This is a genomic window from Vaginella massiliensis, from assembly GCF_900089075.1.
In the GTDB taxonomy this organism is placed as follows: domain Bacteria; phylum Bacteroidota; class Bacteroidia; order Flavobacteriales; family Weeksellaceae; genus Weeksella; species Weeksella massiliensis_A.
On sequence record NZ_LT593747.1, the window covers coordinates 1 to 57,671 of the forward strand.

The 57,671-nt window shown below is 39.2% G+C and carries 49 protein-coding genes, 2 tRNA genes and 1 rRNA gene (1 of these 52 running past the window's edge); 25 read left to right on the top strand and 27 right to left on the bottom strand.

Features of this window, described 5'->3' with window-relative positions:
- Window positions 1-248 precede the first annotated feature (248 nt).
- A 5S ribosomal RNA gene (rrf, locus tag BN8061_RS07355) occupies window positions 249-356 on the top strand.
- Between the two features lie 136 nt (window positions 357-492).
- On the opposite strand, the gene BN8061_RS07360 is transcribed toward rrf, so the two are convergent.
- The 7 genes from BN8061_RS07360 to BN8061_RS07390 form a co-directional block, all read right to left on the bottom strand.
- Window positions 493-1,143 carry a YggS family pyridoxal phosphate-dependent enzyme gene (locus BN8061_RS07360; RefSeq protein ID WP_068598015.1) on the bottom strand — a complete coding sequence of 217 codons (651 nt, stop codon included), beginning with the start codon at window positions 1,141-1,143 and terminating at the stop codon, window positions 493-495.
- 3 nt (window positions 1,144-1,146) lie between these two features.
- Entirely contained in the window at window positions 1,147-2,391 is a 1,245-nt protein-coding gene (locus BN8061_RS07365) for a DUF1015 domain-containing protein (protein ID WP_068598017.1), read from the bottom strand.
- A gap of 5 nt (window positions 2,392-2,396) precedes the next feature.
- A complete protein-coding gene (locus BN8061_RS07370) occupies window positions 2,397-3,347 on the bottom strand; it encodes a D-2-hydroxyacid dehydrogenase (RefSeq protein ID WP_068598019.1) in 951 nt (316 codons plus the stop codon).
- A gap of 75 nt (window positions 3,348-3,422) precedes the next feature.
- Window positions 3,423-4,493: a 3-phosphoserine/phosphohydroxythreonine transaminase gene (serC, locus tag BN8061_RS07375; protein WP_068599459.1), complete on the bottom strand. Its 1,071-nt coding sequence runs from the start codon at window positions 4,491-4,493 to the stop codon at window positions 3,423-3,425.
- 147 nt (window positions 4,494-4,640) lie between these two features.
- Window positions 4,641-5,900, bottom strand: coding sequence for an aminotransferase class I/II-fold pyridoxal phosphate-dependent enzyme (locus tag BN8061_RS07380; protein ID WP_068598021.1), 1,260 nt, complete (start codon window positions 5,898-5,900; stop codon window positions 4,641-4,643).
- An 89-nt stretch (window positions 5,901-5,989) separates the two neighbouring features.
- Window positions 5,990-7,027 carry a PLP-dependent cysteine synthase family protein gene (locus BN8061_RS07385; RefSeq protein ID WP_068598023.1) on the bottom strand — a complete coding sequence of 346 codons (1,038 nt, stop codon included), beginning with the start codon at window positions 7,025-7,027 and terminating at the stop codon, window positions 5,990-5,992.
- A gap of 140 nt (window positions 7,028-7,167) precedes the next feature.
- Complete coding sequence (locus tag BN8061_RS07390) at window positions 7,168-8,310, bottom strand: GlmU family protein (RefSeq protein ID WP_068598025.1); 1,143 nt, start codon at window positions 8,308-8,310, stop codon at window positions 7,168-7,170.
- Window positions 8,311-8,440: 130 nt separating this feature from the next.
- Here BN8061_RS07390 and aroB point away from each other — a divergent pair, with 130 nt between their 5' ends.
- Both aroB and msrB read left to right on the top strand, forming a co-directional pair.
- Window positions 8,441-9,508 carry a 3-dehydroquinate synthase gene (gene aroB / locus BN8061_RS07395; RefSeq protein WP_094745908.1) on the top strand — a complete coding sequence of 356 codons (1,068 nt, stop codon included), beginning with the start codon at window positions 8,441-8,443 and terminating at the stop codon, window positions 9,506-9,508.
- A 22-nt stretch (window positions 9,509-9,530) separates the two neighbouring features.
- Window positions 9,531-9,953, top strand: a complete 423-nt coding sequence (msrB, locus tag BN8061_RS07400) for a peptide-methionine (R)-S-oxide reductase MsrB (RefSeq protein ID WP_068598027.1) — start codon at window positions 9,531-9,533, stop codon at window positions 9,951-9,953.
- A 29-nt stretch (window positions 9,954-9,982) separates the two neighbouring features.
- Here msrB and BN8061_RS07405 read toward each other — a convergent pair whose 3' ends face one another.
- Window positions 9,983-11,356 (bottom strand): NAD-dependent succinate-semialdehyde dehydrogenase, encoded by a 1,374-nt coding sequence (locus BN8061_RS07405; RefSeq protein WP_068598028.1) that lies wholly within the window; start codon window positions 11,354-11,356, stop codon window positions 9,983-9,985.
- Window positions 11,357-11,562: 206 nt separating this feature from the next.
- Between BN8061_RS07405 and BN8061_RS07410 the strand changes: the two genes are divergently transcribed.
- The 3 genes from BN8061_RS07410 to BN8061_RS07420 all read left to right on the top strand — a co-directional run bounded on the left by BN8061_RS07410 (window position 11,563) and on the right by BN8061_RS07420 (window position 16,305).
- On the top strand, window positions 11,563-14,343 hold the full coding sequence (locus tag BN8061_RS07410; protein ID WP_068598030.1) for a T9SS type A sorting domain-containing protein: 2,781 nt from the start codon (window positions 11,563-11,565) through the stop codon (window positions 14,341-14,343).
- Between the two features lie 62 nt (window positions 14,344-14,405).
- Complete coding sequence (locus BN8061_RS07415; RefSeq protein ID WP_068598033.1) at window positions 14,406-14,645, top strand: hypothetical protein; 240 nt, start codon at window positions 14,406-14,408, stop codon at window positions 14,643-14,645.
- Between the two features lie 130 nt (window positions 14,646-14,775).
- Window positions 14,776-16,305: an IS1182 family transposase gene (locus BN8061_RS07420; protein WP_068598035.1), complete on the top strand. Its 1,530-nt coding sequence runs from the start codon at window positions 14,776-14,778 to the stop codon at window positions 16,303-16,305.
- Window positions 16,306-16,436: 131 nt separating this feature from the next.
- Here BN8061_RS07420 and BN8061_RS07425 read toward each other — a convergent pair whose 3' ends face one another.
- Window positions 16,437-17,225, bottom strand: a complete 789-nt coding sequence (locus BN8061_RS07425) for a S1/P1 nuclease (RefSeq protein WP_068598037.1) — start codon at window positions 17,223-17,225, stop codon at window positions 16,437-16,439.
- A 148-nt stretch (window positions 17,226-17,373) separates the two neighbouring features.
- Here BN8061_RS07425 and BN8061_RS07430 point away from each other — a divergent pair, with 148 nt between their 5' ends.
- The 5 genes from BN8061_RS07430 to BN8061_RS07450 all read left to right on the top strand — a co-directional run bounded on the left by BN8061_RS07430 (window position 17,374) and on the right by BN8061_RS07450 (window position 21,534).
- Entirely contained in the window at window positions 17,374-17,715 is a 342-nt protein-coding gene (locus BN8061_RS07430; RefSeq protein WP_068598039.1) for a PadR family transcriptional regulator, read from the top strand.
- The gene (locus BN8061_RS07435; protein WP_068598041.1) at window positions 17,708-19,435 is read left to right on the top strand and encodes a PspC domain-containing protein; all 1,728 of its coding nucleotides are present in this window, start codon (window positions 17,708-17,710) and stop codon (window positions 19,433-19,435) included. Before BN8061_RS07430 ends, BN8061_RS07435 begins: the two co-directional genes overlap by 8 nt.
- A 108-nt stretch (window positions 19,436-19,543) precedes the next feature.
- Window positions 19,544-20,104 carry a 1-acyl-sn-glycerol-3-phosphate acyltransferase gene (locus BN8061_RS07440; protein ID WP_068598042.1) on the top strand — a complete coding sequence of 187 codons (561 nt, stop codon included), beginning with the start codon at window positions 19,544-19,546 and terminating at the stop codon, window positions 20,102-20,104.
- 1 nt (window position 20,105) lies between these two features.
- Window positions 20,106-20,525 (top strand): PaaI family thioesterase, encoded by a 420-nt coding sequence (locus tag BN8061_RS07445; RefSeq protein ID WP_068598044.1) that lies wholly within the window; start codon window positions 20,106-20,108, stop codon window positions 20,523-20,525.
- Window positions 20,518-21,534 carry an isochorismate synthase gene (locus tag BN8061_RS07450; RefSeq protein WP_068598047.1) on the top strand — a complete coding sequence of 339 codons (1,017 nt, stop codon included), beginning with the start codon at window positions 20,518-20,520 and terminating at the stop codon, window positions 21,532-21,534. Before BN8061_RS07445 ends, BN8061_RS07450 begins: the two co-directional genes overlap by 8 nt.
- A 100-nt stretch (window positions 21,535-21,634) precedes the next feature.
- Here the strand turns inward: BN8061_RS07450 and BN8061_RS07455 are convergent, their stop codons facing one another.
- The 3 genes from BN8061_RS07455 to dnaN are packed head-to-tail and all read right to left on the bottom strand — an operon-like array spanning window position 21,635 to window position 25,643.
- The gene (locus BN8061_RS07455) at window positions 21,635-22,066 is read right to left on the bottom strand and encodes an META domain-containing protein (RefSeq protein WP_068598049.1); all 432 of its coding nucleotides are present in this window, start codon (window positions 22,064-22,066) and stop codon (window positions 21,635-21,637) included.
- Between the two features lie 13 nt (window positions 22,067-22,079).
- Window positions 22,080-24,503 carry a phenylalanine--tRNA ligase subunit beta gene (gene pheT / locus BN8061_RS07460; protein ID WP_068598051.1) on the bottom strand — a complete coding sequence of 808 codons (2,424 nt, stop codon included), beginning with the start codon at window positions 24,501-24,503 and terminating at the stop codon, window positions 22,080-22,082.
- A gap of 21 nt (window positions 24,504-24,524) precedes the next feature.
- Window positions 24,525-25,643, bottom strand: a complete 1,119-nt coding sequence (dnaN, locus tag BN8061_RS07465; RefSeq protein WP_068598053.1) for a DNA polymerase III subunit beta — start codon at window positions 25,641-25,643, stop codon at window positions 24,525-24,527.
- A gap of 244 nt (window positions 25,644-25,887) precedes the next feature.
- On the opposite strand from dnaN, the gene BN8061_RS07470 reads away from it, so the two are divergent.
- The 3 genes from BN8061_RS07470 to BN8061_RS07480 all read left to right on the top strand — a co-directional run bounded on the left by BN8061_RS07470 (window position 25,888) and on the right by BN8061_RS07480 (window position 29,856).
- Window positions 25,888-26,169, top strand: coding sequence for a GNAT family N-acetyltransferase (locus tag BN8061_RS07470; protein ID WP_068599462.1), 282 nt, complete (start codon window positions 25,888-25,890; stop codon window positions 26,167-26,169).
- A 74-nt stretch (window positions 26,170-26,243) separates the two neighbouring features.
- A complete protein-coding gene (locus BN8061_RS07475) occupies window positions 26,244-29,096 on the top strand; it encodes an AsmA family protein (RefSeq protein WP_068598055.1) in 2,853 nt (950 codons plus the stop codon).
- A gap of 7 nt (window positions 29,097-29,103) precedes the next feature.
- On the top strand, window positions 29,104-29,856 hold the full coding sequence (locus tag BN8061_RS07480; protein WP_068598057.1) for an SDR family NAD(P)-dependent oxidoreductase: 753 nt from the start codon (window positions 29,104-29,106) through the stop codon (window positions 29,854-29,856).
- Window positions 29,857-30,474: 618 nt separating this feature from the next.
- On the opposite strand, the gene BN8061_RS11775 is transcribed toward BN8061_RS07480, so the two are convergent.
- Window positions 30,475-30,687: a hypothetical protein gene (locus BN8061_RS11775; protein WP_094745909.1), complete on the bottom strand. Its 213-nt coding sequence runs from the start codon at window positions 30,685-30,687 to the stop codon at window positions 30,475-30,477.
- A 106-nt stretch (window positions 30,688-30,793) separates the two neighbouring features.
- Window positions 30,794-30,976, bottom strand: coding sequence for a hypothetical protein (locus BN8061_RS11780; protein WP_094745910.1), 183 nt, complete (start codon window positions 30,974-30,976; stop codon window positions 30,794-30,796).
- Window positions 30,977-31,343: 367 nt separating this feature from the next.
- Between BN8061_RS11780 and BN8061_RS12295 the strand changes: the two genes are divergently transcribed.
- From BN8061_RS12295 to BN8061_RS07500, 4 genes are all read left to right on the top strand, one after another.
- Window positions 31,344-31,472, top strand: a complete 129-nt coding sequence (locus BN8061_RS12295; RefSeq protein ID WP_262509379.1) for a hypothetical protein — start codon at window positions 31,344-31,346, stop codon at window positions 31,470-31,472.
- A 72-nt stretch (window positions 31,473-31,544) separates the two neighbouring features.
- Entirely contained in the window at window positions 31,545-31,748 is a 204-nt protein-coding gene (locus tag BN8061_RS07490) for a hypothetical protein (protein ID WP_154662284.1), read from the top strand.
- 252 nt (window positions 31,749-32,000) lie between these two features.
- A complete protein-coding gene (gene uvrA, locus BN8061_RS07495) occupies window positions 32,001-34,826 on the top strand; it encodes an excinuclease ABC subunit UvrA (RefSeq protein ID WP_068598061.1) in 2,826 nt (941 codons plus the stop codon).
- 384 nt (window positions 34,827-35,210) lie between these two features.
- Window positions 35,211-35,666 carry a Dps family protein gene (locus BN8061_RS07500; RefSeq protein WP_068598063.1) on the top strand — a complete coding sequence of 152 codons (456 nt, stop codon included), beginning with the start codon at window positions 35,211-35,213 and terminating at the stop codon, window positions 35,664-35,666.
- A gap of 75 nt (window positions 35,667-35,741) precedes the next feature.
- Here BN8061_RS07500 and BN8061_RS07505 read toward each other — a convergent pair whose 3' ends face one another.
- On the bottom strand, window positions 35,742-36,068 hold the full coding sequence (locus BN8061_RS07505) for a YegP family protein (protein ID WP_068598065.1): 327 nt from the start codon (window positions 36,066-36,068) through the stop codon (window positions 35,742-35,744).
- 371 nt (window positions 36,069-36,439) lie between these two features.
- Between BN8061_RS07505 and BN8061_RS07510 the strand changes: the two genes are divergently transcribed.
- From BN8061_RS07510 to aspS, 6 genes are all read left to right on the top strand, one after another.
- Window positions 36,440-36,901: a MarR family winged helix-turn-helix transcriptional regulator gene (locus tag BN8061_RS07510; RefSeq protein ID WP_068598067.1), complete on the top strand. Its 462-nt coding sequence runs from the start codon at window positions 36,440-36,442 to the stop codon at window positions 36,899-36,901.
- A complete protein-coding gene (locus tag BN8061_RS07515) occupies window positions 36,885-39,284 on the top strand; it encodes a 3-hydroxyacyl-CoA dehydrogenase/enoyl-CoA hydratase family protein (protein ID WP_068598069.1) in 2,400 nt (799 codons plus the stop codon). Before BN8061_RS07510 ends, BN8061_RS07515 begins: the two co-directional genes overlap by 17 nt.
- A 3-nt stretch (window positions 39,285-39,287) precedes the next feature.
- Complete coding sequence (locus BN8061_RS07520; protein ID WP_068598072.1) at window positions 39,288-40,469, top strand: acetyl-CoA C-acyltransferase; 1,182 nt, start codon at window positions 39,288-39,290, stop codon at window positions 40,467-40,469.
- Between the two features lie 75 nt (window positions 40,470-40,544).
- Window positions 40,545-42,341: an acyl-CoA dehydrogenase family protein gene (locus tag BN8061_RS07525; protein ID WP_068598074.1), complete on the top strand. Its 1,797-nt coding sequence runs from the start codon at window positions 40,545-40,547 to the stop codon at window positions 42,339-42,341.
- 693 nt (window positions 42,342-43,034) lie between these two features.
- On the top strand, window positions 43,035-44,969 hold the full coding sequence (locus BN8061_RS07530; RefSeq protein WP_068598075.1) for an APC family permease: 1,935 nt from the start codon (window positions 43,035-43,037) through the stop codon (window positions 44,967-44,969).
- Window positions 44,970-45,105: 136 nt separating this feature from the next.
- A complete protein-coding gene (gene aspS / locus BN8061_RS07535; RefSeq protein WP_068598076.1) occupies window positions 45,106-46,860 on the top strand; it encodes an aspartate--tRNA ligase in 1,755 nt (584 codons plus the stop codon).
- Between the two features lie 56 nt (window positions 46,861-46,916).
- Here aspS and BN8061_RS07540 read toward each other — a convergent pair whose 3' ends face one another.
- Window positions 46,917-47,504, bottom strand: a complete 588-nt coding sequence (locus BN8061_RS07540; protein WP_068598078.1) for a DUF937 domain-containing protein — start codon at window positions 47,502-47,504, stop codon at window positions 46,917-46,919.
- Between the two features lie 103 nt (window positions 47,505-47,607).
- Between BN8061_RS07540 and BN8061_RS07545 the strand changes: the two genes are divergently transcribed.
- Window positions 47,608-48,660, top strand: a complete 1,053-nt coding sequence (locus BN8061_RS07545; protein WP_068598080.1) for a GyrI-like domain-containing protein — start codon at window positions 47,608-47,610, stop codon at window positions 48,658-48,660.
- Window positions 48,661-48,841: 181 nt separating this feature from the next.
- Here the strand turns inward: BN8061_RS07545 and BN8061_RS07550 are convergent, their stop codons facing one another.
- From BN8061_RS07550 to BN8061_RS07600, 11 genes are all read right to left on the bottom strand, one after another.
- Window positions 48,842-49,363 (bottom strand): hypothetical protein, encoded by a 522-nt coding sequence (locus BN8061_RS07550; protein WP_068598083.1) that lies wholly within the window; start codon window positions 49,361-49,363, stop codon window positions 48,842-48,844.
- A 32-nt stretch (window positions 49,364-49,395) separates the two neighbouring features.
- A complete protein-coding gene (locus BN8061_RS07555; protein ID WP_068598085.1) occupies window positions 49,396-51,252 on the bottom strand; it encodes a BamA/TamA family outer membrane protein in 1,857 nt (618 codons plus the stop codon).
- 9 nt (window positions 51,253-51,261) lie between these two features.
- Window positions 51,262-51,873 (bottom strand): C40 family peptidase, encoded by a 612-nt coding sequence (locus tag BN8061_RS07560; protein ID WP_162270413.1) that lies wholly within the window; start codon window positions 51,871-51,873, stop codon window positions 51,262-51,264.
- 58 nt (window positions 51,874-51,931) lie between these two features.
- Window positions 51,932-52,471, bottom strand: coding sequence for an RNA polymerase sigma factor (locus BN8061_RS07565; protein ID WP_068598087.1), 540 nt, complete (start codon window positions 52,469-52,471; stop codon window positions 51,932-51,934).
- Window positions 52,472-52,559: 88 nt separating this feature from the next.
- A tRNA-Gln gene (locus BN8061_RS07570) sits at window positions 52,560-52,630 on the bottom strand.
- A gap of 67 nt (window positions 52,631-52,697) precedes the next feature.
- Window positions 52,698-52,768: transfer RNA gene (locus BN8061_RS07575), tRNA-Gln, on the bottom strand.
- A gap of 1,020 nt (window positions 52,769-53,788) precedes the next feature.
- Window positions 53,789-54,586 carry a glycosyltransferase family 25 protein gene (locus BN8061_RS07580; RefSeq protein WP_068598089.1) on the bottom strand — a complete coding sequence of 266 codons (798 nt, stop codon included), beginning with the start codon at window positions 54,584-54,586 and terminating at the stop codon, window positions 53,789-53,791.
- 244 nt (window positions 54,587-54,830) lie between these two features.
- A complete protein-coding gene (gene pstB, locus BN8061_RS07585; RefSeq protein ID WP_068598091.1) occupies window positions 54,831-55,577 on the bottom strand; it encodes a phosphate ABC transporter ATP-binding protein PstB in 747 nt (248 codons plus the stop codon).
- Window positions 55,567-56,421: a phosphate ABC transporter permease PstA gene (gene pstA, locus BN8061_RS07590; protein ID WP_068598093.1), complete on the bottom strand. Its 855-nt coding sequence runs from the start codon at window positions 56,419-56,421 to the stop codon at window positions 55,567-55,569. The genes pstB and pstA overlap by 11 nt, the downstream gene beginning before the upstream one ends.
- Complete coding sequence (pstC, locus tag BN8061_RS07595) at window positions 56,411-57,301, bottom strand: phosphate ABC transporter permease subunit PstC (RefSeq protein ID WP_068598095.1); 891 nt, start codon at window positions 57,299-57,301, stop codon at window positions 56,411-56,413. Before pstC ends, pstA begins: the two co-directional genes overlap by 11 nt.
- Window positions 57,302-57,671, bottom strand: the 3' portion of a protein-coding gene (locus BN8061_RS07600) for a substrate-binding domain-containing protein (RefSeq protein ID WP_235802709.1). Its footprint extends 398 nt past the window's final position; 370 of the gene's 768 nt are visible here — the last part of the coding sequence; its start codon lies beyond the right edge, outside the window; the stop codon is at window positions 57,302-57,304.

Here is a 57,671-nt window from a genome sequence, read left to right on the forward strand (position 1 = left end):
CACGTTGATAGGCTATAGATGTAAAGGCAGCGATGTCATAGTCGAGTAGTACTAATTACCCATAGACTTTTTTCAACAACGATTAAGAATCAATCAATCAAAATCAAACAAACACAGCTAAGTGCTAGGCGTTGTTAATCTTTCTTGTGTAAGTAAAAAAGCGAAATCAAAAAACCGAAAAAAACTGTTAACCTATAGCATCGACCAGTAGAAGTCAAAAAAAATACGCTTAGAGAAGCGTACAATCTTAGGGTGACTATAGCGAAAGGGCTCACCTCTTCCCATTCCGAACAGAGAAGTTAAGCCTTTCAGCGCCGATGGTACTGCAACTGCGGGAGAGTAGGTCGTCGCCAGTCTTTTTAACCAAATCCTCAACTACCAACAGTTGAGGATTTTTTTTTGAAGAAAAGTGAAAGCGGTTAGTTATTAGCTGTTAGCTTTCAATTTTCACCTCTTACCTTTCACCTTTCAACTTATAACTCTTAACTTATTTCAACCTCTTACCCCAAATATTGCACTTCCGATTCTTACCATTGTGCTTCCTTCTTCTATGGCGAGGTGATAATCGCCACTCATCCCCATCGATAAGATTTCTAAATCGTTATAATAGACTTTAAGTCGATCAAAATTGGATTTTAAGTTGCTGAATTCTTTTCGAATTTGATTTTCATCTTCGGTAAAAGTAGCCATTCCCATCAGTCCAACAATTTTTACGTTGGGTAGGTTTTTGATTTCGTTTGCAAGAATGTTTTCGATTTCATCGGCATTCAAACCAAATTTTGTGTCTTCCTCTGCAATGTATTGTTGCAAAAGACAAGGAATAGTTCGGTTGTGTTTGGCAGCCTGTTTGTTTATTTCTTTCAGAAGTTTTAGGCTATCAACGCCATGTATTAGCGACACAAATTCTGCCATATATTTCACCTTGTTGGTCTGCACATGACCAATCATATGCCACTGTATATCTTTGGGTAGAACGTCGTATTTCTCTACCATTTCTTGAATTTTATTCTCCCCAAAAATTCGTTGTCCTGCGTCGTAGGCTTCTTGTATGGTCGCTGCTGATTTCGTTTTGGATACCGCAACCAGTTGTACTTGTGCTGGTAATTGATTTAATATTTGTTCTAAATTATCTTTGATCGACATTTCTTAATCTTTTAGGTCAAAAATTGCAAATCCGCTCAACGGTTTTGGTTCGATGTAGGTGCTTTTTGGCGGCATAGTAAGATTCATATCGGCTATCAATTGTAAATCGTTGACACTCACTGGGTAGAAAGAAAATGCCACTTTAGCTTTGCCCTGATCCACTTTGTTTTTCAGCAATTCTACTCCGCGTATATCGCCCGTTCCTCTTTGGTAGAGGATACGTTTGTCATTCCTAGAATCGGTAATGTTGAAGATAGGTTGCAGAATGGTTTGTTCGAAAATATAAGTGTCTAATTCTCTAAGCCCCTCTTCGGTCAGTGCATTATTTTTTACGTATAAATTGTAAAATTTTCCATCGAGGTACATCACGATATGATGTTTTTTGTTCGGATAGATTGGTTGCTCATCTCTTTCGATAACATCGAAATTTTCTTCCAATTTATTGAAAAATTCTTCGTTACTATACCCATTGAGATCGGTGATCATTCGATTATAATCTTTGATGATGAGATCGTTGTTCGAGACCAGCATCGCCAAGGTATAATGGAAGCTTTCGTTGCCCATTGCTTCGTCTCCCACCTGCGTTTCGATTGATTTGGTGTATTTCTCCGAGCTTTCCATTCGGTGATGACCATCGGCAATATAAAGACTTTCTAAATTCGATATTGATTCTTTTATTTGGCTCAATATAAGGCGTTTATCTACCTTCCACAACATATGTAAGGCACCGTTTTCTTCTTGAATTTTCAGTGTTGGCGTTTTCTTGATTTCGTTATCGACCAACAAATCTATGCGTTGGGTAGGCTTGTAAGTCAACAAAACTGGCTCTGCATGAAAGTGCGTGTTCAACAAATAGTCGGTAAACATGTCTACGCGATCTTGCAGGGTTTGTTCGTGTTTTTTGATTTTATTGTTGCGATAATCCTTTATATTGACCAATCCTAATAATCCTTTGGTGGTGATGCCGTTGGGTTTGATCAATTGATAGATATAAATCGATGATTTGTCTCGAGCGATTACCTTGTTCGACAGGTCTTGCTCTAGATTTTCTCTTACTTTTTTGTAACGTGTTTCGTGATCGATGCTATCGTCCCACGTTGGTTGGATGATGTGCAAGAACGAATGAGGCCTTGTTTTGATGTACTCTTGGATTTGTTCTTTGGAATAATGGTCTACATTTTTGGTAACAAAATCCTGAGCGGTCTCTTTGTTCGGTCTTAATCCGCGGAATGGTAGGAAATTTGGCATCTTATTTATTTTTGATAAAATTCTATAATCTGAGACGCCAATTCTGTTCCGATTCTATCTTGTGCTTCTTGGGTAGATCCTGCAATATGCGGACTCAGTGAAAGGTTTTGGTTCATGAGCAATCCCATTTCAGGAGTTGGTTCGTTTTCGAATACATCCAAAGCAGCACCCAAAACTTTTCCTTCTTCAATTGCATCAACCAAAGCTTTTTCGTCTACCACACCACCACGAGAGGTGTTGATGATGACCACGCCATCTTTCATTCGGGCAATTTCGTCTTTCCCAATGATGTAACTCTTTTGCGAAGGAACGTGAATTGTGATATAATTCGAATTTTCTATCACGTCTTCTAAGGTGGTAGACGTGATTTCAAAATTTAATTTTTGCCCATCATAGAAATTTAGCTCGATAGTTTTGGTTACGGGTTCTATATTGAAGACTTTTACGCTCATCCCCAATCCTAATGCGATTTTGACTACTTCGATACCAATGCGTCCAAAACCAATTACACCCAATGTTTTTCCTCTCAATTCAAATGCATTTGCATAGGCTTTTTTCAAACCTTTGAAGTTAGAATCACCCTCCAATGGCATTGCTCTATTGGATTGGTGCAAATTGCGAACAATGCTCAGCAAATGTGCGAACACAAACTCTGCAACCGAAATAGACGAAGACGCCGGCGTATTGATGACCAAAATGCCTTTGTTTTGTGCATATTCTACATCGATATTATCCATTCCAACGCCACCACGCCCGATAATTTTCAGGTTGGTTTTGTCAATTAAATCCTGACGCACCTTGGTCGCAGAACGCACCAACAAAACTTCGATGTCGTTTTTGTTGATATAATTTGCCAATTGTTCTTGTGCTACGGTTGTGGTATCTACCGTAAATCCTTTTATTTCTAAAGCTGTTTGACCCGATTTTGAAATTCCGTCGTTCGCTAATATTTTCATGCTTTGTTTAATGTAAACTCTTCAATAAGTTAGTACTATAGTATGATGACAATCCATGTGGTGGAATGCCAAAAATTATCCAAATTTTTGCTCGAATTGTTTCATTACTTCTACCAAAACCTGTACAGATTCTAGTGGTAATGCGTTGTACATAGAGGCTCGATATCCGCCAACATCGCGATGTCCAGCTAACGAGACAATTCCGGCTTCTTTCAACATGACATCAAAATCTGCTTTCAGTTCTTCGTTGTTCAAGACAAAAGTTGCGTTCATTTGCGAACGGTCTTCTACGGCTGCAGTTCCAGTAAACAATGCATTTCGATCGATTTCAGAATACATTGTTTCTGCTTTTGCAGTATTTATTTTCGCAATAGCGTCTACGCCACCTTGTTCTTTCAACCATTGTAGATTCAGCATCACCCCATAGATGGCAATTACAGGCCAGGTGTTGAATGAAGATTCTTTTTTGATGTGCACCTCATAATTCAGATAATCTGGAATGTTGCGACCTGTTTTGCCTAATAAGTCTTTTTGGACTATGGCTACAGCAGAACCAGCAGGTCCCATATTTTTTTGAGCTCCAGCATAGATTAAACCAAATTTTGATACGTCGACTTTTTTCGATAAAATATCAGAAGACATATCGCAAACAAGCGGAACTTCGGTCGAAGGAAACGCTTTCATCTGCGTACCAAAGATTGTGTTGTTCGAAGTGCAATGGAAATAATCTGCATCGGTTGGAATCTGATAGTCTTTTGGAATGTAGTTATAATTTTTGTCTTTCGACGAGGCTACAACTTCGATTTCACCAAATCGCTTGGCTTCTTTTATAGCATTCTCTGCCCATTTTCCGGTTTGTAGGTAAGCTGCTTTTCCTCCCTCTTTCAAGAAATTCAACGCCACTACCGGAAATTGCAACGAAGCACCGCCCTGCATAAAAACGACGTCGTGCGATTCTGGTACATTCATCAACTCTTTTACCAAAGCTCTTGCGGTATCGATGATTTCTACCGCATCTTTTCTACGGTGTGATATTTCTAATATCGAGGTGCCTGAGTTGTTGAAATCTATACAGGCAGCCGCCATTTTATCGAAAACAACTTGCGGTAGGATACAAGGTCCTGCAGAGAAATTGTGAATTTTCATGGTGTTGTTTATGTTTTTCTGATTGTTTAATGAATTGTGATTCAAATATAATGAATTCTCATGCGTAATGAAAGCGAGCATGGCTGAATTAATTCACAAAAAGAAGCCTTCAATTGTTGAAGGCTTTATTGTTTTGATATTTTAATATTAGTATTGAATAAAATCGATGTTCAATTCGTCGGCTTTGCGTTTGTAATAGCCTTCTTCTAATTTTCCACGGATTTCGGCAAACGAATTCAGCGTGTATTCGATGTGCTCATCTTCGTGTGCTGCGGTCGGAATTATTCTAAAAATAATCATTCCTTTCGGGATTACAGGATAGACCACAACCGAGACAAAAATTCCATATTCTTCACGCATTTCTTTTGCCAAAAGTGTTGCTTCGATTGGTGAACCATTCAAGACGATTGGCGTAACGCAAGTGTTAGAACCTCCGATGTCGAAGCCGCGTTCTTTCAAACCGTTTTGGATTTTGTTTACGTTGTGCCATAGTTTTTCTTTCAGTTCGGGTTTAGAACGTAAGAGTTCCAATCTTTTCAATCCTCCGATTACCATTGGCATTGTAAGCGATTTTGCAAAAATCTGTGAGCGTAGATTGTATTTCAAGATTCTGATGATATCTTTATCACCAGCAATAAACGCTCCAAAACCAGCCATAGATTTGGCAAAGGTAGAGAAATAGATATCGATTTTGTCTTGGCATCCTTGCTCTTCGCCTGCACCTGCACCAGTTTTACCCAAGGTTCCGAATCCGTGTGCGTCGTCTACCAAAAGGCGGAATTTGTATTCGTCTTTGTATGCCGCAATTTCTTTCAAGATCCCTTGTTTACCAGTCATCCCGAAAACTCCTTCTGTGATTACCAAAACGCCTCCGTTTTGCTTATCTGCTAAAGTTTTTGCTCGTTTGATGATTTTCTCGAAACTCTCGATGTTGTTGTGTTGGAAAATGAAGCGTTTTCCGAAGTGTAAACGTACGCCATCTACGATGCAAGCATGACACTCGGCGTCGTAAACAATCACATCATTTTTCGATACCAAAGCATCTATGGTAGAAACCATTCCTTGGTAACCAAAGTTCATCAGGTAAGCTGCTTCTTTTTGCACGAATTCTGCTAATTCGTTTTCCAACTGCGCATGATAGTCTGTTTGCCCAGACATTGCTCGAGCTCCCATTGGATAAGCCATACCGTATTCTGCGGCTGCATCTGCGTCTGCTTTTCTCACTTCCGGATGGTTGGCTAGACCTAAGTAGTTGTTGATAGACCATGTAATTACCTTTTTACCTTGGAATTCCATTACTGGTCCAATTTCTCCCTTCAGTTGCGGAAAAACGTAGTACCCTTCACCATAATCAGCAAATTGTCCTAATGGCCCTGGGTTTTGTCTTAATCGTTCAAAAATATCCATTTCTTTAAGTTGTTTTATAATGGAAAAAAGTAGACAATTGCGTTTTGTCTACTTTATTTTCCGTTATTATGCGTTGTTCAATATAATCATTATTTTATAAAATCTACAGTGGCACGAGATTCCAATCCGTTCAGTTTACTGTTGCAGAATCCTTGCTCTTGCATCCATTCGTCGCTGTAGACCTTGGTAATGTAACGCGAGCCGTGATCTGGGAAAAGAATTACAACATGCGAATTTTCATCGAACATGCCTTGTTCTGCTAATTGTTTATAGGCTTGTGTTGCTGCTCCTGAAGTGTAACCTGGCATGATTCCTTCTTTCAGGGCTATTTCTCTTGTGCGGTACGCAGCCTCTTCGTCGGTAACTTTCACAAATTGATCGATGATCGAAAAGTCTAAAGCTCCTGGAACCAAATTTTTCCCCATCCCTTCGATGCGATAGGGATAGATTTCGTTCGGGTCTACCTCTTGTGTTTCGTGATATTTTTTCAAGATCGAGCCGTAGGCATCAACTCCAATGATTTTCACATTTGGGTTTTGTTCTTTCAAAAATTGGGCAGATCCAGATAGCGTTCCGCCTGTACCACAACAGCCGATCAGATGCGTTATTTTACCTTCGGTTTGCTCCCAAATTTCTGGACCAGTTGTCAAATAATGCGCTTCTGTATTGGCAAGGTTGAAATATTGATTGATGTAAATCGAGTTGGGCGTTTCGGCTGCGATGCGTTTAGCTACTTCATAATACGACCGAGGATCGTCTGCAGGCACGTTTGCCGGGCATACGAATACCTTAGCACCTAAAGCTTTGAGGTATGAAATTTTCTCTGCCTTGGTCTTGTCAGATACCGCTAAAATACACTTATAGCCTTTTACTATACTGACCATTGCTACACTAAATCCTGTATTACCAGATGTAGTTTCAACTATGGTAGAACCAGGTTTCAATAAACCTTTTTTTTCTGCTTCTTCTATGATATGTAAAGCAATCCTATCTTTTGTTGAATGGCCCGGATTATAACATTCTAATTTGGCATAAGCCTCACCTGGAATGTTTTGGTTAATATTGTTTAGTCGAACTAATGGTGTGTTACCAACAAGTTCCAAAACATTGTTATACTTACCAGTCATTTCAAATTATTGTTTTATACAAACTGCAAATTTAAGAACTTTTTAATAATCTTAATCCTTTTTTTTATCAGTTCAAGCTTTTATAATTTTAATAATGTTGCTTATGAGCCCATTAATTTAATGAAATTATTTTAATAATATTAAATATTTTCGTACAAATGTTTCAAAATTGCTCGATCTGCTTCGGATAGTCGCAATCCTCTGCGTTGCATCATGCGATCGGCAGCCTCGTAAGCCTTGTCCAACTGAAAGGTCGGAGAATCTTTTTTTCCGCCCCAAGTAAACGATTTTATGTTGGTTGGCGGGAAACCAGACTCGAAAACATTGGCACAAACGCCAACCACTGTTCCAGTATTGAATTGGGTATTGATCGCCGATTTTGAATGATCGCCCATGAGCAAACCACAAAATTGCAAACCAGTATCGATATGCCGATTTTGCGAATAATTCCAAACTTTCACCGAAGAATAATTGTTTTTTAGGTTCGAGTTGTTGGTGTCTGCGCCCAAATTGCACCATTCGCCAATCACCGAATTCCCCAAGAATCCATCGTGTCCTTTATTGGAATAACCCATCAAAATGGCATTGTTCACCTCGCCGCCAACTTTACAGTGTGGGCCAATGGTTGTAGCAGAATAAATCTTAGCACCCATATTCAATTTGGCGTGGTCACAAAGTGCCAGACTTCCTCTGACCAAAGCACCTTCCATGATTTCGGCGTCTTTCCCAATGTAGATCGGACCGTTTTTGGCGTTGAGCGTAGCAAATTCTACAACCGCTCCTTCTTCTATAAAAATATTTTCGGGACAAAGTACCTGATTGGTAGAAGAAATGGGGTGAGATTCTCGCCCATTTGTCAGTAATTCGAAATCGAATTTGATCGCCATATCGTTGTAGGTAAACAAATCCCACGGATATTGAATGTGCGTAATATCGCCTTCGAAATCGATTTTTTCTGTGTAATCATCCAGCGATTTACCTCTTACCGCAACGAGTTTTTCTTGCCAATACAGCGCTTCTTGCGGTTTCAGGTCGAATACGGTGGCTACCAACGCATGCGTTACAAAATAGCAGGGATTCACAAATAGATTATCCTCTGCCAGATTGTGAGGAAATTTTACTTGTAAATAGTCTTGGGTTAAATATTCGACAGTTGAATTCGACAGTTTTTCCCAACGTTCCCCAAAGGTCAAAATTCCCATACGCAGCTCGCCTACAGGCTTGGTAAACGTCAATGGATAAAGTTGCTCACGCTCTACACCATCAAATAAAATGATCTTCATTAGCGTTTTTTAAATTTTGAAGCAAAAGTAACTAAACTTCTACATTTTAAAGTTAAATTTAGAAATAATTTAGGCGGTAAAAACGCTACAAATGTTACGAAATCGATATATTTGGGTATAAAATTGTACTGTGACCAACGCACCCATTATTTTCGAAAATCCTTTGAGGTATCTGCACGATTTTCTCAACCGTCGCGACTATTCCAAAATATTTGTTTTGGTCGATGAAAATACCTCGCAACATTGCCTTCCTTTGCTTCTCGAGCATTTGCCCGATTTTTCTTTGCAACGTATAGAAATTTTGGCAGGAGAAGAGTTCAAAACCATCGAGACGGTTTGTCGCGTTTGGGATTTTCTGAGCAAATCCAAAGCAGATCGCAACGCGCTTCTGATCAATCTTGGCGGTGGCATGGTGACCGATTTGGGCGGTTTTGTGGCGTCTACATTCAAAAGAGGAATCGATTTTATCAACATTCCTACCACGCTTTTGGCAATGGTCGATGCGTCGGCTGGTGGTAAAAATGGAGTTGATTTCGATGGTTTGAAAAATCAGGTTGGAACTTTTACGCAGCCAGAAATGGTGCTCATCGAGCCAAGTTTTCTTTTTACACTTGATCAGCGACAGCTGCTGTCTGGATTGGCCGAAATGTTGAAACACGGCTTGATTGCCGATGCTCATCATTGGAACAATTTGATTCGGTTGGAGGTTTATAATGCCGAAACTTTGAAAAAGCATATTCGAGATTCGGTCGAAATAAAATTGAAAATCGTTGAAGAAGATCCGCACGAAAAAGGACTGCGAAAAATATTGAATTTTGGACATACCGTAGGGCATGCCATCGAAAGCGAATTTTTACAAAGCTCGAATGCCTTGTTGCATGGCGAAGCGATTGTGATCGGGATGATGATAGAAGCGGTGATGAGTTGTCAGCAGAATTTGATTTCGGACGAGGAACTGAAACTTATTTTAGACGGTTTTGCAAAAATTTATTCGCATCAGACTGTGCTTCGCGAAGAAGATATTCCTAAGTTTTTGCGTTGGATGCAACACGACAAAAAAAATAGATTACACGAACTCAGGTTCAGTTTGCTACAAAAAATTGGCGAAGCGTGCTTTGATGTTAAGGCTGATGAAAATATGCTTAGAAAAGCCATAACCGCCTATAATGCCTATGTGGCACCAAACCATTTGCATTGATTTTTTCATAAAACATTAGACAATGAATAATAAAGAAAACAAACAATTTCGGGTACAAAAAAGCAAAGAAGAGTGGCAACAACAATTGTCGCCAGACCAATACGCCGTGTTGCGAGAGGCAGCTACCGAACGCCCTTTTACGGGCAAATACAATATGCATTTCGAAAATGGCGTTTACCGATGTGCTGGTTGCGGAACCGCATTATTCGATTCAGACTCCAAATTCGATTCGCATTGTGGCTGGCCAAGTTTCGATAAAGAAATACAAAAAGGAACGATTGTAGAAAAGTTGGATCGCTCGCACAACATGATTCGCATGGAAATCCTTTGCGGAACCTGTGGCGGACATCTCGGGCATGTCTTCAACGATGGTCCTACCGCAACAGGCTTGCGTTATTGTGTGAATTCTCTTTCGTTGGATTTTGAACCAGATGAAAAAAATTAAACCGTCGGTGAGCGACGGTTTATTTTTTTTTATTTATCGAGCATGAAAATCAATTTCTTGTTCACAAACTCTTCTATTCCAGCCTTTGATAGTTCTCTTCCGTAACCCGATTTTTTGGTTCCGCCGAAAGGCAATTCTTCGCTCGAAGAAACTTGTTTGTTGATGTAGACCATGCCCGATTCTATTTTTCGAGCAATCGCCTGGGCTTTTTCCAAATCTTCGGTGTAGATCGAGGCGCCTAAGCCGTAGCTGGTGTCATTTGCTAATTTTATGGCATCTTCTATCTCACTGAATTTGAACAAACAGACCACCGGGCCAAAAATTTCTTCGTCGTAGGCTGGCGAGCCAGGCTTGATATTTTCTAATACGGTGGGCGCAAGAAAATACCCTTTGTCGTACAATTTTTTTCCGCCAATGCAAACTTCGACACCTTTGTTTTTCGATTGTTCAATCTGGTCGATCAAGGTTTCCAAGGCAGCTTTAGAGCTTACGGGCCCCATCTGGGTATCTTCCTCCATCGGATTTCCTACCTTCATCGATTCGATGTAGTCGATCAAGCGTTTTTTATAATTGTCGTAGATCGACTCGTGAACAATGATGCGTTTCGATGAAGTACATGCTTGCCCTGCATTGCGCAGTCGGCCGTTGATGGTTCCGCTCATCACTTTCTCCATATCAGCATCTTCGAGTACGAGCATCGGGTCTGATCCGCCTAATTCTAAAACCGATTTTTTGATGTGTTTCCCAGCGATTTCTGCAACCGAAGCGCCAGCTGCATCAGATCCTGTGAGAGATACGCCTTTGATGATTGGATTTTCGATGATTTGCCCAACCTCTTTGCCCGCTATCAAGATGTTTTGGTAAAGTCCTTTGGGAGCATTCGCCGCCGCAAACATCTCGTCGAAAGCTTTGCCACATCTCGGAATGTTGGACGCGGTTTTCATGATAATGGTGTTGCCTGCCATGATGTTTGGAGCTACAAATCGAGCGATCTGTGAGAATGGGAAATTCCAAGGCATCACACCCAAGAGGACGCCAATAGGCTCAGAAACCACGTAGGCGGTTCCTTTTTCGGTTGCGACATCGTAGGCTTGTAAAAATTGTTCGGCATGCTGGGCATAATACTCGAAAATATTGGCAGAATACCGTACTTCGATGATGGATTCTTTGAGTGGTTTTCCCATTTCGCGCGTGATGAGTTCGGCGTATTGGTCTAGGTTTTGTCGCATGGCATTGGCAACGCCTAGTGCTACTTTTTTACGCTCTGCCATCGAGGTCCAACGCCATTGCTGAAAACATTGCTCTGCGTCTTCTAAAAATTGTTGAATTGCCGCAGGCGAATGAGATTCGAAACTGATTTCTATTTCTTCGGTATAAGGATTAATGGATTGAATTGTTGCCATTGTTGCTATAAAAATAATATTGTACAGCAAAGTTCAGAAATTAAAATTACTTAGAAGTTATGTTTGAAGAGAGATTTAGAAAAGTCGTTGATAATTCTATTGTTATCAAAATGTTATGAATGCGTTTTAGTATGGTATAGGTGTTTTTGATGTAGGAATATATAGTAAATTTGTACCGTAAAATAATAAACTAAAATTTGAAATTCATGAGAAAATTTTACATGATCAATTGGATGATTCTCCTGATGGGATTGATCTCCACGACCGCATTTGGGCAGGGTGTAGCCTATGAAGGAAATTTTAATAATCAAGAAGGAGCAGGTGGTTCCTACAAGGAAAATTTAGTAATAAAATTAGAAGGGCAAAATTGGTTTGCCTCTTCAGCTTATTATAGTTCTGAAGAATTCAGACTTGGTCATAATAAAACTTCTACTATACCAAGTAAATTTGGTTTATCAAGTGAAGGTTCTTCAATCGAAATGCAATGGGATATTGAAAATGTTAAAGCCTTCAAGATTGGTGCAGGTCGTACCTATGGTACCGTGGATAATTGGCATATATTCGAGTCTACTGATGCAGGGTTATCATGGAAATCTGTATCTACTGGTAAAGACTTAACAGCAATTCAATATACTGCTTCAACACCTAAGACTGCAAGATATGCATTAGTAATTACAGGATCAAAAAATCCTCGATTGGTATTGACTACAGTTCAAATTCTCGATCAAGTTGTCAACCAACCGCCGGTGATTACTACAGAGTCTACGACTATAAATGGTGTGTTTGGTGGTAGTTTGTCTTTTGCAGTAGAAGCAATCAACGACCCAACGTCTTGGACGGCTACCAATTTGCCAACGGGTATCACCTTCGACAATGGTGTTTTCTCTGGAACATACCAAGCAGTAGGGAACTTTACCACCACTGTAACTGCTACGAATGCTTACGGTTCAGACAGCAAAGATTTCACTTTTGTGGTGAGTGAGCAACCAGAAGCTTCAGGTTGTTTCGAAGAAAGATTCGATGACATCACTGCAGGTAATAACACTACTACCTCTGGATCTAGTTCAGCTTGGGGAGGAAATGTAAATTTCCCAATAACTAATGCAGCTTATCAAGCAGGTGGAGCGGTGAAATTAGGAACTGGTAGTAAAACAGGAAGTATCGAGTCTAAGGTATTGAGTGATATAGCTGGTGATGTAAAGGTTACTTTTGATGTAAAAGGTTGGACCAACATAGAAGGAGAAATGATAGTTACCTTAGGTGGGCAATCGCAAACCGTAGCATACGAAGCTAAAATAGCTGATAACTTCGAGACTGTTACCCTTGACTTCTCTAATGTAGCAGCAAATTCTACATTAAAATTTGAAACCACAGCAAAACGTGCTTTCTTAGACAATATCCTGGTATGTAACTCAAATCCTCTGGTAACAGAAACCATTTGGGACGGAACTTCATGGTCTAATGGTGAACCAAACAGCAACGTAAATGCGATATTAGAAGCATCTTACGAAGAAGATTTGACTGCAAAAACCCTTACAGTAGTAGAATCTGCAGAGGTATTGGTACCAGCAGGCGTTACTTACAATGTTGTAGGAGATGTTAACGTAGAAGGATCGTTGACTTTTGCAGACGGAGCTTATTTGATACAACAAGACGATGCAGCGGTAAATACAGGTAACATCGCTTTCTTGAAACAAGTAAACAATCTATTCCGTATAGATGTTGTATTATTCTCATCTCCAGTAGCTGAGCAAAAAGTACAAGAAGTTGCACCATTGACTCATCAAAATGATTTCTTCGTTTACAACGAGGCAAATGATGATTGGGACAATATTCCAGCTGCACAAGTTGCAAACAAAACAATCGGAGTTGCAGAGTCGGTATTGGTTCGTGCACCACGTACAGCATTATACTACCAAGGTAACGAATCTTCACCTACCACAACAGATCATACATTCAAAGGAGCTATAAACAACGGTACCATCACCAAATCGGTAACCAAAAACGGGTCAGGTTACAATTCGGTAGGAAATCCTTACGGATCTGCGCTTAACTTAGACGCTTTCTTTGCCGATAACGATAATGTAAATTCGGTTCATATCTGGACGCATCAGTACCACGTACCAGCTGCAGGAGGAAAATATGCAGCAAGTAACTGGGTAGCGAGAAACAGAACAGGATCTTCTGTATCTAGTACCCCATTATTGAATGCAGACGATCTATCGGTTGGTCAAGGATTCTTTGTACAAGTAGAAGGTGCAGGTACTATCGAATTCAACAATGGTCAACGTTCGAACGCTGCAACGACTTTACTAAAAGCGAAAGCCAACAGATATTGGTTAGGTTTAGCGAAAGAAGACGTAAAATTGAACACCATGTTGATCGGTTATGTAGACGGTGCTACAAACGGATTCGACGCTGGTTACGATGCTAAAAACGTAGACAACGCACCATCGTTCATCTACTCAATCATCGAAAATCAATACTACGTAATCGATGGTAGAGCTGCAGATTTCTCACAAGACGATGTTGTAAAGTTGGTATTCAAAGCAGAAGAAGCGACTACTTATACTATTGATTTAGCTGCTGCAGAAGGAATTTTTGCTGACGATCAAAAAGTATATTTACACGACAAATTGACTCAAACGGTTCATGATTTGGCAACGCCATACACTTTCGAATCGTTGGCTGGTGAATTTGCAGATCGTTTCGAGGTAATTTACACCAACAGAAACTTAGGTGTTAACGACCTTACAAACGCTAAAGATGTGGTGATCTATACCAACAACAACACTGTAATGGTAGAATCTAAAAACGCTGAAATCGTTTCTGTCGAAGTATTCGATGTACAAGGGCGAAAAGTATTGGCAGACTACCATGTAAACACAAAAACTTATCAAGTTGCTACAGCTGCCAAAGGAGTTTTGGTTGTAAAAGTAGAAACAGCTAATGGTAAAGTAGAAACTAAAAAAGTAATTAGAAAATAATAATTCATCATTGGTGTGCTTAGATGATGCATTTAGGCACATCTTTTTATAAATATCGTATTATGAAAAAAATTAAACTGAACATTTTGCTGATGTTAGGTCTTTTCATTGGTAACACGGTGACAGGTTTTGGTCAAATAACTTTTTTCGAATCAACTCAAAAAGAAGAAGTTCAAGTTGCTGAAAATCCTGCCGAACCTCCAACCGATGAAGTTCCAATCAACGATTTTTTACCATTGTTGATCTTGGGTGGAGTAGCAGTAGCTTACTACAATCGTAAGCGTCTTGCAACCGTTAAATAAAAGATTGTTCATCACAAAAAATAAAAGAAGCCGTCTCACAACTGAGGCGGTTTTTTTATATAAATAATGGATTGATTATTAGGTGGTTAATATAGAATTCACTATATTTAACTACTTAATTTTCAGCGAAATGAACTATAGAATTAAAGAATATAACCAATCCCAAAACTGGTTATTTCCACCTTCGATAGAAGAATTAATTCCGACTAATCATCCAGTAAGAATCGTAAACAACGTAGTTGAGAAGATAGACTTAAAACCTCTTTTAGAAACTTACAGTCGGGAAGGTCATCCTAGTTATCATCCTAAAATGATGCTCAAAGTGATGGTTTACGCTTATATGGACAATATTTATTCCAGTAGAAAGATCGAAAAAGCCCTCAATGAGAACATAAACTTTATGTGGCTTTCTGGTAGAGAAAGCATCGACCATAATACGATAGCCCGATTTCGAAGCAATAAGTTAAAAGCCGTATTCAAAGACATCTTCAAACAAGTGGTATTGCTTTTGGCAGAAGAAAAATTAGTGAGTCTCAAACGAGTTTATACAGACGGCACCAAAATAGAATCGGTAGCTGGAAGATACACCTTTGTCTGGGGAAATTCCATCAAGACCAATCGGGAGAAAATGATCAAACAATTAGAGGATATGTGGCAATACGCGCAGTGCGTTGCTGATGAAGAAGACCAAGATCCCGAGCCACCGGAGTTCAAAAAACTTGATCCTGAAAAAGTCCAACAAGCTGCAGATAAAATCAACCGAATCCTAAAAGAAAAGTCTGACGATCCAAAGAAAAAAGCCAAATCCCGTTACATCCAAAAGAATTTTGCGCCAAACTTAAAGAAATACCAAGAACAAGAAAAGTTACTACAAGAACGCAACTCCTACAGCAAAACCGATCCCGATGCGACCTTTATGCGCATGAAGGACGACCACATGCAGAACGGACAATTAAAACCCGGCTACAATGCACAAATCAGCACCGAAAACCAAATCATCGTCAACTATACCTTACATCAAGACACCAACGACATTCATACTTTAAAACCTCATTTAGAAAACCATAAAAAACTCTACAATGAGCTTCCCGAAGAACTCACCGCAGATGCAGGATACGGAAGTGAAGAAAATTACGAACTTTTGGAGGACAAAGCAATCAAAGCCTTTGTAAAGTTCAACACCTTTGACCAAGAACAAGGTAAATCAAAGAAAAGAAAAAATCCCAAACCCTTTGAACGAGACTCACTCTATTATAATGAAGCGCAAGATTTTTATGTATGCCCGATGGGACAACGTATGGAAAAGCGCGGTGAGCGAAAAGTCCAAACAAAGTCAGGATATAAGCAAACCTATAGTTGTTATACCGCTAAAAACTGCAATGGATGTCCGCTCAGAAGCCAGTGCTTCAAGGGGAAAAACAACAGGACAGTAGAAAGGAACCATAAATTAGAATACCACAAACAAAAAGCAAGAGAACTTCTCACATCCGATATCGGAGAAATAAGAAGAAAACAAAGAACTGCTGATGTCGAACCTACATTTGCCCAACTCAAACACAACCGAAACTTCAAAAGATTTACCCTAAAAGGAATTGAAAAAGTGGAATTAGAGTTCGGATTGCATGCTTTAGCTCATAATCTGAAAAAGATGAGTGCGTAAACAAGAATAATCACTCATTTTTTTCTAAATTATTAAATTGAGTTGGTTTTTGACCTCAATTTTTTAATCATAAAAAAACCGTCCCGATTTTATAAACGAGACGGCTTCTTTTATTTTTTGCACGTTTTGCGTTATTTATAGATGTAGTTCAAGACCTTCGACAAGCGCAATCCGCCTTTCAACAATTGATTTTCTACCGTATATTTATTATCGAAATGGTAGCGATAACCCAATTTGTCGTCCATTTTTACATTCGCATACACCGAATTGGCAACCTGGTAAGAATCGTATAGCCAATCTTCAATCCAGCCTTGTTGCAAACTTTCGTTGTATTTTTTCGGATGAAAATTGAGCAACATACTGTATTCGGTAAACGAATACTTTTCGAAATCTACCAAATCGGTATCCCAAACCGAATGGATGTTGGTTGGTTTTTTGAACCATTCTACCTTTATACGATTTCCGCCCATATCCTCGGATCTGCCCACATGCAAAGGTTGGTGCGCATCTCCCAAAATGTGAATCAAATAGTAGAGGTACTCTTGTTTTTTTGCTTTGCTCAACGATTGATTGTTTTTCAACTCGTCGATCAAAAACAAAGAACGTTTGTAGAGATTATCTTCCGAAGAATCTTTCAGTGCTTGGTCAAATGCAGCTCGCGAAAGATTGCCCTCGATATTCACATAATGGTAGGGATCTGCATGTTTGAAATTTGGATCAGATTTTACAAAATCTGGCCAATTGGCCCAATACGCCATGCGTTGATTGTCGATCAACGATTTGATGTTTTTTCTTGCTTTTCGGTTGAGGTGATTTTCTGCAATTTCCGCTATTACGCGATGCCCGGTGAGTCCCCACGCTTTGGCTTCGGTACTCCAAACAAGGCTCAATAGCGAACTCATGATGATGATCCTTTTCATAAAAAATAATTATTACGACAAATATAAAACTTCGAAATCGATTGTATTTAAAGTTAATATCAAAAATAAATGTGAAAATTTAGTACTTTGTCTTGCATAATACTATATTTAATTTATATTTGTATCAGAAATCAAAACAATACCGAGAATGAGTGTAGAAAAAATACAAGTTCAAATGCGAAAAGGAGTGCTTGAATATTGTATTCTCAGCATTATAAAAAGAGGAGATGCCTATGCGTCTGACATCATAGATGAACTGAAAAAGGCTGAGATGATTGTAGTAGAAGGCACGCTCTATCCTCTTTTGACAAGGCTGAAAAATGATAACTTTTTGCAATACCGTTGGGAAGAATCAACCTTGGGTCCACCCAGAAAATATTACGCACTCACGGCCGAAGGTGAACAATTTTTGTCGCAATTGGCTTCGACTTGGGATCGATTACAAGAAGCAGTAAACAAAGTAACCAGAGAAAACTATAAAAATGGATAAGACAGTTTCGATCAGTTTAGGTGGTTTTTCATTCGTGATAGACGAATTGGCGTACCACAATTTGAGTCAGTATTTACAAGACATCAAGACCTCTTTGCGAGGAACAGAAGGCATCAACGACATTCTAGAAGATGTCGAAATACGCATTGCCGAATTGCTCAAAGAGCGAACGCGCTTCAAAGAAGTTGTAGGTGTCGAGGATATAGAACACATCATATCGGTAATGGGGCGTCCCGATCAATACAAAGTAGACGACGAGTACGAATCAGCACAATCGAATGCCTATACTGCTACAACAGCGCAAACAAGCGAGGCGCTGTCAAATAAACGTTTTTTACGAGATCCCGATGACAAAGTGGTTACAGGACTTTGTGCAGGTATGGCTCATTATTTAGGCTTAGATCCTTGGATTGTGCGGTCTATTTGGCTTACGTTGTTGTTATTTGGAATTTTTACCGCGTTTTCTGCGCTTTTGGTGCTTGCCATCTACTTTATTTTGGCTGTACTTGTTCCAAAAGCAACAACGACATCAGACAAGTTGGCGATGTTTGGGAAACCTGCAAATTTAGAAGGTTTAAAAAAAAACGCTTTAAAGGCTAGCGAAGAAGTGAGCAACTCGGGAAAGAAACTCTCAAATTCGTTGGGCGGATTCGTAAGTTTGGTCATCAATATTCTCATCATGAGTATCGCCGTGGTGATTATGATCCTAGGTCTTAGCCTGATCTTGGGTGCCTTTGCAGTTTATTTTATGTCGTGGTTCAATGTGCCGGTTCGTCTATTCGAATATTTTTTCGAAGAAGGTTGGATGTCGAGCCTTACGATTATGTTATCTTCATTATTACTATTGATTCCAGGAGTGTTGATAACCTTATTGGGCGTGAAAATAATGAAACCAACATTTCGTGTCAACAAATTATTTTTGACCTCTTCTGTAATCGTTTGGTTTCTTTCCTTGATTGGTATTGTGATTATGACTGTCAATACAATGACCAATTACAAAGACGCTATCGAATTGAGAAAAGATGTAGCATTTACTATTCCTCAGGATACGATAGAGATTAGTTTCGATGGTAACAATCGAGGAAATTACCGTTACAAATTCTTTAGCAACTCTGTGCCACCATTTTATATCAGTGATAATCAATTGTACATTCCGGTTGATCGAACGATAGAAATAAGAGAAAGTGTAGATGATCAATTCAAAATAGAATTTTTGTACAAAGCCAGCGGAAAAAATTCTAACGAAGCCAAAAAAAATATCGATCTTATCAATCTCGATTATGAAATAAAAGGGAATAAATTGATTTTTAATGATTTTGCAACTGCGGGTAAAAACAGTCCATACCGCAACCAATCGGTATGGATTAGCCTTTATGTTCCAAAAAATAAAGTATTGAAGATGAATTCAGATGTTCAAGAGGTCAGAATTATCTCACAATCAAATAAAACAGATTTTTATTTCGATCTCGAAGAAAATTTCTTTGGGTATAATGGCAAAAAATTCGTATGTTTGAATTGTGAAAATTCATCTGACGACGAAAACGCCGAAGATGAGATCACCATAGATGACGACGGTGAAACTGTAAACATCAATTCGAGTGGGATACAGATAAAATCTAAAACGGGCGATCAAGTAAAAATAGACCAAAATCAAATACACATTAGCAATGATACAGATACTCTTAACATTAACTACCGAAATCATCACCGCAATCGTTGATTTCTTTGCATAGCAACAAACATCCATTTTTTATATAGTAACGGCACGCCTTTGGCGTGCCGTTTTTTTATCTAAAAACAATGACGAAACTTTGTTATCTTTGTTTTGATGAAAAAACTTATCGGACAATTCTTGTATGCTATAGGCGGTTGGAAGCTTATAAATACAGTAGATATTAATCAATTAGACAGATGTGTTTTGGTCTGTGCACCACACACGAGCAATTGGGATTTTTATTACACCATTACAGCATTTTGGCAAATGGGTGTACCCATGAAAATGTTTATAAAAGATGCTTGGACCAAGCCTTGGTACGGCTATTTTATCAAACAAATGGGCGGAATAGGAATCGATCGTTCACAACGAAAAAATATGGTAGAATTCGCCGCTGACTTATTGAAAAAATCAGATCGAATGTATCTTATCAATACACCAGAAGGGACACGATCTTATGCCGAAAAATGGAAAAACGGTTTTCTGTATATCGCCCAACAAGCCAACGTGCCAATTGTGTTAGCCTTTTGCGATTACCAAAAAAAAGAAGCAGGATTGGCGAAAATTGTAGAGACAAATCACCGCACACGAGAAGAAATTTTCCAAGAAATCGAAGATTTTTATCGCGATATAAAAGGGAAATACCCAGAAAAATACAATCCAAAAATTTTCTAATATGGCTGCTAATCTAAAAGAGCTATTCCAGCAAATGAGTGAGAACACCTTGATTTCTCATTTACAGATAGAATATGTAGAAGTTACCCCAGAATATGTAATTGCCAAAATGCCTGTTCAAGCCATTGTACGCCAGCCGTTTGGTTTGTTGCATGGTGGAGCTTCGGTTGTACTTGCCGAAACTATCGGTAGTATGTTGTCGAGTTTGGTGATCGATCAGTCGCAGTTTATGGCGGTTGGTCAGCATATAGATGCCCATCATTTGCGCGCAAAACGCGATGGCGAAGTGATAGCAAAAGCAACATTCATCAAAAAAGGAAAAACCTCACATTTGCTAAAAATTGAAATCAAGGATGAAGAAGACCGATTGATTTGTTATAGTCATTTGACCTGTGCCATTATACCCAAAAATTATGTCTGAAATTTTAGAAAACGAACTCAATAAAGCCTTAAAACAGCATCAAAAATTTGTACTTTTCAGCAAACCAAACGAAGATTTTTTCGAGTTCTGGGCAGATCATTCCACCTCATCGACCAATACTTTCGTCCTTCATAGTTTCGATGATACGATAACGCAATGCATCAAAACAGATGAAATCGTCTGTATAAAATCCTCCGACTTAGAAGATTTTCGGTACGATTTAAGGTTTGAAGATTCTTCGGAGCACGATTCTATTTCGTACGAAGATTATCTCGAACTCATCAACAAAACAACCAAAGTTTTACAAAATTCAGACCTCAAAAAGGTTGTCATTTCGAGAACGAAGCAGGTGAATCATACTGGTCTCAACATTTGGAAATTACTCTTCAAACTCAAACAAAATTATCCCAACGCTTTTGTTTATTTCTATTACGATAGGGCAGAAGCATGGTTTGGAGCTACACCAGAATTGTTGTTGCACAAGCAAGGCGATCGATTGCAAACCGTTTCGCTTGCCGGAACCAAATCAAAAGACGCCACGTGGACCAATAAGGAATATGCCGAGCAACAAACGGTAACCGATTTTATTGTACAACAATTATCTGGTTTCGGAGAGATTACAGAAGATGGTCCGAACACGGTAGATGCAGGCTTGTTTCATCATCTGAAAAGCTATATTTCTTGTAAGCTGGAGCAAGAAATAGACCTCGATAAAATCTTATCGTTGCTACATCCTACACCAGCTGTTGGCGGATTTCCTAAAGAGTTGGCAAAACAATATATTTTGCAAAACGAAGCTTACGATCGCCAATTTTATGCAGGATATCTCGGGTACAAGCGAGGCGAAGAAGAACATTATTTTGTGAATCTGCGCTGTGCAAAAATGTATCATGATCGAATAAAACTCTTTGTTGGTGGCGGAATCATGCCCGATAGCGTACCAGAAAACGAGTGGGAAGAAACTGAAATGAAAAGCAATACACTTTGCAAAGTCATCTACTCTACCTGATTTTTGGACGATGAATTCCCGATATGTTGCAATCGTGAAGCTTGCGGATGAAGAACTCACAAAAAAGCGAAGAAAATAATTTCTTCGCTTTTTTGCTATTTTACTGCTGTTTCAGTTTCAACAACAACAAATTATCTTGATACAAACTAAGTGTTTTACCGCTCAATTCGTATCGGTTGGCTTGTTGCAACATTTCGAAGAATGATTTTTCGATATTGATCGATGGACAATAAATTTTCGTAGAGCCAATGCCATCGAATTTGATGCTGTTTTCGGTCAGGATGACATCACTTTGGTACGAATTGCATCCGCCAAAGCCATAGGCGGTAAGTCCTGCCTCATTTCGAAAATTCAACACCACCTCTTTTTCGTCCAAACCTTTTACATTACCACTCTCATCTTGTAGAATCCACTGTGATGTTTCGAGTGTCTGTTTCACTTTGGTAAAATCATTCACGATTTTTTTTGTACTATCGCATGCTGTAATCAATAATCCTAAAACAAAACATGAAATAAAGCCTAAATTTTTCATAGCTGTAATTTTTTTATCTTAATGTTGCACCAAAATCTTTTTCGTACATTTTGATGAGGTTTTTCATAAACGCATCAATTTCTTGATCGTTCAATGTTTTATTTTCATCTTGTAATATAAAACTCAACGCATACGATTTTTTACCAGCGGGCAATTTATCCCCTTCGTACACATCGAAAAGATTCACTGCTTTCAACAAATCATTTTTCGTACCAAAAGCTTTTTTGTACAAATCTTCATACTTCACATTTTCGTCGAGCTGGAGTGCCAAATCTCGGCGCGAACTTGGGAATTTTGATATTTCTTTGTATTTCAATTGCTGTTTAGACGCTAGATCCAACACCGTGTCCCAGTTGAGTTGTGCGTAATAAACCTCTTGATTGATGTCTAATTTTTTGACAAGTTTTTTATCGACAACGCCCATATAGCCCAAAGCAACATCGCCGGCAAAAAGCTCGATGCCATCGCTCAGATTTTGGTCTTGTGTAGGCACCTCTTTGTTGATGCGAAGATGTAAACGGGAAAAAATCTGATTGACAATTCCTTTCAGGTCGAAGAACGAAGTTTTTCGGTTGTGCTGTGTCCAGCTTTCGGTTGTGGTATTGCCAGAAAGTATGATGCCGAGCTGTCTGGTCTCGGTATAGGCTGAAGCGGTTTTGGTGTAAACTTTACCAAACTCGAACAATTTGATATCGTGATGTCGGCGGTTGAGGTTGAAAACCACATTTTCTAAAAGTCCGGTAATAAGGCTTCTTCGCATTACCGCCAAATCTGCACTCAAGGGATTCAACATTTCTACAAATTCGCCTTCTGGGAACTCGAAAATCTTTTCGTATTCGCGTTTGATCATCGAATTGTTCATGGCTTCGTGAAAACCAAAAGCGTTCAATTGGCGCGCGACGAAATCTTCAACTTTTTCTTTGTTGATTCCTTCGGTTTTGATGATCGAAAACGAAACTTTGTTCGGAATTTCGATATTGTCGTACCCATAAATGCGAAGAATTTCTTCGATCAAATCGATTTCTCTTTGCACGTCTACACGATAAGACGGTACGATAAGGTCTAATTTTTCTTCGGTCTCGTGCTCGATTTCGATGTCTAAAACCTTCAAAATATCTTTGATGGTTTCGTGAGCAATTTCTACACCTAAGATTTGTTTCACTTTTGTCAATCGCAAACTCACCTTGAAGTCTTGGATAGGGTTGGGGTATAAATCGGTGATATCCGAAGCGATTTCTGCATCGGCATATTTTACCAAAAGTTCGACCGCCTTTTGAAGTCCCTCGACAGTAATGGTAGGATCTATCCCGCGTTCGAATCTAAAGGAAGCATCGGTATTCAAGCCGTGGGCTTTGGCTCCTTTGCGAATTGTCACCGGATCGAAATAGGTACTTTCCAAGAAGATTTCGGTTGTTTGTTCTGTAATACCAGCGTCTGCACCGCCAAAAACTCCTGCCATACACATTGGCTTTTCGGCGTCACAGATCATCAGTTCGTGACCTTTGAGTTTTCTCTCTACGCCGTCCAACGTTTTGAAAGATGTTCCTTCGGGCAATGTTTTTACGATTACTTTTTTGCCTGCGATTTTTGCAGCGTCAAATGCATGTAAGGGTTGCCCAAGATCGTGTAAAATATAATTGGTGATATCGACTACATTGTTGATGGGCGAGAGTCCTATGGTTCGCAAGTCGTTTTGTAGCCATTCTGGTGAAGGTTTTACCTTTATATTTTTTAAATAAACTCCGGCGTATCGCGGAGCTAATTTTGAATCTACCACTTCAATTTCGAAAGGATTTTTGCCTTTCGATTCGGTTGGGTAATGGGTTGTACGTGGTTTTAAATGTGCTTGTTTCCCTCGAATTTTCAGCGCAGCAAATAAATCACGAGCAACGCCATAGTGCGACATGGCATCGGCACGATTTGGGGTAAGTCCGATTTCGAGCAGATGATCTTCGTGCGATGTGGTGTAATCGCTCATGGGGGTGCCAGGGGTATACTCTTCTGGTAAAACTAAAATTCCGCTATGATCCTCACCAATTCCCAATTCTACCTCAGAGCAAATCATTCCATTCGATTCTTCTCCTCGTATTTTTGCTTTTTTTATCTTGAAGCTTTCCCCGTCAGGCGTAGGCAAAACTGCTCCAACTCTGGCAACAGCTACTTTTTGTCCGGCTGCTACATTGGGCGCGCCGCATACAATTTGTAAAGGTTCGCCGTTACCGAAGTCGATTTGGGTTATTTTTAATTTATCGGCATTCGGATGTTTTTCGGTCGAAAGAACATGGCCTACTATTACGTTTTGTAAATATTCTTTAGCTCCTCCAACTTTTTCTACCCCTTCTATTTCCAACCCGATATTGGTAAGAACGGCAGCAATTTCATCAATACTCAAATCGGTATCGATGTAGTTTTTGAGCCAATGGTATGAAATTTTCATTTTTTAAATATCAATCTTGCATTAGGCATTCAACATCACCGGCATTACCAACATCAAAATTTCTTCTCCTTCTTCTAATCCGTCTACTGGTTTTATGATTCCAGCACGGTTTGGTTCAGACATTTCTAAGGTAATGTCATCAGATTGTAAGTTGTTCAACATCTCGATCAAGAATTTTGAGTTGAACCCGATTTGTAGGTCAACGCCGTTGTAATCGCAAGGTAAGCGTTCTTCTGCTTTGTTCGAGAAGTCCATGTCTTCTGCCGAGATGGTTAAAGAATTTCCGACCAATTTCAGGCGAACTTGGTTTGTTGTTTTATTCGAGAAAATTGCAACACGTTTCAGTGAAGTTAAAAATAAATTACGGTTGATGGTCAGAACATTTGGGTTTTCTTTTGGGATAACCGCATCGTAATTAGGATATTTACCGTCGATCAATCGACAGGTCAAGATGATATTTTGGAAAGTGAAACGGGTATTGGTCTGATTGTATTCGATGATTACCTCGTCGTTGTTTCCTCCCAAAATATTCTTTAATAGATTCAATGGTTTCTTGGGCATGATATAATCTGCGCTTTCAACAGACTCCAAACCAACTCGAGAATATTTTACCAAACGATGCGCATCGGTGGCAACAAAGTTGAAAATATCGGGTTGTGCCTGGAAATATACACCCGTCATGATTGGTCTCAACTCATCGTTACCTGTTGCAAAAATGGTTTTTACAATGGCTTCCGACAACACAGCCGCAGGTAATTTGGTCGTGTGAGCATCGTCGATATCTGGGGTTTGTGGATATTCACTTGCATCTTCAAATGCCAACTGATAATTTCCTTGTTCCGAAACAATCTCCAACGTATTTCCTTCTTTTTGTATGAAGGTGAGTGGTTGAGCAGGAAACGTTTTCAAGGTGTCGATCAAGATTCTAGATGGAACGGCAATTTTACCTTCGTCTTCCGATTCTACTTCTACCGTAGTCGAAATAGTGGTTTCCAAATCGGACCCTGTAATCGTTAAATGATTTCCATTGAGTTCAAATAAAAAATTATCCAAAATAGGCAAAGTGTTGTTGTTATTGATAACACCGCCAATGGTATTGACATTCTTCAAAAGCGTATTACTCGATACAATAAATTTCATAGCGTGAATTTTCCTTAAAATATCTAACAAAAGTAATAATTAGCAACTAATATTTAGTCATTTAGCAAAAAAATGTGAATAAGTTTTCGAGGAATGTTCATTACTTTTGAAAGAAATGTGGCTGTATTTTTTTAATTCCTTAATATTGAGCGTATAAGCATTCTGCGTTCTGGGTTTTATTTTTTTGGATTATTTTTTGAAACAACTTAACTTGATCGAAACTCAGATAAAAAAAAACAAAACAATGGAAACATCAATAAAATTAGAATTAGAAGAAAATCAGGGAGCGTTTTATTTATTTCTTGATGAGCAAAAAATTGGCGAATTGACTTTTTCTTTGAAGGATAATTATATGATTATCAGTCATACTGGCGTCGATGTCGAGCACAGGGGGCAAGGTTTGGCCGAAAAATTGGTAAACGAAGCAATTACATACGCAAGAGAAAATCAGCTCAAAATTCGTCCGTATTGCTCTTACGTCAGCGCCTACATGATGCGAAAACCAGAGCTGAAAGATTTGTTGTAATGTGATATTGGCGAATGAAACGAAGTGCCTAACTTTGCATGCGGGTTGAACAATTTTTTTAGAGGAATTTTTTTATGACCAAACCATCTATTCCAGCATTCTTTAGAAAATCTTGGGTAAAAAAAACGGCGATTACGCTTGGAGTTTTGGCAGTTTTGCTGTTTGCGCTCAGTCTTGTGATCACCTCGATGATCAACAATAGATTGCCAAAGATTATCGAAGAAAAAAATGATACAGCTTATAATCTGACCTACAAAGCGTTGAGTTTTTCGCTTTTCAACTCGTCGCTTGCACTGAAAGGTGTCGAAGTCTCGCCTAAAGATTCGCTAAATATTGCAGATTCTATCGATGTTACTGGCAAGATAAAAGAAATCGATGTGGTGGGAATAAATTTTTTGAGACTGCTTGCCAATAAAGAAGTTGCAGCCTATGCAATCAACATCAAGCAACCCGAAGTCCATTATTATTTACCAAAAGAGAAAAAAGAAAAAAACGACACCACTCATCCCAAAGTAGGGCAGAGCATCGACGTGTCGAACGTAAATGTTTACGACGGTATTTTCAAAATGTATTCGTCCGATGGGAAACAACATCTGGCCGAAGTGGAGGATATTGATATCGATTTCGATGGCGTGCGGTTCAACCAGCGAACGGTCGACAAGAAAATACCTTTCCGATTCAAAGATTTCAAAATCAAACTGGGGCATTTGTTTCTCATTGTTAATGTCAATCAGATGATAAAATCTGAAAAAGTAAAGTGGAACAATACCGATTTCGAACTCAATAATTTCACCATGAAACCGCTGAAAATGAATGGTGAAAAATATCTGCCCAATACCTCAGAAAATGATTTGTTGGATATCGAATCGCCTCGTTTGACGCTGACCAACATGGATTGGGGGTTTACCACGGCAGATAAACTATTTTTCAAAACCGATCTCATCAAATTCAAAAATCCAAACATCACCATCATTAGCGGCAACGATGCAAAAAAACATGATAGCAATCTCGATGTGAAATCGAATGTGAAAGCCTCCGCCGCTGGAACTGAACTGATCAACATCAAGCAACTGCAAATAGAAAAAGGAAGAATCAGAAAACTTTATTCAGACGCCAATACGATTCGGTTTGCTATCAACAATGCCGACTTGAATATTGAAGAAATAAAACTGAATCAACTCACCCGTACAGAAGAAATCCCGATCGACTATAAAACCTTTCGGGTGAAACTCGATTCGATGTATTATCGGGTAGGGGATATGCAATCTATACGCGCCTCGAAATTGGATTTGACCGAGAAACAATTGGTTTTGAAAGATTTCAAAATGAAACCTTTGATTTCGAGATCACAATTCAATCAAAACCTTACCGATCTGAATATTTTATTGGATATAGAAGCTCCGATTCTTACCCTAGACAACAACCGTTGGGGATTCGAGAACGATCAATTTTTCTTCAAAACAAGTGCGATCAAATTAGACGAGGTAAATGTGAAAATTTTAGACAAAAAAAATAAAAATCAAATTGCACAAAAGGCAGAGTCGGTGACCAAGCAATTTCTGATCAATTTCGATTTGCAAGTCGATACCATTTCGGTCAAACACTCTCGTTTTACGGCGTCCAACAAATACGATTTCGACAATGTAAACCTTACCGTTTTGGGGCTGAATAATCGCTACGGAAAGCAAATGGCGGTGAACCATATCATATTTCGCAATCCGCAATTCACGATTTTTGGTCAACCCAAACGCGTAGCACAACGAGAAAATAAGGGAACTCAGCAGTTCAACGATATCATTGTGGTCAAAAAACTTTCTTTGATCAATGGGCATTTGGATTTGGTGCCTTATCAGCAAAAAAATCCCAACCTCAAATTGAACGACATTCAGCTCACCTTCGATCAGATTCAGATCGATCCTAAAACCATCCAAGAATCGGTACCTTTCAGTTATAAAAATGTATTGCTCAAAGCCTCTTCAATGGATTATGATATGAATAAAATATACCAGATGAAGACGTCAGATTTGCAGTTTTATAACGGAAATTTGGTATTGAATCAATTAAAATTAAACCCAAAATTATCCCGAAAATCCTTTACGAATCAATTGAAAGCAGAAAAAGATTTGTATACCGTTTCGGTAAAAAAAATCACGGGTAAAGGCATGCAGTGGGGAATCTCGAAGGCTAAAGATTTTTATATCAACAGCGACCATCTGGTACTCGACGGTATGCACGCCAATATCTTTCGAAGTAAGATTCCGCCAGACGATTTAACGAAGAAAACCATGTTTTCGCAAAAGCTAAGAGAGGTAGAATTTGGATTCGGAATAAAAAATCTAAGCATCAACAATTCGATGTTAGAATATGAAGAAGAAACCGTAAAAAGCAAAGGGACAGGAAAATTGACTTTTTCGAACATCAATGCTACCGCAAAAAATATCAATTCTGGATACAAAAAAAGCAAACTTCCCGATGTGGTGCTCAATTGGAGGTCAGAATTTATGAAAGGAGATTTTAGAGCAGTTTGGACCTTCAATCCTATGAATAGAACGGAGCAGTTCAATATCAAAGGTACGATTTCCAATTTACCGGCTCAGAATTTAGACCCTTTCATGGTGCCCTACCTCAAAGCCTCGGCAAATGGATATTTCAACCAAATCAATTTCGATTTTTCTGGTAACGATAAAATAGCAGGCGGAACTTTCAGGATTAATTATAAGGATCTAAAAGTTAGTCTGTTACGAGACGATGGATCTAGACGCGGTTTTCTCTCAACGGTCGGCAATTTGGCGATTAAAAGCAATTCGAAAGGAAATATAAAACAAGAAAAGGTTGAAAATATAGAACGTAAACAAGATAAATCATTTTTCAACTTCTTCTTGGCTTGTATCTTAGACGGATTGAAACAAGCTTTATTAATCATATAATTTTCTAATGCAAAGAACAGTTTTCATTACAGGCGCAACCTCTGGAATTGGGATGGCAACAGCCCGCAAATTGGCTCCGAATTTTCGACTCATTTTATGTGGGAGAAGGCAAGAACGCCTCGATGATTTGATGAAAGAATTGGGCGAAATAACCGATGTTGTAACCTTAAATTTTGATGTTCGAGAAAAATCTGCCGTCTTTTCGGCGGTAGAACAACTCTCAGACGAATGGAAAAAAATAGATGTATTGGTGAACAATGCAGGAAATGCACACGGATTAGCAACTTTTGATGAGGCCGATATAGAAGACCTCGAAGCTATGATCGACATCAATGTAAAAGGTTTGATCTACGTTTCGAAGGCTGTTATTCCTTATCTGAAATTATCAGAAAATCCGCATATTTTCAATATTTCATCCATTGCAGGTAAAGAAGTTTATCCGTTAGGAGCCACTTATTGCGCATCCAAAGCCGCAGTAGAATCTTTGAGCAAAGGCATGCGGTATGATTTGTTGCCTTATGGTATAAAAGTGACCAATATAGCGCCCGGAGCAGTAGAAACAGAATTTTCTGAAGTTCGGTTCAAGGGTGATAGCGAGCGAGCAAAACAGGTGTATGCTGGTTTCGAAGCTTTGGTTGCAGACGATATTGCAGCGGCGATAGATTACGCGTTGCAACAACCTGGCCATGTACAAATTGCAGACCTCACCATATTTCCTAAAGCACAAGCGGGCGGAACGGTAATTTACAAAACCTTATAAAAAAAGTCTTAATATCATGATCAATCAGCTTCCAGTACGTTTTTTAGCACTAAAGCTGGACAAGCCAGCTTGAATATTGTTGCTACGTTGAAGCCCTCATTTCCTTAATTCATCAAAGTTTATTGAATAACAATTAGTTAGTTTATCAAATTAGGCAGAATAGCAGTGGCGTAATTCAGAAAATCAATTTCAAACTTTTATTCGAAGTTCTTCAGCATTTCGGCGGTTTCTTTTCTGAGCTTCTCCTTAAAAGATTCAGGACTGATGATTTTCACCCGTTGCCATAAGAGAGAATTTCGTGCTCGAAATCGTAGGTTGGAACCACAAATACAGAAATCACAGTTTCGGTTTCGATTTTTGAAACGATTTTCTGACTCGAATGGAGTGGCAGCGCTTTATGTAGTTACCTTGATGCGCATCGAACTGCAACACAACCTCTTGCGGTTTTTCACCGTTGGGCGCGATGATTCCGAACGAATGCCTGAATGCCTCTTCCGGATTGTAGTTTTCTCTACGGAACAGAGAAGTTTTGAGGTCGAGCTCCTAAAGTCGGTCGAGTGCAAAAGTTTACATGATTTGGTTGTCGTCTTTCGGGTGGTGATCTTTTGCCAAGAGATATCAACGGAGTTCAAACTCCTTGAGTGCATAGGGTTCGGCAAGGCATTGAGTTTTTTTGGTCGTCCAGAAATTCAGGTAGGTAAAACCGATGATTCTGCGGTTTTTGATAGCATGAATCAGTCCGTTAAGATTTTCTAATCCGCGAGATTTTCTCGGTTCGAAAATCATAATATCGCCATTACTTTTAGTTTCGCGGTAGGCTTCAATCAACAATATGTTATCGAAAATATTTTCTTCGTAGAGGTGGAGTTCTTCTTTTTGGATAAATAGACATTTCGGCTTCGTGAGTATTCGATTTCGATGCCCGAGAGTTCTTGAATCATTTTTTTTTGTCTCGCTGAAAAGTGGGGTCCGAAAACTGCAAGTCTTCAGTTTTGTCTTTTTCTCTAAATTTTTTTTTGAGAAATTCTTGAATCTCTTCGAACGAAGCTCCGACCTCTTTCCTTCTGCGGAGCAGTTCTTCGATGTATTTGATGCGCAGTAGCAAATCTTTTTTTGCCATTGTTTTTTTGTTTTGAAAAAGATAAAAATTAAAACCGCCAAAAAATGGCGGTTTACTAAATTTTTAAAGAATTAAATAGAATTTCTCCTTAGTCAGCCGGGTATGCTCTTTTTATAATGATCGACTAGCCTATTATTTAAGTTTTTGAAACGCTAGCTCACGGTTCGCTTACAATCGATTTTGCATGCGCGATATGATGGGCAGTATATATACCCATTATTTCGAAACTTATCTCAAATACAACCGCTCGAACTAAGCCCGACTTTTTGCGTACAGTTTTCTATATATGGGAGCTTTTCTCACCGAAAATTCAGAACTGATGGAGATGTAGGCTTCCATTCTGAAAAAGATTCCGGTAACGCCCGAGGTGTACGTTTTGCCTGCAGCGACCAAATACGGTATTCTGCTGCTGCACGCCGATATTGGTGGAGATGATGTCGCTTTCGAAGAGGTTTGGAAAGAAATGCTGAAACTGAGAATCCGCTATAGCAAATAATCGGCATGCTCGGTCTGCAGTTTTGAATACACCGTGCTCGAGCATCTGATTTTTACAAACCGAGCGAAAGAAATGCTTTTCTTGGTAGAAAACAATACAGTGCAGCAATACAGCGACCGCGATTTTGTACCAGTTACACGCAAAAAATCGCACGATCACATCTGGAAAATTCTTTGTGTCGTTACTTCCAACAAGAACGGAAAATACATGGAGGTAAAACAAATGCTGAATTCTGTAAAGCTCGATCAGTTGGCGTTTGGATGGCAGAAATATTAGAGCATCGTTTATTATTTTCTAAAAATTGAGCTCAGCGAAGCTAATGAAAAGCTCGACGAGCATCCAACCAAACTGAAATCCTTGATTGAAGAAATGCTTATTTCGTGGTGGGAACACGCCTTGTCCGAAATGCTGGTCTGAAAATCATGCAAACTTTGGCAAAGCTAACAGCGTCGTGTCCAAACTTTGGAAAGCTAAATGATAAAAATCTCGTGAAATGGTCGTATTTTTGCATATTGTTTTTTTAAGATTATGAGTCAGGAATTTATAGAAGTTTACGGGGCGAGAGAACACAACCTGAAAAATATCGATGTGAAAATTCCGCGAAACGAATTGGTGGTCATTACCGGCCTCAGCGGAAGCGGAAAATCTTCATTGGCGTTCGATACCATCTATGCCGAAGGGCAACGACGTTACATCGAGACGTTCAATGCGTACGCTCGACAATTCCTCGGGGGATTGGAGCGACCAGATGTCGATAAAATAGACGGTCTATCACCTGTAATTGCCATCGAACAAAAAACAACTTCTAAAAATCCGCGCTCGACCGTGGGAACGATCACCGAGATATACGATTACCTTCGACTGTTGTATGCCCGTGCGTCTACAGCGTATTCTTCGGTAACCAACGAACCGATGATTGCTTATACCGAAGAGCAAATTATCGAACTCATCAGAGCGCAATCTACCGATCGTAAAATTGCTTTGATGACACCGCTGGTCAAATACCGCAAAGGGCATTACCGCGAACTTTTTATGATGCTCGCCAAAAAAGGATTCGAGAAGGTGCGTGTAGATGGCGAAATTCAAGACATTACACCTGGTATGATGCTCGATCGTTACAAGGCTCATGATGTAGAATTGGTCATCGATCGCTTGTTGCTCAATGATAAAGTTTCGGACGAACGCTTACGTTCTAGTATCACTTTGGCTTTCAATCAGGGCGATGGCGTGATGATGGTGTATGATTATGCGACAGATACTTCGCGCTATTTTAGCAAAAGTTTGATGTGTCCAAATTCGGGTATTTCGTATGCGTTGCCAGAACCCAATACCTTTTCGTTCAATTCGCCAAAAGGAGCTTGTCCAACGTGCGCAGGTTTGGGGAAGTTGAAAGAAGTGAATTTGGATAAAATATTTTCGTTACCCAAAAAATCGTTAAAGGATAATTTGACCGAAGTTTTCGGAGTTTTAAAAAATACAACCCGAATCAAAAAACAAATCGAAGGCATTTTTGCAAAGCATCAGGTTGAAGAAAAAACAGCCTTCGAAGATTTGCCAAAAGCGCTGATGGATGATTTACTGAATGGAGTAAACGAAACAGTGAATGTTCAGTTGAAATTTGCCGATGTCAAAAAAACATACAAATTAGATTTCGAAGGGCTTCGTGCGTTCTTTCAAGATATTATCAACGATAAAAATCATCCGTCACACAATACTTTGACCAAGCAATTTTCTAGAAAAATAAGCTGCCCGTCTTGCCACGGAGCGCGCTTGCAATCCGAATCTTTACAATTCAAAATCGACGGTAAAAATATTTCAGAAGTAGCATCGATGGACTTGGATGTGTTGATCAACTGGATTCAGCAAGTGCCCAAATCGCTTTCGCCTACCAATAAAGTGATCGCAGCCGAAATCTTAAAAGAAATCGGGACGAGGTTGCAATTTTTGTTAGATGTTGGCTTGGGGTATCTTTCACTCAATCGCAGTGCTGGCAGTTTGTCGGGAGGTGAATCGCAACGCATACGGTTGGCGACGCAAATAGGCTCGCAATTGGTGAACGTTCTCTATATCATGGACGAGCCGAGTATAGGTCTTCATCAGCGCGATAATGTAAAACTGATCGATTCTTTGAAGAAACTGCGCGATATAGGTAATTCGGTTTTGGTGGTAGAACACGACAAAGACATGATTTTGAAATCTGATCATGTGATTGATGTTGGACCAAAAGCCGGTAGAAGAGGCGGACAAATCGTTTGGTCGGGTACGCCCGAAGCGATGCTTAAAACGCAAACACTTACAGCAAGCTACCTCAATGGGAATCAAAAAATAGAAGTACCTAAAAAACGTCGAGAAGGCAACAGTCATTATCTGACGCTGAAGGGCGCTACGGGCAATAATTTGCAAAATGTAGACCTCAAAATTCCGCTTGGGAAATTGGTGGTGGTGTCAGGCGTTTCTGGAAGCGGAAAATCGACCCTGATCAACGAAACCCTTTACCGAATTCTCAATCAACATTTTTTCAGAGCTGAAAAAGACCCCATGCCTTATCAATCCATCGAAGGCTTGGAACATCTCGATAAAGTAATCGATGTCGATCAATCGCCTATTGGGCGCACGCCACGCTCCAATCCGGCGACATATACTGGGATTTTTTCTGATATCCGAAATCTTTTTGCCAATATCCCAGAAGCCAAAATTCGAGGTTACAAACCCGGTCGTTTTTCGTTCAACGTGAAAGGTGGACGATGCGAAACCTGTCAAGGAGCAGGAATGCGTGTGATCGAGATGAATTTCTTACCCGATATTCATGTCAATTGCGAAAACTGTCAAGGAAAACGATTCAATCGAGAGACTTTAGAAATTCGATACAAAGAAAAATCCATTGCCGATGTGTTGGATATGACGGTGAACGAAGCTGTTGATTTTTTTGAAGCCATCCCGAAGATTTATCAGTACGTAAAAATGTTGCAAGATGTTGGTTTGGGATACATTACGCTGGGGCAACAATCTACAACCCTGAGCGGTGGCGAGGCGCAACGCGTAAAATTGGCAACCGAATTGGCGAAAAAACAAACCGGAAAAACGTTGTACATCCTCGATGAGCCGACAACAGGTTTGCATTTTGAAGATATTAAAGTCTTGATGGAAGTTATCAATCGTATTGTAGATTTTGGGAATACCGTCATCATCATCGAACACAATTTAGACGTTATAAAATTGGCAGATTACATCATAGATGTAGGACCAGAAGGAGGAAAAAATGGCGGAAAAATTGTGGCAGAAGGTACACCAGAAGAAATCATTAAAAATAAAAAAAGCGTGACGGCAGAATTTTTGAAACCAGAATTGCAATAGCCTTCGTTGTTAGCGTTAGGGTTAACCAATCCGTCAGACCAAAAAAAACTCAATGCGAAAAGAATTTCAGAGAAAATTTTAGAAATATTGAGATGATTTTTTTATGATTTATGTCAATTTAGTTGGAGGTTTTCAGTAATTCTTTATTATTTTGCTGTCTATTTAGAGAAGTTTATTTGAGGTATTGGATTGAGTTTTCTATCGGTCGATTGAACGAGACTTGGCAGGCTATATTTTTTTACACGAAAATAGCTAAGCATAAGCCCGCTTTTTTTTTACATTATAGAGAATGTCTATTATGATATTGCTAATATCACTTAGATAATGCGACTAAAGTGGATAAAAATTCGGATATTTGAGGTATAACCGAAAAAATAAGAAAGTATGTTAACAAAGGAACAAAACAAAAGAGTAGCAGAAATCCTAAGTCAAGTTTTAGCAGACGAGAGCATATTGTATCTGAAAACCCGTAACGCTCACTGGAATGTAGAAGGAGCAGATTTCAAAACGGTTCATGTGTATTTCGAAGAGTTGTACACCGAGTTACAAGTGGTGATAGATGATGTGGCAGAAAAAATAAGAACCAAGCAACATTATGCGCCAGCTACGATGAGCGAATATTTAGAGATCACACAGCTAAAAGAAGAGCGTAAAAAGAAATACGATAGTCTGACGTTTATGGCAGAGTTATTGAAAGACCATGAAACGATTTGTGCGTTTTTGAACAAAGCAATTCAAGAGATAGAAGCTTTTCCAGATGTAGCAACCTCAGATTATCTTACTGGATTGTTGGAGCAACACCAAAAAACAGCTTGGATGTTACGCTCACATTTGAAATAGAAAGTAGTAAGTTTTTTTCATATTGTGTTAATTAGGAAGTGGCCTTGCGTCTTTGGATGCAAGGCCTTCCTTTTTTTATGATTCCACTTCTTCTATTTTCGCATCGGCAACATTTTTCTTCACCGATTCTATTCCGTTTTTGGCTCCAGCCTCCGCTTCGTAAATTTGGCTCGTCCCAATTACTTGTCCGTTGCCAGCTACTAGACTGAATTGCCATTTTCCTTTTTCGGTTTCTTTCAGTTTGAATTTGCTATCGTCTTGCGAATTTTTTCTTACCGATTCTATTCCGTTCAAGCAAGATTGTTTGGCGGTATATCCTTCGCTCGCAAGAATTATTTGCCCGTTTTTAGCTTTCAATCGAAAACGAAACTCTTCTCTTTTGTCTATATAAATTTCAAACATTTTTAGAATAATTTAGATTAATCAAATACTAAATTATAAAATAATTGAAATGTTGTAAAACTTCTTTTGCCCAGAAAAGCTAAATATTCGAAAATTTTTCAACTTCGAACTTATTCAATCTTCCAATATCCGAGTCAAAACTTCATGTCTCGAAGTGTATTTTTTCTTGAAGGTTGAATAAAATTTTGTATATTTCTTTGGTATATTTAATCTATGCGTTGCTCTTAGAACAATGGATAAAATTCATTTCGGCTTCAGAAAAAGGCAGAAAACCTGCGAAAGAATCGCTAAGGTTATGAATTTGTAAAATTTTTTAATTTATTATGCAAGCATAATAAATTTTATTATATTTGTGTTTATCTTACACTATCATGATAAGAGAAGATTTAACCATAGATTATTTATTACGAACAACTTGGCTTACGGTTCAGAAAATGTACAACGAACAAGCGAGTCAATACAATTCGACCATGGTTTATGCCTTTACCTTGCTTTCTATCGATCCGAAAGGCGGAACGCCGAGCACCTCGCTCGGGCCCAAAATGGGGATAGAACCTACGAGTTTGTCTAGAACGCTGAATAGGCTCGAAGACCGTGGACTGATAGTACGCGTCCCGAATCCGGAAGATGGGCGAAGTGTTTTGGTGACACTCACCGAGGAGGGCTTGAGGATGCGTAATATTTCGAAAGAAACCGTTTTACAATTCAACACAATAATTACCGAGAATATCGATCCAGAGAAACTAAAAATCTTTTTGGAGGTGATGCTCGATATCAATCGTTTAATTTCTGATAAAAAAATATTTAAGAACAATTATGAGAAGACACATTAAACACGTTACCGTTTTAGGATCTGGTGTAATGGGCTCTGGGATTGCTTGTCATTTGGCAGGAATCGGAGTCGAAGTCTTGATGCTGGATATGGTTCCTCGTGAATTAACAGCAGAACAACAGGCAAAAGGATTGACTTTAGAGTCTAAAGCAGTTCGCAATAGCATTGCACAAGGACATTTGGATTATGCTTTGAAGAGCAATCCATCACCTATTTACGATAAAGCATTTGCTTCGCGTATTACCGTAGGTAATTTTGACGATGATTTAGAAAAAATCAAAAATTCTGATTGGGTGATCGAAGTAATCATCGAACGTTTAGACATCAAACAGTCGATGTTCGAAAAAGTAGATCAATTCCGCAAACCAGGCACATTGGTAACCTCTAATACCTCTGGTATCCCAATCAAATTGATGTCGGAAGGTCGTTCGGAAGATTTTCAAAAACATTTCTGTGGTACGCATTTCTTCAATCCGCCACGATATTTAAAACTATTCGAGATCATTCCAGGTCCAAAAACAGATCAAACGGTTATCGATTTCTTCCAAGATTATGCGTCACGCTTCTTAGGAAAAACGCCGGTGATATGTAAAGATACGCCAGGCTTCATTGGAAACCGAATTGGGGTTTACTACATGGCAATGGTAATGCAATTGGCAGAAGAATTAGGATTGACGATAGAAGAAACCGATACGTTGACTGGTTCTATTTTGGGACGTCCAAAAACCGGAACTTTCAAATTGGGAGATTTGGTCGGATTGGATACTGCATACAATGTAACCAAAGGTTTGCAACAAAACGCTCCGCACGATGAAATGATTCAAGGTGTGAAAGAATCGAAAGTATTGAACTTTTTGACGGAGAATAAATTCTTGGGAGACAAATCGGGAAAAGGATTTTATTATAAAGAAAAAGACAAAGAAGGAAATACCAACCGATTCGCATTAGACTTAAAAACATTAGAATATCGTCCGCTCGAAAGAGGAAACGTCCCTGCAGTGGAAACTGCAAAACAGGCTGGATCTACTAAAAACAAATTGGCTACATTATTGAAAGCCGAAGGAAAACACGGTGATTTGATTCGTAAACATTTTGCATCATTGTTCGCCTATGTTTCGCAACGCGTTCCAGAAATTACCGACACACTTTATCCAATAGACGACGCTATTCGCACGGGTTATGCTTGGAAGTATGGACCATTCCAAACTTGGGATTATGTAGGACTTACAAAGGGAATCGAGCTGGTAGAAGCAGAAGGTTACCAAGTAGCAGATTGGGTGAAAGAAATGGCAGCTTCGGGAGCAGAATCTTTCTACAAGGTAGAAGATGGAAAAACATTGTTCTACAACCAAATGACCAAAACCTATGAGCCAATCCCAGGTCAAGATGCGTTCATTATTTTAGATAATATTCGTCCGACCAAAGAAATTTGGAAAAACAACGAAGCCTCTATCCAAGATTTGGGCGACGGCATCATCAACTTAGAATTCCGTTCGAAAATGAACTCTTTAGGTGGTGGCGTTCTACAAGGCATCAACAAAGCAATCGATTTGGCAGAGAAAGATTACAGAGGTTTGGTCATCGGAAATCAAGCCGATAATTTTTCTGTCGGAGCTAATTTGGCGATGATCATGATGATGGCAGCTGAGCAAGATTGGTACGATCTGAATCTGGCAATCAAAATGTTCCAAGATACCATGATGCGCGTTCGCTATTCTGCCATTCCGGTAGTTGTAGCACCGCACGGAATGACCTTAGGTGGAGGATGTGAAATCACGATGCATGCAGACAAAGTTGTCGCAGCTGCCGAGACCTATATTGGATTGGTAGAGGTAGGAGTCGGACTCATCCCTGGAGGTGGCGGATCGAAAGAATTCACACTTCGTGCAGCCAAAAATGTTTTGAAAGACGACGTAAAAACCAATCATTTACGAGATGCTTTCATGAATATTGCCATGGCAAAAGTGGCAACCTCTGCGTATGAGGCAAAAAATATGGGCATCATCCGTGATCAAGACATCATTGTAGTCGATAAAGATCGCCAGATAGCAGAAGCCAAAAAACATGCAATCATCATGGCAGAGGCAGGCTACACACAACCAATCAGACAGAAAGTGAAAGTATTAGGACGCGAAGCACAAGGGATGTTCTACGTAGGTACAGATCAATTGGTTGCAGGACGTTATGCATCTGACCACGACCGTTTGATTGCGAATAAATTAGGATATGTCATGACAGGAGGAAACTTGTCTGAAGCTACAGAAGTGTCAGAGCAATATTTGTTAGATTTAGAAAGAGAAGTATTCTTGTCGCTTTGTGGTGAAAGAAAAACATTAGAGCGTATCCAACACATGTTAAAAACAGGTAAACCATTAAGAAACTAAAAAATGAAACAAGCATATATAGTAACAGGATATAGAACCGCAGTAGGAAAAGCTCCAAAAGGAACCTTGCGTTTTACGCGTCCAGACGATATGGCAGCGGTAGTCATCAAACGTTTGATGCAAGACCTCCCGAATCTAGACCCAGCACGTGTCGATGATATGATCGTAGGATGTGCAATGCCCGAAGCAGAACAAGGCTTGAATATGGCTCGTCTGATCTCGTTGATGGGATTGAGTACAGATAAAGTACCTGGTGTTACAGTAAACCGTTATTGTGCATCTGGTTCTGAAGCCATCGCCTTGGCAGCTGCCAAAATCAGAACAGGCATGGCAGAATGCATCATCGCTGGTGGTGCAGAATCGATGTCGTACATCCCGATGGGAGGGTATAAACCAATTCCGGAAACCGATACCGCAAAAGATCATCCAGATTATTATTGGGGTATGGGTTTGACAGCCGAAGCAGTAGCAAACGAGTACAATGTTTCTCGCGAAGCTCAAGACGAATTTGCATTTCATTCGCATCAAAAAGCATTGAAAGCTTTAGCAGATAATAAATTCGATTCGCAAATCGTACCCATCGAAGTCGATTATAATTTCTTAGACGCAAACGAGAAAGTACAAACCAAAAAAATCACCTTCAAACAAGACGAAGGACCACGCGCCGATACTTCTCTCGAAGGTCTAGCAAAACTACGTCCCGTTTTTGCAAACGGAGGATCGGTAACAGCTGGTAACTCATCGCAAATGTCTGATGGAGCAGCCTTTGTGATGGTCATGTCAGAAGATATGGTAAAAGAATTGGGATTAGAGCCAGTCGCTCGCTTGGTTTCTTATGCCACTGTTGGTCTTGCTCCGCGTATCATGGGAATGGGACCTTTGTATGCGATTCCTAAAGCATTGGAGCAAGCAGGATTGCAATTACAAGATATCGATTTGTTCGAGTTGAATGAAGCATTCGCATCACAATCGGTAGCCATTTTGCGTGAACTGAACATGGATACGTCTAAAGTAAACGTAAACGGTGGAGCAATTGCATTGGGTCACCCACTCGGATGTACCGGAACCAAATTAACCGTTCAATTGCTGAACGAAATGGAACTACGCAAATCAAAATATGGTATGGTAACCATGTGCGTAGGAACCGGACAAGGAGCAGCCTCAATTTTCGAATATTTAAAATAAAACTCACGCTTAGACTGTTCATCACAGCTTGCAACAGTCTAAGTTTTTTTAATCAAAATAAAACTTTAAAATCTTATGTCAACAAATAACAACAGGCTAGTAGGAGGTGAATTCTTAGTGAAAGATCTAACTTGGGAGAACATCTTTACACACGAAGACTTTTCAGAAGAGCAACGCATGATTTTAGAATCTGCTCGTGAATTCATCGATAAAGAAGTGGTGCCACACAAACACCAAATCGAGAAAAAAGATTACGCATTGATTCAGAGTTTGATGCGAAAATTAGGCGAATTGGGAATGTTAGGAATTTCGGTTCCAGCTGAATACGGCGGAATGGGAATGGGATTCGTCACCACCATGATGGTTTGTGATTATATATCTGGTGCAACAGGTTCACTAGCAACAGCTTACGGTGCGCATACGGGAATCGGTACTATGCCAATTTCGCTTTATGGAACAGAAGAGCAAAAACAAAAATATTTACCAAAATTGGCTACAGGTGAATGGTTTGCATCATACTGCCTTACAGAGCCCGACGCAGGTTCTGATGCGAATTCTGGTAAAACAAAAGCACGTTTGTCTGATGATGGAACACACTACATCATCACCGGACAAAAAATGTGGATCACCAACGCCGGATTTGCAGACCTGTTCATTGTATTTGCACGCATCGATGACGACAAAAATATCACCGGTTTCATCGTAGAAAAAGGAGCAGAAGGTATGTCGTTGGGTGAAGAAGAAGACAAATTAGGAATCGTTTCTTCATCAACTCGTCAGGTTTTCTTCAACGAGGTAAAAGTACCAGTAGAAAATCTTTTAGGAGAACGCAACGGTGGATTTAAAATCGCAATGAACGCGCTCAATGTCGGACGTATCAAATTGGGTGCAGCTTGTTTAGACGCACAACGTAGAATTTTATCTAACGCAATCAATTATTCTACCGAGCGCAAACAATTTGGTGTATCGATCAATACATTTGGTGCAATCAAAGAAAAATTAGCAGATATGGCAGTTGCTGCCTTCACCTCAGAAGCAGGAGCTTACAGAGCGGCAAAAGATGTAGAAGATGCAATTGCAGATAATCTAGCGGCAGGAATGCCACACAACGAAGCAGAGTTGAAAGGGATCGAAGAATACGCTATCGAAGCATCGATCTTGAAAGTTTGGATTTCCGAAGCTTCTCAAGTTTCGGCAGATTTGGGTATCCAAATATACGGCGGAATGGGCTATTCTAAAGAAATGCCAATGGAGGCAGCTTGGCGAGATGCACGCATCTCCAGAATCTACGAAGGTACAAACGAAATCAATTCGCTTTTATGCGTATCGATGTTGGTAAAACGAGCGTTCAAAGGTAAAGTAGACCTGATGACGCCAGCGATGAATGTGGCCAATGAATTGATGTCGATTCCATCTTTCGACGTGCCAGATTATACCGAATTATTTGCACAAGAGAAAGAAATTATCGCAAACCTTAAAAAAGCATTCTTCATGGTTGCTGGTTCTGCGTTACAAAAATTTGGAGCAGATTTGGAGCAACACCAACAATTGATTTTAGCTGCTTCGCACATTATGCAAGAAATTTACATGGTAGAATCTGCATTGTTGCGTGCAGAAAAGCTCGCTAAAGAAAAAGGAGAGGATGCTGCTGCAAACGCTATCAAATTGGTACAATTACAACTGTTCAAATCGGTAGAGATTATAAAAACAGAAGCAACTCGTGGTATTGTTTCTTTTGCAGAAGGAGACGAACAGCGCATGATGCTTTCTGGACTTAGAAGATTCACACGTTACAACGAATATCCAAACGTTGTGAATTTGAAAACAGAAATTGCAGATTTCTTGATCGCAGAAAATCAATACACATTCTAATCGAACATTTGATTCAGATTATAATAAAATAAAAATAGTTTTAATCAAAAGCATTCCTTTGGAGAGCTTTTTCTCGAATTATTGAGAAATTAAGCTCAATTGGTACAATATTTGATGATACGAACACAAGTGCTATTCTTTATCATAAGTTAGTTGAGTTTTCATGGTACTTAAGTTTTAGTAGAGAGAGCCTTAACCGTTACTGGTTAAGGTTTTTTTTGTTTTTAAATAATTCATAATCAATGAAATAATGTTATAAAAAAGGTTTTTAAAGACTTTTTTTATGGTGCAAATTTCATAATTTTTATAGATTATCGGCGAAGCGCGAGTGAACAATGCCAAAATCTTGTTGCTCAATTCGGACAAATCGATCAAAGAAAAAATTGAAGACCTGAAAGAAGAATATTACAAAAAAATTAAAGCTGAGGATTAGAAAAAAATAGCAATTCAACTATTTTTCAATAAATGATATAAAGACAGTCTTTTGTAGACTGCCTTTTTTTATTGAACTATTTTGACAAGCAAGATTGTCCAACTATCTAAACCTCTTTTGTGTAGGATAAATATTTTTTCGCCTTTCAAGATGTAAATCGAAAAGTGAATGATTTTTTTGTAAATTGAATCCATCTTTTTAAGATTCGGTTTGTTTGTAAAAAAACATTCAACCTATCTTTACCAAATTATCAGACATTTATGATTTCACAATTATTCAGAAAAAAATCAGTCGAAAAAATACTAGCTGAATCGCAATCGGGCTCAAACGAAATGAAACGAAGCTTGCGGACACGAGATTTGGTGGGGTTTGGAATCGCTGCAATTATAGGAGCTGGAATTTTCAGTACCATTGGACGAGCGAGTTACGAAGGTGGCCCAGCCGTCATCTTTCTCTTTATTTTCACGGCTATTGCATGTGCCTTCACAGCTTTTGCTTACGCCGAATTTGCGTCGTTAGTTCCAGTTTCCGGAAGCGCTTATACCTACAGTTACGTCGCATTTGGCGAATTGTATGCGTGGATCATCGGTTGGGCACTCATCATGGAATACGCTATCGGAAATATTGTGTTGGCAATCTCCTGGAGCGATTATTTCACAACCTTGCTTTCTGGCATCGGACTTCATCTGCCCGAGTGGATGACAATGGATTATTTTACAGCCAAAGAAGGACATCGCATCATATCGGAACAATTGACCAAAGGCTACACCTTAGAAGGTTTACAATCGACAGCTTTTGCGCAAGATATTCCTAAATATTTGGCTTTCGAGCATGCTCCTCAAATCGGTTTTCACCTTGTGGTGGATTTACCCGCATTGTTGATTACTTTTCTGATTACTGCCTTGGTTTATAGAGGGATCAACGAATCTCGCAAAATGAGCAATCTCATGGTTATTTTGAAGGTGTCGGTAGTGCTTCTCGTGATTGTGGTTGGATTTTTTTATGTAAATCCAGATAACTGGAATCCCTTTGCGCCTAATGGAATCACGGGTGTTTTGGCCGGTGTGAGTTCGGTTTTCTTTGCTTATATTGGTTTTGATGCAATCAGTACCACCGCCGAAGAGTGCGTAGATCCGAAAAGAGATTTGCCGAAAGGAATTTTCTTATCCATTATCATTTGTACGGTTTTGTATGTTTTGATTGCTTTGGTCATCACCGGTTTGGTTCATTATTCTGAACTGAATGTTGGCGATCCTTTAGCCTACGTCTTCGAACGTGTACAAGATCTGAAATGGTTATCGGGAATCATTGCTGTTTCTGCGGTAATTGCCATGGCGAGTGTGTTTGTGGTATTTCAGATCGGGCAACCTCGAATTTGGATGACCATGTCGAGAGATGGCTTGTTACCAAAACGCTTTTCTACCATTCATCCAAAATACAAAACGCCTTCTTTTGCAACCATTTTCACGGGTTTTGTCGTAGGAATTCCCATTCTTTTTACCGATCTCGAATTGGTGGTAGACGCCTGTTCTATTGGGACATTATTTGCATTTGTCTTGGTCTGCGCTGCAGTTTTACGATTAGATGCCAACCCCAATGCGATGCGAGGCAGCTTCAGAACGCCTTTTATCGATGCCAAATACATCATGCCTCTTATTACCCTCGTGATTGTTTTGATTTGTACGACGGTTTTGAAAAAAGAAACGCAAACCTTTTTCAGTCAACAACCTCAACCAATGCCAGTGGAGCTATTTGTAGCATCTTTGAATCCTAAAGAAATAAAAGATTCGCAGTCGATGTTGACCGAAATGAGCAACCACGAGATTAGCCATTTAGACGTTTACCTCGATTCGCTGTCTGATGACGAATACGCACTTACCTTGGAACGATTGCCTGTAGATGAATTGAAAAAATATGAAAGCGGTTGGGATTTATTCAAACACAAAATACCGATGTATATCTTTTTTGTCATCTATCTTTATATGTTGGTGCGTTCGTTTTTCAAAAAAACATCCATGATTCCTTTGGCAGGGATGCTGTGTTGCTTTTATATGATGGCACAATTGGGAATCAAAAATTGGATAATTTTTATCATTTGGCTACTTATCGGGCTCAGTATTTATTTTATTTACGGTTTTAAGCACAGTAAATTAAAAAATGATGAGCATGCTGAAAACACTAATATTTCTGGATAAAAAAATGTTTTTTATTAACATCATTTAGGTCATTTAAAATCAGATTAAAATCATCTTAAATTTAGCTGATCAAAAATTTGATAAACTTCTTTATTTCGCCTCAAAACTATACCTTTGTGCAATAAATTAACGACAAATGTTTAGAACACATACTTGTGGAGAATTAACCCTAGCCAACATCAACGAGAAAGTGACCCTGAGCGGTTGGGTTTCTACCATTCGCGATAAAGGATTCATGATATGGATCGATTTACGTGACCGCTACGGCATCATCCAAATTATCTTAGACGAAGATCGATCTTCGAAAACATTGTTCGACACTGCCCGTACGTTGGGACGTGAATACGTGATTCAAGTAAAAGGTACGGTGATCGAAAGAGCATCAAAAAACCCGAATATCCCAACAGGAGAGATAGAGATTTTGGCAGAAAATATCACGATTTTGAACGAATCTGCTCTACCACCATTCACTATTGAAGACCAAACCGACGGTGGAGAAGACATTCGAATGAAATATCGTTATTTAGACATTCGTCGAAATCCGGTAAAAGATAAATTAATCTTCCGATCGAAAGTGGCACAAGAAGTACGAAAATATTTGGATGCGCAAGAATTCGTAGAGGTCGAAACTCCAGTTTTAATCAAATCTACGCCAGAAGGCGCGCGCGACTTCGTTGTCCCATCTCGTATGAATCCAGGTGAATTTTATGCCTTGCCACAATCGCCACAAACCTTCAAACAACTGTTGATGGTCGGAGGTTTAGATCGCTATTTTCAAATTGTAAAATGTTTCCGAGACGAAGATTTACGAGCAGACCGTCAGCCAGAATTTACGCAAATCGACTGCGAAATGTCTTTTGTAGAACAAGAAGACATCATGAACGTTTTTGAAGGCTTAGCGAAACATTTGTTGAAAACTTTCAAAGGCTTAGAATTCGAACAATTCCCGCGTATGACTTTTGCCGAAGCCATGCGCCGCTACGGAAACGATAAACCAGACATCCGTTTTGGGATGGAATTTGGTGAAATCACAGACTTGGCAAAGGGTAAAGATTTCAAAATATTTGACGAGCAAGAATTAATCGTTGGGATCGCAGCCCAAGGATGCAACTCGTACACACGCAAAGACATCGACAAACTGATCGAATGGGTACAACGCCCGCAGATAGGAGCAGCAGGATTGGTTTGGGTACGATACAACGAAGACGGAACATTCAAATCATCGGTAGATAAATTTTATACGCAAGAAGATTTGGCTGCTTGGGCAGAACGTATGCACGCAAAACCAGGCGATTTGATACTGGTGATGTCGGGTAATACCAACAAAGTTCGCGCACAATTGTCTGCTTTGCGTATGGAAATGGCAGAACGTTTGGGATTGCGCAACCCAGAAGTTTTTGCACCATTGTGGGTGGTTGATTTTCCTTTGTTGGAATGGGACGAAGAAACAGAACGTTACCATGCGATGCATCACCCGTTCACCTCTCCCAAACCCGAAGACATGGAATTGATTGATACCAATCCGGGTGAAGTTCGTGCAAATGCGTATGATTTAGTTTTAAACGGAAACGAAATCGGCGGAGGATCGATTCGTATTTTCGATAAAAATGTTCAGGCGAGAATGTTCGAATTATTAGGCTTCACCCCTGAACAAGCTGAAGCACAATTTGGATTCTTAATGAACGCGTTCAGATATGGCGCACCACCACACGGAGGTTTAGCTTTTGGATTCGACCGTTTTGTATCAATTTTAGACGGTTCAGAAACCATACGCGATTACATTGCATTCCCTAAAAATAATTCGGGTCGTGATGTGATGATCGATGCACCGTCACCAATTGATGACGCCCAAATGGAAGAATTATTTATAGCGTCGACTTTTCAGAAGTAATAAAAGCGTTAAAGCTCAAAAAAAGCAGGATAAAATCCTGCTTTTTTCTTGAAATTTTATTTGAATAAACCACCTAAAAATTTGCTTCCAAGATTTACCAAATCGTCTTTGATATTGCCATCACCATTCTGATCTAACAATCGTTCGAATGTAGATAAGTTAGAATTAGAAGCTGCAGCACCACCGTTTACCAAACTACCCAATAAGCCAGCGACACCATTTGCATCCAAATTATTGGCTTGTTTTTGTTTACCCAAATAATTCATGACAATCGGTGCAAGAATAACCAACACACTCATCACTTGAGTAGCATTGAGACCAGAAGATTTCTCTACTGCAGTCTCAACCGTTTGTTGCTTATTCCCAAAGATATGCCCCAAAATGCCTAAACTATCTTGTGTGTTCACACCGCCGTTCAAGAATCCAGAAAAATTGTCGAAAATACTTCCGTTGTGTTTTTCCAGTGCGTTGGCAATACCTTGTGCATCACCATTGTTTGCATTTTTGTTCAACGCGGTCAATAGCAAAGGCAATGCCATTGCAATAGCCGATTGTGCTTGATTTTCGCTCACCCCTAACTTTTGAGTAACAGATGATATCAGCTGATTTCCGATAGGTCCTTGTAATAAAGTTGATAAGTCCATAAATAATTTGTAAAAGTTTTTATAATATTCAAATGTAAACGAATTATTTGAATATTTACATCAGGAATAATATTATTTTTGTAACCCATACGAATAGCTCAACATGAAACAACTCAGCTTATTATTCGCCATCATTATCGGGTTTATCCTTCTCATTCCGATTGTTTTACCCAAAAAACAAAATGCAGCATCAGAATTGGTTATCGATGCTCCTATTGGTTTGGTATACGAAGAATTCAACAACCTGCAAAACCTATCGAAATGGCAACAATTTATGTCAAAAGAAGAGCGTGTTGATTTGAGTTTTTCTGCCAATCCTCGCGATGTAAACGCTTGGATGAAGTGGGAATCAGAATCTGCTACAATCGGTGATGGACGCTTGAGTATTGTCGATAGCGACATCAATCAAAATGTGGTGTACGAAATAGAAAATTTCGGATGGGAAGAAACTGGAACGTTAACCATTAATTTTAGTTCTAATAACGATGGAAAAACTTTGGTAAAAATGATTTACGAAGGACCAAAATTGCCCTATCTCTACCGTTGGTACAACCTCTTCAAAAACCGAAGCGACATGTTGGAAGAGAATCTCATGGGCTTGAACGAATATGTAAAAGTTGAACTGAAAAAGCAAAGACAAGAAGGAAAATTATTGGTTGGTGATTACAAAATTTTCGAGACTGATGCCATTCCTTTAATTGCCGTGAAGAATGAAACAACGCTAGCTCAATCCAAAATTACCAACGCCACCGATCAATCGTTCGAAGATATTTACAACGTTCTTGCACCCAAATCTGAAGAAGAAGAGGGACTGCATATCGACTTGGGTTTTCCTACGATATATTATACCCATTGGGACGAAGAGAAAAATAAAACAACATTTTTTAGCGGAATTCCGTTTATCGAGAGTTTTCCAATCAGTAAACCACTCCAAAAAGTTTCCATCCCGAAAGGGAAATATTTATTAACGCTTCACATTGGTCCAAAAAGTAAGAAAAAAGCAACCCTCGAACTGATGAAGCGTTATGCCGAGAAAAACAATCTGAAATTGGGTAAAAAACACTGGGAGGTTTTCCTCAACGATCCTAAAGAAACCGATAGTTTGCTCTTGCAATCGAGAATATACTACGAAATCATAACATCCAAAAAACAATAACGGAATCTGAATGTGAGTTTTTGGTTGACGATTTAACAGGCTCAGGGGACGCGGGATGCTGGATTCGGCGGCTGAGGTTTTTGAAGCCCCGAAGCCCATCTTCTAAAAGGTTACTTTGAGAGGCCTCAGTGACTGGTTTGAGTGCCTCAAGGAACGGGATGTCGAATGTGGTGTATAGTATTTAATCCGGAATTTCGAACATAAAAGCTTGCTGACTTCCTGGAATGTAGAAATAATAAAGTTGTTTGTACAAAAAAGAACTCGGTTTGAGGTTTTCTAAAAAAATTAACACGCCCAATCCGCTCTCACGATTGCGAATATTCTCAAAAACATTGAGCACTTTGAATCGCTTCCCAATCATTTCTGTGGGTCGAGTTTTGAGGTTATCACTCGATGCATAAGGTACTTGAAGATCTTTTCGTGTATAAAAATATTGGAAACCAAGCATTTGCTCTTCATCCGTACTTTCTTTTATCAGAAAAGTTAGGGTTTTACCCTTCAACGTTTGCCAAGGATAACCTAAGTCCAGTGCGTTTGGGTGTGCCAATTGCTTCGGTTCAGCTTCTGTTTTTTCTACGATTACTTCTTTGTTTTCTACAATAGAATCAGTTACCGAAACAGAATCAACTAGATTTTTTTCATTTTCTTGGCAATAGGCAGTTTGGGCGTAGCCTAAAATTACCATTAAAAATAGTTTTTTCATAGGAATTAGTTTGTAAAACCGCTCCTACAATTTTAATACCATTTATTCCATTTTACGGTTTCTGGTCTTCCGATTTCGTAATTAAACAATCCAAAATCGTAATTGTTGAATGTATTGGTAAGAATTCGGTGATCATCTTTACCAGGCGTTTTAGGAAACCATGATAACGAAATCTGAAAATTGTTGAACACCAAAAATTCGTTGCTCAAAATTAAACCTAAACTTAAACTCGGATAGATTTTATTTTGTAAAATATTTTTTTTATCGGTTCCCAACACTCCAAACGTCGCGTTGAAAAACGGAGACATGCGAAATCCCAAAACGGTCCAAGGTGAATATGCTTGCGATTGAAGCGATAAAATCGCTTTTTGTGTCCCGAATAAATTCTCTGAATTGAATCCGCGAATCCCCAAATAATCGTCTGAATGCAAAGAAAGCATATCGCCTTGGGTGTCGAATCTATTGTAACCGTAAACAAATGTCGTTCGGGCAAATTGTCTAAATTTCCAACTACCCCAATTGAATAAGTTGGTAAAATACAAGCTTTGCAACGAAAATACAGATTGTTCTAAATTACCTTGGTTGAAATATGTTCCGTATTCGGCAATCATCCCCAAATATCCATATTTTGTTTTATTTCCCGATTTGTATCGAGCTCCTAAATACAATCGATCGTTTTCATTCTTGTGCTCGTTACCGAAACTCACCATAATCGATCGTCCGACAGGAATATCTTCTTCAAAACCAACCCGATACAAAAAACGCTCTTTGATAAAACCTAAAGAAGAAATTCCAATTCCGCCCATCGTCAATTGATGACTGGAGAAAAAATCATCAGGATCATACCCAATTGCAGGCGAATCGTCATATTTTCTTTCGTTGTAACGACCCGAGACAATCAGATTGGTAATCTTGTTGAATCTACCGTGTTCTGACTGAATTTTGAATGCCCAAGCTCCCCAAAAATCCAGGTTATCGTATTTGAAAATATGTTTGTTTTCTAAAAATATTTCAGAAAAATCTAAATTTTCTCTAAAATAATGCTCACTCAAAGAAATTCCGCCCGCCCATCGAGCCAAAGGCGAGTAAAAACGGCGTTGAAACGAGATTCCTCTTGTATAAAAATCTTCATAATCTTTATAATAAAGCCCTTCGAAAGATATAAAGGTTTTGAAAAGATTTGGGATACCATAACGCCCAATATATCGATATTGTTTTTCATCGAAATCGTATTTTATCCGATTATCGAAAACATGTCCGATTCCTAAAAAGTTGCGTTCACGAAATCGGATTCCGATTTTAGAGGTAGAAACCGAACCGCTCACTACCATACTCCATGAGTCGACCGTGCGTACAAAAACATCGACACCATCGCCTTGGGCAGTTTCTTTGGCAGAAATTTTAACGCGCCGAATCAGAAAAGTTTCGCGTAACAAACGTTCAGATTCTCTGATTTTCAACGAATCTAACAGTTCGCCCTCTTTGAAAAGTAAATATTCCGAAATGATTTTATCCTTGGTACGTCCGTGTAGCGCATTTCCAATCTGCTCGATTTTTTTTTCTGGCGTCTTCAACGAATCGGTGGCAGAATATCCAAAAGGGTCATTGGATTGTATGTAAATGTGCCGAATTGTTTTTTGATGATGAAATGGTAAAAAGTCAGATTTTGGTCGAAGCGAGTCTCTGCGTGCAGCAGAGTTTTTTTTAGGATCTTTTTTGAAAAGTAAACCTCGAACGGTTTTGACCAAACCCCATTCGTTGAATTTCTTTTTTTCTTTCTGACTTGGATGGACGATGCTGTCTTGAAAAGGAATAGAGTCGTTCTGTGCAACAACCTGTATGCTCAGAAACACAAAAAACAGTACGCCAATCCAACGAATTATTTTCATGGATTGAAATTACAACATGCGGGTTGCTTTTACAAATCTTCGGCTCCAATAATTTTCGGCTAGAGAAGAGACCATTACACCTTTAGAGGTAGAAGCATGTATGAAATAGACGATTCCATCTTTTACACTTTCGACAATTCCGACATGTGAAATCGAGCTGCCCGAAGTGTTGAAAAACAATAAATCGCCAATTTTGATGTCGTTGAGGCTGATTTGTTTGCCTTTGGAAGCTTGATCCCTCGAGATGCGAGGCATCGACATTTCTACAGCTTCGAAAGAACGAATGACCAAGCCAGAACAATCCATTCCTTTGACATCTGTACCTCCAAAACGATAAGGCGTTCCAAGATATTGACTTGCTGCAATGATGATCGATTGGATTTCGATAGTCGTACGATCCAAAAATTGATCGGGCACATTTTTCAGAATGATGGATTCTGAGTTGACCATAGGCTCTTCTCTAAAAATCGCAGTAGCTCTTGTTGCGTCTTTAGTTGTCGTAACTTTTATCTGTTTATGGTTATTTCCCGTTTTTCTTACATTCGTTATTCTACTTGATCCACAAGAAACTAGTAGAATACCGACGAGCATCAAACCAAAAAATCGTACAATATATTGCATTTTTATACCAATCATTGTTCTGTAAAATTAACGATTTTTTAGGAATTTTAGTATTAAATCATCTCAAATTATCGGTGAGCAGTTGTTTGGCACGTAAAATACGAACTTTTACATTAGCCAAAGTAAGGTCTAATTCAGCTGCAATTTCTTTATAAGTTTTATCTTCTAAGTAACGCAATTCGATTACTTTCTGATAGTGGGTGGGCAGTTGAGCGATCGCCTTCAATAGGTGGTCGTTGTCTTGTTGTAGAATCAGTGACTCTTCTGGCGATGGTATATCTTCCAACAAATCGTACCGAAGTCTGAACTCTTCGTCGTCAATAGAAACTTTGAAATGCTTCGATTTTCTAAGGTGATCGATCATCGTATTGTGCGCAATGGAAATGACCCAAGTCGAGAAATCAAAATCAGGATTATAGAGTTTTAATTTATTGAAAACTTTAGTAAAAGTCTCAATCGTAATGTCTTCTGATTCCTCATCATCTTGTATTTTTGCCAACACGTAGTGATAAACTCGTTTCCAAAACAAATCGATGAGCTGATTCTGGGCAATTTGTTTGCCCTTTTTGGCTTCACTTATGATGGTTTCCAAATTCATTGTACATCAAATATAATAAAGTGTTTTGGAAAAAAGAGCATGTGAATACACAAAAAAAACGGGAAAAGCACAAGACTCTTCCCGTTTGTAGACCCACAGGGATTCGAACCCCGACAAACGGCACCAAAAACCGGTGTGCTACCGTTACACCATGAGTCTATTTTGAAGTGCAATTTTTTTCGAAAAAAAATGCCTCAACAATTACTCATCAAGGCATAAGACTTAGTAGACCCACAGGGATTCGAACCCCGACAAACGGCACCAAAAACCGGTGTGCTACCGTTACACCATGGGTCTTTGTCTTAATTGCTGTGCAAATATAGAAAGGTTTTTGATTTCTCCAAAAGATTTTAACGGCATATTTTATCGAAGATAGTGAAATTTCTTATAAATACCTGATACTGAATTTTATTTTTATAAAAAATTTATCATAAAAAGCTACTTTTTACACTAAACTATCCTATTGATGCTGCCAAAATCTCACGTTTCCTGAGCATGTCAAAGGGGACGAGATTTGGGATGCGATGTACGGGATTCGGGGGCTGAGATTCTCTAAGCCCCGAAGTCCATTATCTAAAGGTCACTTCGAGAGGCTTTGCATGATATGTGTGCTAATATTTCTTTATTTTATTACTTTTTTCTTGATAAAAAAGTAACCAAAAAATCAAGGCTTTAAATCGTTTTGGCTAAAAATCCTTTTCACTTCGGGAATGAATTAAATCGCTCCTTACAGTCGGTAATTCATTCTATTCCTCCTTGAAAATGATTTTCTTAACGCCAACGATTTAGATGCCGTTTTTCTTTCGACAAGCTCAGGATAGAGCATGAGGTGCGATGTACGGGATTCGGGGGCTGAGATTCTCTAAGCCCCGAAGTCCATCAATTAAAGGTCGCTTCGAGAGGCTTTGCATGATATGTGTGCTAATATTTCTTTATTTTATTACTTTTTTCTTGATAAAAAAGTAACCAAAAAAATCAAGGCTTTAAATCGTTTTGGCTAAAAATCCTTTTCACTTCGGGAATGAATTAAATCGCTCCTTACAGTCGGTAATTCATTCTATTCCTCCTTGAAAATGATTTTCTTAACGCCAACGATTTAGATGCCGTTTTTCTTTCGACAAGCTCAGGATAGAGCATGAGGTGCGATGTACGGGATTCGGGGGCTGAGATTCTCGTAGCCCACGAAGACCGGAAACCGAGAAGTTCTCAAAAGTCCATTTTCTAAAGGTCACTTCCCAACCCATAAAACTTTTCTATAAATAGTCATAAACCATAATTTTTTTTATCGTTTACTATCAGTTTTCACCTAGCGGAATTTTACAAAACTCGTTCGGTTTTTTTGGCTATAAAACTATCGTAAAACTTCTTAAAACCATGATGCTTAATCAAATACGTATATTTATGAAAAACCCGATTTACCTCATAAAAAACTTGTTTAGATAGTTTAGCTTTTTTCAGGTTTTGGTTGGTCTGAATCTGAGTTTCTGCACCGGCGCCATCAACCAAAGAGGGCAACAAATTGTAGATTCGCAAATCAAATTCCCAAGGATGTTGCAAATCGCAATCGATTGGACGGCGAATGGTTGCAATAGGTTTGTTGACTTTATCTAAGAATTTCTGAGCCGCTTTTCTAGTCCAAATTGCCGCAATAGTGGTAATGGGAATACTCGTGCCGCAAGCTCCAATAAAATAGGTCTCGTCTAAGGTCGCTACTTTTATATTTCGTCTTTTTCCGTTGGCCAATTTCAAAACGTCCCACTGATGTTTAGTCGGAAGGGTTGGATAATTATCCAGCGCTTTTTCAATAATGTTTTTAGAATTGGGCTGTAAAACGGCGTCATCTTCAATAATCAGAGCGAAATCATAATCCGAAGCCAAAAACACTTCAAGCGTTTTGATATGACTTAGATAGCATCCGATTTCTCCCGGAACCAAATCTCGGTCGTATTTGTTTTTGATGCGGTATGAGTTGTGATCCAATGTTTTAGCATCGACAGCGGTAATGCGTTCAAACGAAATTCCCGTTTTTTCGAATTCGTTTTGCATAAATTTTAAACGATCGGTAGCGCGGTCTAAATTAATTAAATACGTCTGGTAATTTGGCTTTGTTTTCATGCGAATGCTTTAGTGTTGGAAAATTATAAAATTATCTTCACAAAGTTACTTTGTTTTGTTTGAAATTTAGGCTGATTCTAAACGGAGCGCATCAATCCGTTCCAAATCATTTCGAATGTGATAAACGGAACAAAAAAACAGTAACAATCGAATGACTACTACTGTTTTCAAGTTTAAAACACTAAATATCTGTATCTATTTTTTTGGTTTGATCGACCTGACACGAAAAAATGAAAGCTGCGCGTTAACCAAAATGTCCGCTGATGTATTTGGCTGTCAGTTCGTTATTCGGGTTATTGAAAATTCGTTCCGTTGGACCTTCTTCCTTTACTTCGCCCAAATACATGAACACCGTTTTGTCGGCAAGGCGTTGTGCCTGTTGCATATTATGCGTGACAATCACAATGGTATAGTCATCTTTCAAATGCTTTATCAAATCTTCAATTTTCAGGGTGCTCACAGGGTCTAATGCCGAGCAAGGTTCGTCCATCAAAATAACTTCGGGTCTCAGCGCTACGGCTCTTGCGATGCACAAACGTTGTTGTTGTCCACCAGACAGTCGAGTAGCCGGCATTTTCAAATCGTTTTTTACTTCATCCCACAAATACGCTTCTTCCAGTGCTTTTTGGATGATCTCTTTGCCGTGCGGAAGGTTGTTGATTTTCAGACCGTAAGCAATATTGTCGTAAATGCTTTTTGGAAACGGATTTGCCTTTTGAAAAACCATGCCGATGCGTTTACGTATTTCGGTTACCGGAACTTGCTTTGCATACAAATCCAGATCTTCTAGGCGTAAAGTTCCTGTGATTTTAGCGTCTGGCGAAAGATCGTGCATGCGATTGAAGCTTCGCAATAAAGTACTTTTGCCACAACCCGACGGACCAATCAATGCCGTGATTTCATTTTCTCCAAAAGATAGGTCGATGTTTTTCAACACCTGTTTGTCTCCAAAACTGAGGCATAAATTATGAACGGATAATTTAGTTTTCATTTTTTCTGTATTTATAGCGAATGTAGAACGCTGAAAGGTTTAATAAAAAGACCACAATAACCAGCACCAAAGCTGTACCGTAGGCGATTGGGCGAACTTGTTCTATGGACTGATGTTGCGTTGATAACATGTACAAATGGTAGGGCAATGCCATAAATTCTTGATTGATATACCCCGACGAACCGTTGATGTAAAAAGCGGCTCCAGTAAATAGGATAGGAGCGGTCTCACCAGCTGCACGCGAAAGGGTGAGTACAACACCAGTTAATATACCCGACATCGCCGAAGGAAGTACAACATCTTTTATGGTTTCGAATTTGGTGGCACCAACGGCCAAAGCACCCTCGCGTGTACTATTCGGAATGCGTCTTAGTGCTTCTTCAGTAGTGGTAATGATGTAGGGTAGCGACAACAACCCGAGGGTCAAACCAGCTGCCAATAAAGATGTTCCGAATTGTAAAGCCTGCACAAACAAGGTGAGACCAAACAAACCATAAATAATCGATGGGACGCCAGAGAGATTTCTGATAGAAGCTCGAATGGTTCTTGTGAGCCAATTGTTTTCGGCGTATTCGTTGAGATAAATCGCACAACAAATTCCAAATGGAATCGAAAAAGCTGCAGTAATCAAAGTCAGTAAAACCGTTCCGATAATCGGTGTTAAAATTCCGCCTTTTGTCATTCCGTCTTTTGGGATGGTCGTTACAAACTCCCAAGACAAAGAAGAAACTCCTTTCGAAACAATTTCCCAAATTATTACAAAGAGAAAAAAACATACGATGAGCGTGGTAGAGAGCAGAGTTCCCCACTCAATCACAGAGGCAATTCTATTTCTAAGCTGCATGGTATTTTCTAAATTTATTTATAAAAAATTCTCCTACCAAATTGGCAATCAGCGTCATGAAAAACAAGACTGTTGCAATGGCATACAAAGCATAATAATGAGTTGTTTGGTAAGGTACTTCGCCCATTTCGATGGCAATGGTCGCGGTCATGGTTTTTACCGAATCAAATATTCCGGTTGGGAGCAGAGATGCGTTTCCGGTAGCCATCAGAACCGTCATGGTTTCGCCAATGGCTCTACCCACACCCAGCATTACCGCCGCGATTATACCCGGTGCTGCAGCTGGTATGATTACTTTTCGTAAAGTTTGCCATTTGGTAGCCCCCACACCATAACTGGCTTCTTTATAGGCTTTTGGCACGGCGTGAATGGCATCTTCGGCAACTGTAATTATAGTAGGCAATGCCATGATAGCCAATAAGATAGCTCCGTTAAGAGCATTTAACCCATTTGGTAAATCTGCAAGATTAGCAATACCTGGACCCAACACCACAATACCCAAAAAACCAATAACCACCGACGGTATTGCCGCCAGCATTTCAATGGTAGGTTTCAAGATGTTTTTTAGGCGCGGACTGGCATATTCTGATATGAAAGCTGCAGTGCCCAAACCCAAAGGTATCGCAATGATCATGGCACCAAGCGTTACGATAGTTGTACTGATGATAAGCGGTAACATTCCGTATTTAGGGCTTTTGGCAGTTGGTACCCATTCTATACCAGTAATGAAATCCAAAGGAGGAATGTCTAAAAAAAACGAGATAGAGTTGTAAAACAACATGGCAAAAATACCTCCCAAAAGCGCTAATACTAATAGTCCTGTGGTTTTAAAAATAACTTTAAAGAAAAAGTCGAGCGATATTCTGGTCTTGTAGTTCATTTATTTTTCTATTATATAATATCCGTGTTCTTCGATCATTTTTTTACCCATATCGCTTTTTTCAAAATCGATAAACGGTTTTACTTTATACCACGATTTTTCGATTATAAACTGATACAAAGGTCTTTGAAAAAAATATAGATTCTGGTTGATAGCTGCAAGATCCAAAGGGGAATAAGCAGTAGAAGTAGGGGTTTCCTTTATTTTAAGAATTTTAATATCGTTGCCCTCAGCCGAATCGTGTAACAGATAACCTGCGCCTACGTAGCCAATTCCGGTTTTATCTGTTTTTACACTTTCTATAATTTGCGCGTTGCCGGTCATCTCTTTTGCAGAACTGGTAAATTCGGTTTTTAGTTTATTTTTCACA

Excerpts from the sequence above, each read along its gene's own strand:
- BN8061_RS07360 (WP_068598015.1), bottom strand. The coding sequence starts at position 1,143 with ATGTCGATCAAAGATAATTTAGAACAAATATTAAATCAATTACCAGCA.
- BN8061_RS07365 (WP_068598017.1), bottom strand. The coding sequence starts at position 2,391 with ATGCCAAATTTCCTACCATTCCGCGGATTAAGACCGAACAAAGAGACC.
- BN8061_RS07370 (WP_068598019.1), bottom strand. The coding sequence starts at position 3,347 with ATGAAAATATTAGCGAACGACGGAATTTCAAAATCGGGTCAAACAGCT.
- serC (WP_068599459.1), bottom strand. The coding sequence starts at position 4,493 with ATGAAAATTCACAATTTCTCTGCAGGACCTTGTATCCTACCGCAAGTT.
- BN8061_RS07380 (WP_068598021.1), bottom strand. The coding sequence starts at position 5,900 with ATGGATATTTTTGAACGATTAAGACAAAACCCAGGGCCATTAGGACAA.
- BN8061_RS07385 (WP_068598023.1), bottom strand. The coding sequence starts at position 7,027 with ATGACTGGTAAGTATAACAATGTTTTGGAACTTGTTGGTAACACACCA.
- BN8061_RS07390 (WP_068598025.1), bottom strand. The coding sequence starts at position 8,310 with ATGAAGATCATTTTATTTGATGGTGTAGAGCGTGAGCAACTTTATCCA.
- msrB (WP_068598027.1), top strand. The coding sequence starts at position 9,531 with ATGAATAATAAAGAAAACAAACAATTTCGGGTACAAAAAAGCAAAGAA.
- BN8061_RS07405 (WP_068598028.1), bottom strand. The coding sequence starts at position 11,356 with ATGGCAACAATTCAATCCATTAATCCTTATACCGAAGAAATAGAAATC.
- BN8061_RS07410 (WP_068598030.1), top strand. The coding sequence starts at position 11,563 with ATGAGAAAATTTTACATGATCAATTGGATGATTCTCCTGATGGGATTG.
- BN8061_RS07415 (WP_068598033.1), top strand. The coding sequence starts at position 14,406 with ATGAAAAAAATTAAACTGAACATTTTGCTGATGTTAGGTCTTTTCATT.
- BN8061_RS07420 (WP_068598035.1), top strand. The coding sequence starts at position 14,776 with ATGAACTATAGAATTAAAGAATATAACCAATCCCAAAACTGGTTATTT.
- BN8061_RS07425 (WP_068598037.1), bottom strand. The coding sequence starts at position 17,225 with ATGAAAAGGATCATCATCATGAGTTCGCTATTGAGCCTTGTTTGGAGT.
- BN8061_RS07430 (WP_068598039.1), top strand. The coding sequence starts at position 17,374 with ATGAGTGTAGAAAAAATACAAGTTCAAATGCGAAAAGGAGTGCTTGAA.
- BN8061_RS07435 (WP_068598041.1), top strand. The coding sequence starts at position 17,708 with ATGGATAAGACAGTTTCGATCAGTTTAGGTGGTTTTTCATTCGTGATA.
- BN8061_RS07440 (WP_068598042.1), top strand. The coding sequence starts at position 19,544 with ATGAAAAAACTTATCGGACAATTCTTGTATGCTATAGGCGGTTGGAAG.
- BN8061_RS07445 (WP_068598044.1), top strand. The coding sequence starts at position 20,106 with ATGGCTGCTAATCTAAAAGAGCTATTCCAGCAAATGAGTGAGAACACC.
- BN8061_RS07450 (WP_068598047.1), top strand. The coding sequence starts at position 20,518 with ATGTCTGAAATTTTAGAAAACGAACTCAATAAAGCCTTAAAACAGCAT.
- BN8061_RS07455 (WP_068598049.1), bottom strand. The coding sequence starts at position 22,066 with ATGAAAAATTTAGGCTTTATTTCATGTTTTGTTTTAGGATTATTGATT.
- pheT (WP_068598051.1), bottom strand. The coding sequence starts at position 24,503 with ATGAAAATTTCATACCATTGGCTCAAAAACTACATCGATACCGATTTG.
- dnaN (WP_068598053.1), bottom strand. The coding sequence starts at position 25,643 with ATGAAATTTATTGTATCGAGTAATACGCTTTTGAAGAATGTCAATACC.
- BN8061_RS07470 (WP_068599462.1), top strand. The coding sequence starts at position 25,888 with ATGGAAACATCAATAAAATTAGAATTAGAAGAAAATCAGGGAGCGTTT.
- BN8061_RS07475 (WP_068598055.1), top strand. The coding sequence starts at position 26,244 with ATGACCAAACCATCTATTCCAGCATTCTTTAGAAAATCTTGGGTAAAA.
- BN8061_RS07480 (WP_068598057.1), top strand. The coding sequence starts at position 29,104 with ATGCAAAGAACAGTTTTCATTACAGGCGCAACCTCTGGAATTGGGATG.
- BN8061_RS11780 (WP_094745910.1), bottom strand. The coding sequence starts at position 30,976 with ATGGCAAAAAAAGATTTGCTACTGCGCATCAAATACATCGAAGAACTG.
- BN8061_RS07490 (WP_154662284.1), top strand. The coding sequence starts at position 31,545 with ATGCTTTTCTTGGTAGAAAACAATACAGTGCAGCAATACAGCGACCGC.
- uvrA (WP_068598061.1), top strand. The coding sequence starts at position 32,001 with ATGAGTCAGGAATTTATAGAAGTTTACGGGGCGAGAGAACACAACCTG.
- BN8061_RS07500 (WP_068598063.1), top strand. The coding sequence starts at position 35,211 with ATGTTAACAAAGGAACAAAACAAAAGAGTAGCAGAAATCCTAAGTCAA.
- BN8061_RS07505 (WP_068598065.1), bottom strand. The coding sequence starts at position 36,068 with ATGTTTGAAATTTATATAGACAAAAGAGAAGAGTTTCGTTTTCGATTG.
- BN8061_RS07510 (WP_068598067.1), top strand. The coding sequence starts at position 36,440 with ATGATAAGAGAAGATTTAACCATAGATTATTTATTACGAACAACTTGG.
- BN8061_RS07515 (WP_068598069.1), top strand. The coding sequence starts at position 36,885 with ATGAGAAGACACATTAAACACGTTACCGTTTTAGGATCTGGTGTAATG.
- BN8061_RS07520 (WP_068598072.1), top strand. The coding sequence starts at position 39,288 with ATGAAACAAGCATATATAGTAACAGGATATAGAACCGCAGTAGGAAAA.
- BN8061_RS07525 (WP_068598074.1), top strand. The coding sequence starts at position 40,545 with ATGTCAACAAATAACAACAGGCTAGTAGGAGGTGAATTCTTAGTGAAA.
- BN8061_RS07530 (WP_068598075.1), top strand. The coding sequence starts at position 43,035 with ATGATTTCACAATTATTCAGAAAAAAATCAGTCGAAAAAATACTAGCT.
- aspS (WP_068598076.1), top strand. The coding sequence starts at position 45,106 with ATGTTTAGAACACATACTTGTGGAGAATTAACCCTAGCCAACATCAAC.
- BN8061_RS07540 (WP_068598078.1), bottom strand. The coding sequence starts at position 47,504 with ATGGACTTATCAACTTTATTACAAGGACCTATCGGAAATCAGCTGATA.
- BN8061_RS07545 (WP_068598080.1), top strand. The coding sequence starts at position 47,608 with ATGAAACAACTCAGCTTATTATTCGCCATCATTATCGGGTTTATCCTT.
- BN8061_RS07550 (WP_068598083.1), bottom strand. The coding sequence starts at position 49,363 with ATGAAAAAACTATTTTTAATGGTAATTTTAGGCTACGCCCAAACTGCC.
- BN8061_RS07555 (WP_068598085.1), bottom strand. The coding sequence starts at position 51,252 with ATGAAAATAATTCGTTGGATTGGCGTACTGTTTTTTGTGTTTCTGAGC.
- BN8061_RS07560 (WP_162270413.1), bottom strand. The coding sequence starts at position 51,873 with ATGCAATATATTGTACGATTTTTTGGTTTGATGCTCGTCGGTATTCTA.
- BN8061_RS07565 (WP_068598087.1), bottom strand. The coding sequence starts at position 52,471 with ATGAATTTGGAAACCATCATAAGTGAAGCCAAAAAGGGCAAACAAATT.
- BN8061_RS07580 (WP_068598089.1), bottom strand. The coding sequence starts at position 54,586 with ATGAAAACAAAGCCAAATTACCAGACGTATTTAATTAATTTAGACCGC.
- pstB (WP_068598091.1), bottom strand. The coding sequence starts at position 55,577 with ATGAAAACTAAATTATCCGTTCATAATTTATGCCTCAGTTTTGGAGAC.
- pstA (WP_068598093.1), bottom strand. The coding sequence starts at position 56,421 with ATGCAGCTTAGAAATAGAATTGCCTCTGTGATTGAGTGGGGAACTCTG.
- pstC (WP_068598095.1), bottom strand. The coding sequence starts at position 57,301 with ATGAACTACAAGACCAGAATATCGCTCGACTTTTTCTTTAAAGTTATT.